Here is a 57,671-nt window from a genome sequence, read left to right on the forward strand (position 1 = left end):
AAGAAGTCCGGTGTCGGCCGTGAAACCCACAAGATGATGCTCGACCACTACCAGCAAACCAAGAATCTGCTGGTGAGCTATGACATCAATCCGCTCGGGTTCTTCTGAGTCTGATCAACCCATGACGCGGCGCGCTCGCTCCGGCACGCCGCCCTTGCACGGCGAAGGACCCTACCCGGGTGGATCTGCAGGCAGCCATCAGCCTGTACGGCAGCAGACCCTTATCGCGACGCGGCTTCGGCCGCGTTTTTTATTGGCGCATGTTTCAGGCCAGGCGATGACTGGAACCTTCCAGGCGCGAGGCATGCCTACTGATAGCGTCACCTACCAATGCCAGTGCCGATTCATCCCAAAGTACCATTTGGCCTCTTGCCTGGCGGGGGCTTAATGGGGTTGCCGGAATGCCCCGGCGCCATAAAAAGAGGACCGCATCATGTGGACTAAACCCGCCTACACCGATCTGCGTATTGGCTTCGAAGTGACGATGTATTTCGCCAACCGTTGACCGCTCCTGGCCCCGGTTCGTCCGGGGCATCCCCGCTGGTGACTTCCATGCATATCCAGATTCTCGGTTCCGCCGCTGGCGGCGGTTTTCCCCAGTGGAACTGCAACTGCCGCAACTGCCGTGGCGTGCGCGCCGGTACCCTGCGCGCGCAGCCGCGCACGCAATCGTCCATCGCCATTTCCGATGACGGTGAGCAGTGGATCCTGTGCAATGCCTCGCCGGATATCCGTGCGCAGATCGAAGCCTTTCCGGCGCTGCAACCAGCGCGCAAGCTGCGCGACACGGCGATTGCCGGCATCGTCCTGCTCGATAGCCAGATCGACCATTGCACCGGTCTGCTGACCCTGCGCGAAGGCTGCCCGCATCAGGTCTGGTGTACCGAGATGGTCCATCAGGACCTGACCACCGGCTTTCCGCTGTTCAACATGCTCGGCCACTGGAATGGCGGCCTGCAGCACCAATTGATCGAGCTGGATGCAAAACCCTTCGGCATTCCGGCCTGTCCGGCGCTGAGCATCACCGCCATCGCCCTGCGCAGCAGCGCGCCGCCGTATTCGCCGCACCGGGGCAACCCGCACCCGGGGGACAACATCGGCCTGTTCATCGAGGACCGGCGCAGCGGCCGCAGTCTTTTCTACGCCCCCGGCTTGGGCCAGGTGGACGAGCAGTTGCTGGGCTGGATGCGCCGTGCCGATTGCCTGCTGGTCGATGGCACCCTGTGGCGCGACGACGAGATGCGCGTGTGCGAGGTCGGCGAGAAGCTCGGCAGTGAGATGGGCCACCTTTGCCAGAGCGGCCCGGGCGGCATGATCGAGGTGCTCGACGGCCTGCCTTCGGCACGCAAGGTCCTTATCCATATCAACAACACCAACCCGATTCTCGACCTGGATTCGCCCGAGCGCACCGAACTTGACGCGCACGGCATCGAGGTCGCGTTCGATGGCATGAGCATCGTTTTGTAAGCTGTGCGCACCGGGGAGTTCTGATGAGCCAAGCTGCCATGACACCTGCCGAATTCGAGCAGGCGCTGCGCGCCAAGGGCGCGCTGTACCACATCCATCATCCGTTCCACCGCGCCATGTACGAAGGGCGCGCCACCCGCGAGCAGATCCAGGGCTGGGTAGCCAATCGTTTCTACTATCAGGTCAACATCCCGCTCAAGGATGCGGCGATCCTCGCCAACTGCCCGGATCGCGAAACCCGGCGCGAGTGGATTCAGCGCATCCTCGACCATGACGGTGGGCCGGGTGAGGAGGGTGGTATCGAGGCCTGGCTGCGCCTGGCCGAGTCCGTCGGCCTCGACCGCGAGCAGGTGCTGTCGCAGGAGCTGGTGCTGCCCGGCGTGCGCTTCGCCGTCGACGCCTACGTCAACTTCGCCCGCCGTGCGAGCTGGCAGGAAGCGGCCAGCAGCTCGCTGACCGAGCTGTTCGCCCCGACCATCCACCAGTCGCGCCTGGACGCCTGGCCGCAGCACTACCCGTGGATCGATGCCACCGGCTACGACTACTTCCGCAATCGTCTGAGCCAGGCGCGCCGCGATGTCGAGCATGGCCTGCGCATCACCCTCGAACACTACCGCACTCGCGAATCGCAGGACTGCATGTTGAACATCCTGCAGTTCAAGCTGGATGTGCTGTGGAGCATGCTCGACGCCATGAGCATGGCCTACGAACTGCAGCGCCCGCCGTATCACACGGTGACCGACGAGCGCGTCTGGCATCGAGGGATCGCGCTATGAACCTCGATGTGTCGGTGCGTGTGGCGCACCCTAGTGTTGAGCCTGTTGTAGGGTGCGCCGTGCGCACCATGACGGAGTCCGTTCTATGACTGCCAATCTTCTGCCCAGCGTACCCGCCATCCGCCGCGGCTTCCGCCTGCAGTTCGAACCGGCGCAGGGCTGCCACGTGCTGCTCTATCCGGAAGGCATGATCAAGCTCAACGACAGCGCCGGCGAGATTCTCCAGCAGGTCGACGGTAAGCGCTCGGTGGCCGAGATCATCGGCAACCTGCACCAGCGCTTCCCCGATGTGCCCGGTATCGACGAAGACATCATCGCCTTCATGGAGGTGGCCCATGCTCAGTTTTGGATCGAGCTTCGCTAAGCCGGGCGTACAGGTTGGCCCACCCCTTTGGTTGCTGGCGGAGCTGACCTACCGCTGCCCGCTGCAGTGCCCGTACTGTTCCAACCCGCTGGATTTTTCACGGCAGGGCGCGGAGCTCAGCACCGCCGAATGGATCGAGGTATTCCGTCAGGCGCGTGAACTGGGGGCGGCGCAGCTGGGCTTCTCCGGTGGCGAGCCGCTGGTGCGCCAGGATCTGGCCGAGCTGATCGCGGCGGCGCGCGGCCTGGGCTACTACAACAACCTGATCACCTCCGGCATCGGCCTCACCGAAGCGCGCATCGCCGCGTTCGCCGAAGCCGGGCTCGATCATATCCAGATCAGCTTCCAGGCCGCCGACGAGGAGGTGAACAACCTGCTGGCCGGCTCGAAGAAGGCCTTCGCGCAGAAGCTGGCCATGGCCCGCGCGGTCAAGGCCCATGGCTACCCGATGGTGCTCAACTTCGTCACTCACCGGCACAACATCGACAATATCGAGCGCATCATCGAGCTGTGCCTGGAGCTGGAGGCAGATTTCGTCGAGCTCGCCACCTGCCAGTTCTACGGCTGGGCGGAACTCAACCGGGCTGGCTTGCTGCCGACCCGCACGCAATTGGAACGTGCCGAGCGCATCACCAATCAGTGGCGCGACAAACTGGCGGCCGAGAAGCATCCGTGCAAGCTGATCTTCGTCACCCCGGATTACTACGAGGAGCGCCCCAAGGCCTGCATGAACGGCTGGGGCAATCTGTTTCTCGACATCACCCCGGATGGCACGGCATTGCCATGTCACAGCGCGCGACAGCTGCCGGTGCAGTTTCCCAATGTGCGCGAGCACAGTCTCGAACATATCTGGCGCGATTCATTCGGCTTCAACCGCTTCCGCGGTGACGACTGGATGCCCGAGCCGTGCCGTTCGTGCGACGAGAAGCACAAGGATTTCGGCGGCTGTCGCTGCCAGGCCTTCATGCTCACCGGCGATGCCAGTAACGCCGACCCGGTGTGCAGCAAGTCGGCGCACCATGGCGTGATTCTCGCTGCCCGCCAGCAGGCCGATGAGGCGCCACTGGGGCTGGATGCCCTGCAGTACCGCAACGAGAAGGCCTCGCGGATCATATGCAAGGCGTGAGCGATCCCGACTCGATCTGGAGCGCCGAACAGGCTGCAGCGGCCAGCGCCGACTTCGCCGAGCTGCACGCTGCTCATGGCGGCGTGCTGTGGGTGGCGTTCGATCCCGCTCTGGCGCGTTGCGGGCTGTTCTTCTGCCGCTACGGCGTTGTGTGTGAGCTGACGCCGCCGGGGTTTTCTGTGCGCAGCCGGGTCTATGAGTACGGCGGCGGCGCCTGCTGCGCCACGGAGCTGGGCGTGGCCTTCGTCAATGAGCGTGATCAGCAGGTCTATCGCATCGATATTGGCCTGGACGTCGGTGCGCATGGCGCACCCTACCTGATCACCGATCAACCTCACTGCCGTTATGGCGACTTGTCCTTCGTGCCCGCCTGGCAGGCGCTGTTGGCCGTGGAGGAAAGCCATGAAGGCGGCGCAGTGGTGCATCGCCTGGTGCGTATCGGTCTCACCGAACATCGCCAGGTACTGATCGAGGGCGCGGACTTTTATGCCGCACCGGTGGCCGACCCTAGCGGCCAGCGTCTGGCGTGGATCGAGTGGGATCGCCCGTACCAGCCCTGGCTCGCCACGCGCCTGTGCCAGCGTGAGTCCGGCGAACGTACCCGCGTGCTGGCCGGGCAGGGCAGCGATCAGGCTCTGCAGCAGCCACGTTTCGATGCGCAGGGCCGGCTGTGGGTGTTGAGCGACAAAGCGGGCTGGTGGCAGCCTGAGTGCGTCGATGAGGGAACCATGCTGGACGCAGCGCCCTTTGATCACGCCTCAGCTCCCTGGCAACTGGGAGGCAGAACCTATTTACCGATGGAGAGTGACGAGCTTCTGCTGACCCGTTTCGAGCAGGGTGTCGGCGCGCTGGTAGGGTGCGCCGTGCGCACCAGCGATCTCGACGGCAAAACAATCGGTGCGCACAGCTTGGGCGGCCCCGCGACACCCTACGTAAAGGCGACACGGCGGCTGGCTGAAGACTTCACTCGCTTCCGCTCCCTGGCTGCCGACAGCGAATATTTCTACTGCATCGCTGCCGCACCGGATCGCTTGCCGGCGGTGCTCGCCATTCGCCGCAGCGATGGCGCACTGCGCATACTCGCTGGCGGCGAGCAGCCCTTGCCCGAACGGCAGCTTTCCCGTCCTGAGGCCCTGAGCTGCAGGGTCGGGCAGGGCGAACATTGTCATGGTTTTTTCTATGCGCCGATTGATGGGCCCGAGCGCCCGCCACTGGTGATCTTCCTGCACGGCGGTCCGACTTCGGCCTGCTACCCGGTGTTCGATCCGCGTATCGCCTTCTGGACGCTACGCGGCTTCGCAGTGCTCGATCTCAACTACCGTGGCAGCAGTGGCTACGGCCGCGACTATCGCCTGCGTTTGGCTGGCCAGTGGGGCGAACTGGAGGTCGAGGACATCCGTGCCACCATCGACGCACTGGCCGCTGATGGCCGTATCGATCCGCAACGCGTCTTCGTGCGTGGCGGCAGTGCCGGTGGCTTCAGCGCGCTGCGTGCACTGGCCGAATTGCCGCAGTTGCGTGGCGGCGCCAGTCTCTACGGGGTCAGCGACCCGCTGGCGCTGCGCCGGGTGACCCACAAGTTCGAGGCAGATTACCTGGACTGGCTGATCGGCGACCCGCAGCAGGATGCCGAGCGCTACCAGGATCGCACCCCCTTGTTGCAGGCCGAACGGATCAGGGTGCCGGTGATTTTCTTCCAGGGCGCGCTGGATGCGGTGGTGGTGCCGAGTCAGACCGAAAGTATGGTCGAGGCGCTGCGTCAGCGCGGTTTGCTGGTCGAATATCACCTGTTCGCCGAGGAACGCCACGGTTTCCGTCAGGCTACCAATCTGGCCGAGGCTCTGCGCGCCGAGCATGCCTTCTATCAGCGGCTGAGCTGATCGCAGGTCGCATTGCATTAACCCGGCAATGCAGTAGGCTGATCGCCATTCCATAACAAGAAATTTCAGGCCGTTGTATGAGCCACGATTTGAGTCAGCTGCGAAAGTTCGTTTCCCCCGAGATCATCTTCGGCGCCGGTTCCCGGCATAACGTTGGCAATTACGCCAAGACTTTCGGTGCACGCAAGGTGCTGGTCGTTTCCGATCCCGGTGTGGTCGCCGCGGGCTGGTCCGGTGATATCGAGGCCAGCCTGCAGGCCCAGGGCATCGCCTACTGCCTGTACACCAGGGTCTCGCCCAATCCGCGCGTGGAAGAGGTGATGGAAGGGGCTGAGTTGTATCGCAGCGAGGGCTGCAACGTCATCGTTGCGGTTGGTGGCGGCAGCCCGATGGACTGCGCCAAGGGCATCGGCATTGTCGTCGCCCATGGCCGCAGCATTCTCGAATTCGAAGGCGTGGACACCATTCGCGTGCCCAGTCCGCCGCTGATCCTGATCCCGACCACCGCCGGCACTTCGGCAGACGTGTCGCAGTTCGTGATCATCTCCAACCAGCAGGAGCGGATGAAGTTCTCCATCGTCAGCAAGGCGGTGGTGCCGGACGTATCGCTGATCGACCCGGAAACCACCCTGAGCATGGATCCGTTCCTCAGTGCCTGTACCGGTATCGACGCCATGGTGCATGCCATCGAAGCGTTCGTATCCACTGGCCACGGTCCGCTGACCGACCCCCACGCGCTGGAAGCCATGCGCCTGATCAACGGCAACCTGGTGCAGATGATCGCCAACCCGGGTGATATCGCTCTGCGCGAGAAGATCATGCTCGGCAGTATGCAGGCCGGTCTGGCCTTCTCCAATGCGATTCTCGGCGCGGTGCACGCCATGAGCCACAGCCTCGGCGGTTTCCTCGACCTGCCACACGGCCTGTGCAACGCGGTGCTGGTCGAGCACGTGGTGGCGTTCAATTACAGCGCGGCGCCGGAGCGTTTCAAGGTCATCGCCGAAACCCTCGGTATCGATTGCCGTGGTCTCAATCACGCGCAGATTCGCCAGCGCCTGGTCGAACACCTGATCGCCTTCAAGCACGCCATGGGCTTTCGCGAGACGCTCAGCCTGCATGGCGTGAGCACCTCGGACATTCCGTTCTTGTCTAGCCACGCCATGGACGACCCGTGCATCCTCACCAACCCGCGCGAGTCGACCCAGCGCGATGTCGAGGTGGTGTATGGCGAGGCGCTCTGACGAAGCGCTGGCCGGGCTGCTGGGCCTCGGCAGCCAGTCGGCGCGCAAGAGCCATTACCCCGAGCTATTGGCGCGCCTGGAAGAGCTGGAAGCCGAGCGCAACCGCTACAAATGGCTGTTCGAGCACGCCGTGCACGGCATCATCCAGGCCAGCCTGCAGGACGGCGTGCTGGCGGCCAACCCGGCGATGGCGCGAATGCTCGGCTATGACGATCCGCAGCAGGTATTGTGGTCGCCGGACGATCTGGCCCGGCACCTGTTCGTTGGCGGCTTCGATGAGCTGACGCTGATTCGTGAGCGCCTGAGCCAGGGCCAGGCGCTGCTCGGTTATGAAACGCGCCTGCGCCGGCGCGATGGCAGCACCATCGACGTGCTGATGAACCTGCTGCTCAAGCCTGAAGGCGAGGGCGTTTTCGAAGGCTTCGTCGCCGATATCACCGAGCGCAAACAGGCCCAGCAACGTCTGCAACAACTCAATGACGAACTGGAGCGCCGCGTCGCTGCGCGCACCTATGAGTTGCTCGAATCCAATCGCAGCCTGCAGCGGCAGATCGAGGAACGCGAGCGTATCGAGCTGGCCCTGCGCGAGGCGCGCGACGCAGCCGAGGCGGCCAACCGCAGCAAGGACAAATACCTGGCCGCGGCCAGCCACGACCTGCTGCAGCCACTCAACGCAGCGCGATTGCTGATCTCCACACTGCGTGAGCGTGAATTGCCGAGCGCCGAACACAACCTGATCGAGCGCAGTCACCTGGCGCTGGAAGGCGCCGAAGACCTGCTCGCTGACCTGCTGGACATCTCCAAGCTGGATCAGGCAGCGATCAAACCGGACGTCGATGTCTACCGCCTCGAAGAGCTGCTGGCACCGCTGGCCTCGGAGTTCGAAAGCGTCGCCAGCGCCAGTGGTCTGCATCTGCGCGTACGCATCGCCGACTACGCGGTGCACACCGATTTCCGTCTGCTGACTCGCATCCTGCGCAACTTCCTCAGTAATGCCTGCCGTTACACCGAGCAGGGCGGCGTGCTGCTCGGTGCACGGCGCCGCGGCGCATTCGTCGAGCTGCAGGTGTGGGACAGCGGTCGCGGTATCGCCGCCGATCAACTGGACAAGATCTTCCTCGAATTCAATCAGCTGGAGGTCGGGCGCGCCGCCGAGCGCAAGGGCGTTGGCCTGGGCCTGGCCATCGTCGAGCGCATCGCCCGCATGCTGGGATATCCGGTGCAGGTTCGTTCGCAGCCTGGGCGCGGCTCGGTGTTCAGCATTCGCGTGCCCCTGGCGCAGGCCAGACCGCAGCGCCAGGTGCCGTCCGTGGCGCAATCGGTTCTCGGTAATCCCTTGCCGGGGCGGCGCCTGCTGGTGATCGACAACGAGGTGGACATCCTCCACAGCATGGCCGCGTTGCTCGGGCAATGGGGTTGCGAGGTGGTCACGGCAGTCGACCTGGCCGAGGCCTTGCAGCGCCTGCAGGGCAGGGCGCCGGAGGTGATTCTGGCGGATTTTCACCTCGATCACGGGGTGCTCGGTTGCCAGGTGATCCAGCAGCTACGTGACGAGTTTTCCAGGTCGATTCCGGCGCTGATCATCAGCGCCGATCGCAGCGATGACTGCCGGCGCGAGTTGCAGGCGCTGGGCGCACCTTTGCTGAACAAACCGGTCAAGCCGGGCAAGCTGCGCGCGGTGCTCAGCCAGCTCCTGATGGAAACCTGAACGCGCGCAGACTGGTGGAGTGAACCTGAGCGATTTGGATGCTGTCTATTGGCTACCTCGTCCCTCAGGAGATAACCACAATGACAATCGCCATGAACCCCGTTATGCGCCGTCTGGCAGCCATTACCGCGCTGTTTCACCTGCTGCTGGTGGTGCAGATTCCTGCCGCGAATGCGGCGATGGTCGGCACTCACGAGGTGATCGCCGAGCAGCAGCACAAGGTGGATCAGGAGCAGTTGATGGCCATGCTCGATGACGAGCAGGTGAAGGAGAAACTGGTGTCCATGGGCGTCGACCGTGATCAGGTCGAGTCGCGTATCGCCAGCCTGACCCCAGCCGAACTGGCGCAGTTCAACCAGCAGTTGGATCAGGCGCCTGCAGGTGCCGGTGTGGTCGGCATCATCGTGTTGTTTCTGGTGATCTTCATCATCACTGATATGCTGTGCGCCACCAACATCTTCAATTTCGTCAAATGCATAAATCGCTGATTCGCCTCTGCTGTATCGCTTCGATCGTTCTACTCACAGCCTGCGCTCGGTCTCCGGTGTTATCACCGGAGACCGAGCGTTTGCCTGAGCGGGTAGAACTCACCGATGTGCCTTTCTTCCCTCAGGACGCCTTCCAGTGCGGGCCGGCTGCCTTGGCCACCATGCTCAATCAACGTGGTGTGCTGACCACGCCGGGCGCGCTCAAGGACAAGGTCTACATCCCCAGCCGTGAAGGCAGCCTGCAGGTGGAGATGGTCGCCGCCGCGCGCAATCACGAAATGCTGGTGTATCCGCTGCAACCGCGCCTGGACGCCGTGTTGGCTGAAGTGGCTGCTGGTAACCCGGTGTTGGTACTGCAGAACCTGGCGTTCGACTTCTACCCGCAGTGGCATTTCGCGGTGGTGGTCGGCTACGACCGTCGCGAGCGCACGCTGATCTTGCGGTCGGCCACCACGCGCAGGCTCGAAGACAGCTTCAACAGCTTCGACAGAACCTGGGCACGCGGTGGGCGCTGGGCGGTCGTGACCCTGCCGCCGGAGCGCCTGCCGGCACAGGCCGACATGCATGTCTGGATGAAGGCTGCCAACGACCTCGAGCAAACTGGCAACGCGCAGGCCGCGCGGCGTGCCTATCGCCGCGCCGCCGAGGCCTGGCCGGAGCAGTCGCTGCCCTGGTTCGCCCTGAGCAACAGCCGCTACGCCGATGGCGACCGCAAGGGTGCTGAACAGGCATTGCGTGAGAGCCTCAAGCGCGAGCCGGGTTTTGCTGCGGGTTGGTTCAACCTGTCGCAAGTGCTGGGCGAGCAGGGGTGTGCTTCTGAGGCGCAGCAGGCCCAGGCCTGCGCACAGCGTCTGGCGCCGGAGGATGCGCGCTTCGCTGCACCACCGAAAGCCAGTGGTTCTGCTGGGCAGTGTCAGGCCTTGTCGGCGTGTCCATGATGCAAACGAAAACGGCGCCTTGGGGCGCCGTTGTCGTTGATGGACGGGATTACACGCCGAGTTTGTCACGCAGCGTGTAATACCAGGCGCCAATGGCGCTGAACGGTACCTGGAACAGGCGACCGCCAGGGAAGGGATAGTGCGGCAACCCGGCGAAGGCATCGAAACGCTCGGCCTGACCGCGGAGCGCCTCGGCCAGCACCTTGCCCGCCAGGTGGGTGTAGGTGACGCCATGGCCGCTGCAGCCTTGCGAGTAATAGATGTTGTCGCCGATACGACCCACTTGCGGCAGGCGCGACAGCGTCAGCAGGAAGTTGCCGGTCCAGGCGAAGTCGATCTTCACGTCCTTCAATTGCGGGAAAGTCTTGAGCATCTTCGGCCGGATGATCGCCTCGATATTGGCCGGGTCGCGCGCACCGTAGACCACGCCACCGCCGTAGATCAGGCGCTTGTCGCCGGTGAGGCGGTAGTAGTCAAGCAGGTAGTTGCAGTCTTCCACGCAGTAATCCTGCGGCAGCAGGCTGGCGGCGACTTCATCAGACAACGGCTCGGTGGTGATCACCTGGGTGCCGCACGGCATCGATTTGGACGCCAGTTCCGGCACCAGGTTGCCTAGGTAGGCGTTACCCGCGACGACCACGAACTTGGCTTTGATGCGGCCTTGCGGGGTGTGCACCACCGGGTTGGCGCCGCGCTCGATGCGCGTGGCCGGGGACTGTTCATAGATCACACCGCCGAGCGATTCCACGGCAGCGGCTTCGCCGAGCGCCAGGTTCAGCGGATGGATATGGCCGCCGCTCATGTCCAGCATGCCACCGACGTAGTTGTCGGTGGCAACCACTTCGCGGATGCGTTTTTCGTCCATCAGTTCCAGCTGGGTATGGCCGTAGCGTTCCCACAGCTTCTTTTGCGATTCCAGATGACCCATCTGCTTGCTGGTCAGCGCTGCGAATACACCACCGTCCTTCAGGTCGCACTGAATGTCGTACTTGGCGATGCGCTCACGGATGATGCGGCCGCCCTCGAACGCCATCTGTCCGAGCAGTTGCGCCTGCTTGGGGCCGACCGTGCGTTCGATCACGTCGATATCGCGGCTGTAGCTGTTGACGATCTGTCCGCCGTTACGACCCGAAGCGCCGAAGCCAACCTTGGCCGCCTCAACGATGCTCACCTTGAAACCGTTTTCCAGCAGAAACAGTGCAGTGGACAGGCCGGTGTAACCCGCACCGATGATGCACACATCGGTTTCCACCTCACCTTGCAGGGCAGGGCGTTGCGGGACGGGGTTGGTTGAAGCGGCGTAATAGGATTGTGGATATGCCGTGTGCGCCATCTTGAACCTCTGTTCTTTATTTTTTACGAATGAAGCGATGCTACCTGAGTTGAAAATGACCGGCTAGTGTCCGTGCAAAATATTCAACGATCCGGTTTCGATAAAAAATTGGCCTATTTCAGTGAGTTAGCTAAAAAACCTGTTGACGGCCAAAAAGATCTGCGTAGAATGCGCACCCATCGAAGGCACATAGCTCAGTTGGTTAGAGCACCACCTTGACATGGTGGGGGTCGTTGGTTCGAGTCCAATTGTGCCTACCAAATCGATAAAAAGGGGTCGCTAAGCGACCCCTTTTTTATTGCTCGAATTCTTCGAGCAGGCTTTTGCGTGTTTGTTTCAAGCGGCAGCTTGTCAGGGCTCAGGCTTTCTGAAAGTATCCCCGCTCTTTACTTCCAGTGACTCTGGTTCGGACTGGTTGGCCTTCGGGCTCCTGCCATCGTTAGGTGGGCATACCGCTGAATCGCTTCCTGGCTCATCCCAACCCACGTGACCTTTGGTAGGGGTCACCACTAGGAGAGGAGGCGCCATGCCCATCATTACTCTTCCCGACGGCAGTCAACGTTCGTTCGATCATCCGGTATCTGTGCTGGAGGTCGCGCAATCCATTGGTGCAGGCCTGGCCAAAGCCACCCTGGCTGGCAAGGTGAACGGCAAGCAGGTCGATGCCTGTGACGTGATCGATGCCGATGCCACCTTGCAGATCATCACGCCGAAGGACGAAGAGGGGCTGGAAATCATCCGCCACTCCTGTGCTCACCTGGTTGGGCATGCCGTCAAGCAGCTGTATCCGAACGCCAAGATGGTGATCGGGCCGGTCATTGACGAAGGCTTCTATTACGACATCGCCATCGATCGTCCCTTCACGCCGGAAGACATGGCGGCCATCGAAAAGCGCATGGCCGAGCTGATCGACAAGGACTACGACGTCATCAAGAAGATGACGCCGCGTGACGAGGTCATCGAGCTGTTCAAGTCTCGTGGTGAGGAATACAAGCTGCGTCTGATCGACGACATGCCGGACGAAACGGCCATGGGTCTGTACTTCCATGAAGAATACGTCGACATGTGTCGCGGCCCGCACGTGCCGAACACGCGCTTCCTCAAGGCGTTCAAGCTGACCCGCATTTCCGGTGCCTACTGGCGTGGCGACTCGAAAAACGAGCAGCTGCAGCGTATCTATGGCACTGCCTGGGCGGACAAGAAGCAGCTGGCTGCCTATATCCAGCGTATTGAAGAGGCCGAGAAGCGCGATCACCGTCGTATCGGCAAGCAGCTGGATCTGTTCCACCTGCAGGAAGAAGCGCCGGGCATGGTCTTCTGGCATCCCAATGGCTGGACCGTCTATCAGGTGCTGGAGCAGTACATGCGCCAGGTGCAGCGTGAGAACGGCTACGTGGAAGTGCGCACGCCGCAGGTGGTCGATCGCATCCTCTGGGAGCGCTCTGGGCACTGGTCCAACTACGCCGAGAACATGTTCACCACGGCTTCGGAAAACCGCGACTACGCGGTCAAGCCGATGAACTGCCCGTGCCACGTGCAGATCTTCAATCAAGGCCTGAAGTCCTACCGCGACCTGCCGCTGCGCCTCGCCGAGTTCGGTGCTTGCCACCGCAATGAGCCGTCCGGCGCGCTGCACGGCATCATGCGCGTGCGTGGCTTCGTGCAGGACGATGCACACATCTTCTGCACCGAGGATCAGGTCAAGAAGGAAGCGGCCGATTTCATCAAGCTGACCCTGCAGGTCTACTCGGACTTCGGCTTCACCGATATCGCCATGAAGCTCTCGACCCGTCCTGCCAAGCGCGTGGGCTCCGACGAGCTGTGGGATCGCGCCGAAGGTGCGCTGGCCGAAGCGCTGAACGAATCCGGCCTGGCCTGGGAATATCAGCCGGGTGAGGGCGCCTTCTACGGTCCGAAGATCGAATTCACCCTGCGTGACTGCCTGGGGCGTAACTGGCAGTGCGGTACGCTGCAGTACGATTCGAACCTGCCTGAGCGCTTGGATGCCAGCTATATCGCCGAAGACAACAACCGCAAGCGTCCGGTCATGTTGCACCGCGCGATCCTCGGTTCGTTCGAGCGTTTCATCGGTATGCTGATCGAGCACTACGCCGGCTCCTTCCCAGCTTGGCTCGCTCCGACCCAGGCGGTGATCATGAATATCACCGACAAGCAGGCCGATTTTGCCCGTGAAGTCGAGAAAACTCTCAATCAAAGCGGTTTTCGTGCCAAGGTTGACTTGAGAAACGAAAAGATCGGCTTTAAAATCCGCGAGCATACCTTGCTCAAGGTTCCCTATCTCTTGGTTATTGGAGATCGGGAAGTCGAGACTCGATCCGTTGCTGTCCGTACCCGTGAAGGCGTCGATCTGGGCTCTCTGCCCATCGAGCAGTTCGCCGCACAGTTGCAGCAAGCGGTTTCCCGGCGTGGTCGCCAAGATTTGGAGTAATAACTATTAAGCGTGAAATGAGACAGGACAAGCGGGCCGCCCCTAAGGCGCCGATCAACGAAAACATCACCGCTCGTGAAGTGCGCCTGATTGGTGCAGACGGCGAGCAGGTCGGTATTGTTTCGATCGATGAGGCATTGCGCGTGGCTGAAGAAGCCAAGCTGGATCTGGTAGAGATCTCTGCTGACGCACTGCCGCCAGTTTGCCGCATCATGGACTACGGCAAGCACCTGTTCGAGAAGAAGAAGCAGGCTGCTCTCGCCAAGAAGAACCAGCACCAGCAGCAGATTAAAGAAATCAAGTTTCGTCCAGGGACGGAAGATGGGGATTACCAGGTAAAACTACGCAACCTGGTACGTTTCCTTGAAGATGGGGACAAGGCCAAGGTATCTCTGAGATTCCGCGGTCGTGAGATGGCTCACCAGGAACTGGGTATGGAGCTGTTGAAGCGGGTCGAAGCTGACCTCGCTGAAATCGGCACCGTAGAACAGCATCCTAAGCTGGAAGGACGCCAGCTGATGATGGTCATCGCACCCAAGAAGCGTAAATAATCTACCGGGCACTGGCAGGCCTGATGGTTATCAGTTGTTAATGAATGCGGAGTACAAAACATGCCAAAAATGAAAACCAAGAGCGGTGCTGCGAAGCGCTTCCTGAAGACTGCTACAGGCTTCAAGCACAAGCACGCTTTCAAGAGCCACATCCTGACCAAGATGTCCACGAAACGTAAGCGCCAGCTGCGTGGCAGCTCGCTGATCGGTCCGTCGGACAAAGCTAAAGTCGAGCGCATGCTGCGCGTTCGTTAATCGGTCAAGATACTTAGAGGTAATTACTCATGGCTCGTGTTAAGCGTGGCGTTATCGCTCGTGCTCGTCACAAAAAGATTCTGAAACTGGCTAAAGGCTACTACGGCGCTCGTTCGCGTGTGTTCCGTGTTGCCAAGCAGGCTGTCATCAAGGCTGGTCAATATGCCTACCGTGACCGTCGTCAGAAAAAACGTCAGTTCCGCGCACTGTGGATCGCTCGTATCAACGCTGGTGCTCGCGTCAACGGTCTGTCCTACAGCCGTCTGATCGCTGGCCTGAAGAAAGCGTCGATCGAAATCGACCGTAAGGTTCTGGCTGATCTGGCAGTGAACGAAAAAGCGGCGTTTGCTGCGATTGTCGAGAAGGCCAAGGCCGTTCTGGCTTAAGTCCCCCGACAATCACCGGGCTCGCCCGGTGGCAACGTCAAAGATAGGGGAAGAGCCTTAACAGCTCTTCCCCTATTTCGTATCTGGAGTCTGTAAATGGAAAATCTGGATGCATTGGTCTCGCAAGCGCTCGAGGCCGTGCAACGAAGTGAAGATGTCAATGCCCTGGAACAGCTCCGGGTTCAGTACCTTGGCAAGAAAGGCGAACTGACCGCCCTGATGCAGACTCTGGGCAAGCTGTCGGCCGAAGAGCGGCCGCAGGCTGGCGCTCTGATCAACACTGCCAAGAATCAAGTGCAAGATGCCCTGAATGCCCGCAAATCCGTGCTTGAGCAGGCCTTGCTCGCCGAAAAGCTGGCGTCCGAGCGTATTGACGTTACCCTGCCTGGTCGTGGCCAGGCATCCGGTGGTCTGCACCCGGTCACTCGCACGCTCGAGCGTGTCGAGCAGTTCTTTACCCATATTGGCTACAGCGTGGCCGAGGGGCCGGAAGTCGAAGACGACTACCACAACTTCGAGGCGCTCAACATCCCTGGCCACCATCCGGCGCGGGCGATGCACGATACCTTCTATTTCAACGCAAACATGCTGTTGCGCACCCACACCTCGCCGGTTCAGGTACGCACCATGGAATCGCAGCAACCGCCGATCCGCATCGTCTGCCCCGGCCGTGTCTATCGCTGCGACTCCGATATCACCCACTCGCCGATGTTCCATCAGGTCGAAGGCCTGCTGGTCGACGAAGACATCAGCTTTGCCGACCTCAAGGGCACCATCGAGGAATTCCTCCGGGTGTTCTTCGAGAAACCGCTGGGCGTGCGTTTCCGTCCTTCCTTCTTCCCCTTCACCGAGCCGTCGGCCGAAGTCGACATGCAGTGCGTGATGTGTTCCGGCAAGGGCTGCCGCGTGTGCAAGCAGACCGGCTGGCTGGAAGTGATGGGCTGCGGCATGGTGCATCCGAACGTGCTGCGCATGAGCGGCATCGACCCGGAGAAATACTCCGGCTTCGCCTTCGGTATGGGTGTCGAGCGCCTGGCCATGCTGCGTTATGGCGTCAACGACTTGCGCCTGTTCTTCGATAACGACCTGCGGTTCCTAGCGCAATTTCGCTAGCAGCCACCCCTCGTGATCGAATTCATTTAGCGTGACAGTCGCGTAGCGACGCTTCCTTCAAATCCTTCTTCCTCGGGAGAAGGTGGCGCAAAGCGCCGGATGAGGGTGGGGTATGCAGCGTAGGCTTGCATGATGTGGGTGCCTACGCGGCATGCCCGTCAAGGAGAACAGACAACATGAAATTCAGTGAACAGTGGCTGCGCAGTTGGGTGAATCCCGATGTATCCCGCGAGGATCTGGTCGCGCGCCTGTCCATGGTTGGCCTCGAAGTCGACGCCGTACAGCCGGTTGCCGGCGCCTTCAGTGGCATCGTGGTCGGTGAGATCCTCAGTGCCGAACAGCATCCGGACGCCGACAAGCTGCGTGTATGCCAGGTTAGCAATGGCAGCGAGACCTTCCAGGTCGTTTGCGGCGCGCCCAATGCCCGCGCCGGTATCAAGATTCCGTTCGCCATGATCGGCGCAGAACTGCCGGGCGACTTCAAGATCAAGAAGGCCAAGCTGCGTGGTGTGGAATCCCAGGGCATGCTGTGCTCGGCTTCCGAGCTGCAGATCAGCGAGGACAACAGTGGCCTGATGGAGCTGGCGGCCGATGCGCCGGTTGGCAGCGACATTCGCATCTACCTGCAACTGGACGATGCCAGCATCGAGATCGGCCTGACCCCCAACCGTGGTGACTGCTTGTCGCTCGCTGGCCTGGCTCGCGAAGTGGGGGCCATGTACAGCGCCGCCGTATCGCCAGTTGCTATCGAGGCCGTTGCGCCCGCGCATGACGAAGTGCGTCCGGTCGAGGTGCTCGCGCCCAAGGCGTGCCCGCGTTACCTCGGTCGCGTTGTGCGTAACGTTGACCTGTCCCGTCCGACCCCGCTGTGGATGGTCGAGCGGCTGCGTCGTTCCGATATTCGCAGTATCGATGCGGCGGTGGATATCACCAACTACGTGATGCTCGAGCTGGGCCAACCGATGCACGCCTTCGACCTCGCCGAGATTAATGGCGGCATTCGCGTGCGCATGGCGGAAGATGGCGAAAAGCTGGTGCTGCTCGACAGTCAGGAAGTCAGCCTGCGTGCCGATACGCTGGTCATCGCTGATCACAGTCGCGCCCTGGCCATCGCTGGCGTGATGGGCGGTGAGCACAGCGGCGTGAGCGACAAGACTCGTGACCTGTTCCTGGAAAGTGCCTTCTTCGACAACATCGCCGTTGCCGGCAAGGCCCGCTCCTATGGCCTGCACACCGACTCTTCGCACCGCTTCGAGCGTGGTGTGGATTCGCAACTGGCGCGTCAGGCAATGGAGCGCGCGACTGCGCTGCTGCTGGAGATCGTTGGCGGCGAAGCCGGCCCGGTTATCGAAGTCAGCAGCGAGGCCGATCTGCCGAGCGTGGCGCCGATCACCCTGCGCGCCGAACGCATCAGCCAGATGCTGGGTATGGACATGGACAGCGCTGAAGTCGAGCGTCTGCTCACCGCGCTGGGTCTGGGTGTCAGCGCTCAGGGCTCCGACCAGTGGCTGGTCAGCGTGCCCAGTCACCGCTTCGACATCAGCCTGGAAGTGGATCTGATCGAAGAGCTGGGCCGCCTGTACGGTTATAACCGCCTGCCGGTACGTTACCCGCAAGCGCGCCTGGCGCCGCAGGCCAAAGCCGAAGCGCGGGCTGAGCTGCCGGCGCTGCGTCGTCTGCTGGTCGCCCGTGGTTATCAGGAAGCGATCACCTACAGCTTCATCGACCCGAAGCTGTTCGAGCTGTTCACGCCTGGTGTAGAACCGTTGCAGTTGGCCAACCCGATTTCTGCCGATATGGCCGCTATGCGTTCCTCGCTGTGGCCAGGGCTAGTCAAGGCGCTGCAGCACAACCTCAATCGTCAGCAGTCGCGCGTGCGTCTGTTCGAGAGCGGCCTGCGTTTTGTCGGTCAGCTGGAAGGTCTGCAGCAGGAAGCCATGCTCGCCGGCGTGATCACCGGCAGCCGTCTACCCGAAGGCTGGGCCAACAGCCGTGATAATGTCGACTTCTATGATCTGAAAGCCGATGTCGAGGCGCTGCTGGGTTATGCCGGTGCGGCCGATGCCTTCTGCTTCGTGCCTGGCGAGCATCCTGCTCTGCATCCGGGCCAGACCGCCCGTATCGAGCGGGAAGGGCGCCTGGTTGGCTTCATCGGTGCTCTGCATCCTGAACTCACCAAGACCCTGGGCATGGATCAGCCTGTGTTCCTCTTCGAGCTGGTGCTGGCCGAAGTGGCTGCTGGTCGCATGCCTGCATTCAGCGAGTTGTCGCGCTTCCCTGAAGTGCGTCGTGACCTGGCGCTGCTGGTCGACCGCGAGCAGCCGGCCGAGGCTGTGCTGGGCGCAATCCGTGAAACGGCAGGAGAATGGCTGACGGACCTCAAGCTATTTGACGTCTATCACGGTAAAGGCATTGATCCGCTTAGAAAAAGCCTTGCCGTCGGCTTGACCTGGCAACATCCATCGCGCACTCTTAATGACGATGAGGTGAGTACTACTACGCAAAATATCCTCACCTGCCTCGAACAAAGGTTCAACGCCACGTTAAGGAAGTAGCGTATGGGGGCTCTGACGAAAGCTGAAATGGCGGAACGTCTGTATGAAGAGCTCGGCCTGAACAAACGGGAAGCCAAGGAACTGGTGGAGCTGTTTTTTGAAGAGATCCGCCAGGCTCTTGAGCTGAACGAACAGGTCAAGCTGTCCGGGTTCGGCAACTTCGACTTGCGCGACAAGCGCCAGCGACCCGGCCGTAACCCGAAAACAGGGGAAGAGATTCCAATCACGGCTCGCCGTGTGGTCACTTTTCGTCCAGGGCAAAAATTGAAAGCCAGGGTCGAGGCCTATGCTGGAACCAAGTCATAACGACGAACTACCGGCAATTCCCGGCAAACGCTACTTCACCATTGGTGAGGTCAGTGAACTCTGCGCGGTCAAGCCCCACGTTCTACGTTACTGGGAACAGGAATTCCCACAGCTGAATCCGGTAAAGCGGCGGGGTAACCGTCGCTATTACCAGCGTCAGGATGTGCTGATGATTCGGCAGATTCGTGCACTCCTGTACGATCAAGGCTTCACCATCGGTGGCGCACGTCAGCGCCTTTCTGGTGACGAAGCCAAGGACGACACTACTCAGTATCGTCAGCTGATCAAACAGATGATCGCCGAGCTCGAGGATGTTTTGCATGTACTGAAGAAGTAAGGCCAAGAAAAAGTTGCCTTATTTCAAAAGCTTAATGTATAGTTCCTCCCGCTTTCGGTCACCCGGAAGCATCGTCGGGGCGTAGCGCAGCCCGGTAGCGCACTTGCATGGGGTGCAAGGGGTCGAGTGTTCGAATCACTCCGTCCCGACCAAAAAACCCTAGAAAATCCAGTCACTTAGCGGTGACTGGATTTTTTTATGCCTGCAGATTTTTCGGCGCTTTCTAGATAATGGCTTTCTGGTTGCCAATTGGTTGCCAATTGAGATTGGCTTCTCAGTCCTGGGGAGATTAGGATCAACCCTGACAACGGAGTGGTATTCGCGAGCCTAGGGGGAGGGCGGATGTCGGCTCTGACTAGCTTATTAGGGGCGACGGCATCATGGAACTAATCGACAACATCAACCGCCTGCTCGGCGACGACCTCAAGCAGACGCTCAAACCCGGTGCTCGCCTGAAGATCGCGGCCTCCTGCTTTTCAATGTACGCGTTTGAAGCGCTCAAAGCAGAGCTGGAAAAAATCGACGAGCTCCAATTCATCTTTACCTCGCCGACGTTCACCGCCAACGAGGTCACCGACAAGATTCGCAAGGAACGCAAAGAATTCCACATCCCGAAGGCTGACCGCGAACGGAGTCTGTACGGGAGTGAGTTCGAGATTCAGCTCCGCAACAAACTGACCCAGCGCGCAATTGCAAAAGAGTGCGCGGACTGGATGCGGCGCAAGGCGACGTTCAAGTCCAATCGCAGCAAGGCCCCCATGCAGCAGTTTGCCTGCGTTCAGGCTGCCGCCACAGAGACTGCCTACATGCCATTGCACGGTTTTACCGCCGTCGACCTAGGCTACCAGCAGGGCAATGCTGTCTCCAACCTCATCAACAAGATGGACGAGTCGACCTTTACGGCGACCTACCTCAGTCTGTTTAACCAGATCTGGCAAGACCCCGAGAAGCTGGAAGATGTGACCGCGCAGATTTGCGACCACATTGCGTCCGTTTACCAGGAAAATTCGCCCGAGAGCATCTATTTCCTGATGCTCTACAACATCTTCAATGAGTTCCTGGACGACATCAACGAGGATGTCCTGCCAAACGACCGCACGGGCTACCAAGACACGCTCATCTGGAACAAGCTCTTCAACTACCAGAAAGATGCGGCCACTGGGATCATTAATAAGCTGGAAACCTACAGCGGCTGCATCCTGGCCGACAGCGTTGGCTTGGGCAAGACCTTCACGGCCCTGGCGGTCGTCAAGTACTACGAGCTGCGTAACAAGTCAGTCCTGGTGCTATGCCCCAAGAAGCTGGCGGACAACTGGCTGAACTACAACCGCAACCTCAAGACCAACATCTTTGCCCGCGACCGGTTCAACTACGACGTGCTTTGTCATACCGACCTCAGCCGCACCAGCGGCGAGTCGTTTGGCACACCGCTGAACCGCATCAACTGGGGCAATTACGACCTCGTCGTCATCGACGAGTCGCACAACTTCCGCAATAACGACGCCTACAAGGACAAGGAAACCCGCTACCAGAAGCTGATGAACAAGGTCATCAAGGAGGGCGTGAAAACCAAGGTGCTGATGCTTTCGGCCACCCCGGTAAACAACCGTTTCAATGACCTGCGCAATCAACTGGCACTGGCCTACGAGGGCGACTCCGAAAACCTCAGCAAGAAGCTGCGCACCGGCAAGACGGTAGAGGACATTTTCCGTGGTGCGCAGGCCAGCTTCAATGCATGGGCAAAGCTTCCACCGGAAGAGCGCACAGCGCGGGCCATCCTGGACTCGTTGGACTTCGACTTCTTCGAATTGCTCGACAGCGTCACCATCGCACGCTCGCGCAAGCACATCCAGACCTTCTACGACACCAAGGACATCGGTCAATTTCCCGAGCGCCGCAAACCCTTGTCGTTCCACTGCCCGCTCACGCAGCGAACGGACGTGATGAGCTTCAACGAGATCTTCGAGCAACTGTCCCTGCTCAAGCTCGCAGTGTACGCCCCGGTCAGCTACATCCTGCCCAGTCGGCTCAAGAAGTACGAGGAGATGTACGACACGCAGGTGTCAGGCGGAAAAGGCAAGCTCAAGCAAGCCGACCGCGAAAAGAGCCTGCAGGCGTTGATGACCACCAACCTGCTCAAGCGCCTAGAAAGCTCGATTGAGTCCTTCCGATTGACCCTCCAGTCTCTGCGTGCGAACCACACGAATACGCTGGCCAAGATCAGCACGTTCAATCAGACCGGCAACGTCGCCAGCGTTGATGACCTGACCGACCAGTTGGAAAACCTCGACGCGGACGACGACGACCTGCCCGCCATTGGGGGCAGCGAGATCGGCGGCAAGGTTAAGATCAGCCTCGCCGATATGGACTTGCCTTCTTGGGAGCACGAGCTAAAGGTCGATCTGGAAATCATTGATGCCTTGCTGGCGTCGATGAACAAGATCACGCCTGACGATGACGCCAAGCTGCAGCACCTGAAGGCACTGGTGCTGGAGAAAATTGCAGCACCGATCAATCCCGGCAATAAGAAGGTGCTGATCTTCACCGCCTTCGCCGACACCGCTGACTATCTGTATGCCAATTTGGCTCCGGAGTTGCTGGCCACACAGACCCTGCACAGCGCGAAAGTCACCGGCAAAGGTGCGCCGCAATCGACCTTGAGAGACGGCACGCTCAGGAAGAGCTACGACTTTCAGGAGCTGCTCACCCTGTTCTCGCCGCGTTCGAAGGAGAAAGCCATCGTGCTGCCGAACGAACCGGCAGAGATTGATTTGCTGATCGGCACTGATTGCATCTCTGAAGGCCAGAACCTGCAGGACTGCGACTACCTCATCAACTACGACATCCACTGGAACCCCGTGCGCATCATCCAGCGCTTCGGCCGTGTGGATCGCATCGGCTCGCCCAACAGCAGTATCCAGCTGGTCAACTACTGGCCAGACATCTCGCTCGACGAGTACATCAACCTCAAGGAGCGGGTTGAGAGCCGCATGATGATTGCCGACGTCACCGCCACCGGTGACGACAACGTGCTGAGCGCCCAAGCCAACGATGTGTCCTATCGCAAGGAACAACTGCGTCGTCTGCAAGAAGAAGTGATCGAGCTGGAAGACCTGAAGACCGGCGTGTCGATCACTGACCTCGGGCTCAATGACTTCCGCATGGACTTGCTCAACTATGTGAAAGCCAATGGCGAATTGAGCAACGTGCCAAGCGGCATGCATGCCGTGGTGCCTGCCAGGCCGGAGTTGGGCCTGCGCCCAGGCGTGATCTTCACGCTGCGCAACCGCAATCCGAGCGTCAATGTCAGCCAGCACAACCGGCTGCACCCTTACTACCTCGTCTACATCAACCGCCAGGGTGAAGTCATTCACGACCATACCGAGGTCAAGCGTTTGCTGGATCTGGTGCGCAGTTGCTGCAAGGGGCAAGCCCAACCTATTCAGGATGCCTGCCGCCTGTTCAACAAGGAAACGGCCGATGGCCGCAAGATGCAGGTGTACTCGGACCTGCTTGGCAAGACCATTCGCTCCATGATCGAGGTGAAGGAAGAGAAGGATCTGGACAGCCTGTTCAGCGGCGGCAAGACCACCGCGCTGGTCAATACCATCGCCGGGCTGGACGACTTCGAACTGATCACATTCCTCGTGATTCAGGAGGCCGGATGAGTTTGCCCGCCCGATTCGAGTCGAACGCCGCGTTCATCAACTACCCGAAGCAGGCCGCTTTTGGCCGCACCCTGCCAAAGAACAAAATCTACGAACACAGCGGTGCCAATACGAAGCTGAAGGACTTGTTCGTCGAGCAAGTGGAGCAGATCGTTTGGCAATACAAGTTGGCACCGGAAACGATCAACCTGCCCGCCAAGCCGGGAGTGCCAGAGCTTCAGATTTTCTCAATCCAGCTCAAGACGCCGGAGCTGAATCTGGACGTTTTGCGTTGCATCGACGGCGCGGTGCAGTTTCCCATCATCTTCGAGCTGAGCTTTGATGGCCGAACACAGGTGATTGCCGCCTACAAGCGCCCGAACGAGTCAGACACCAGCCGTTGGGTGTTGAGTAATTATTTTGCGTCGGCATGGCTGCCGAGCGACATCGAGCGCGCGGCGATGCCCATGGCGCTCGACTTAGGTGGCTTGTACGAACAGGTACTTCAGCGCCTGATTCCTATGCCCGCGCGCCCACAAGAAAGCCTCGCTGACTTGGTCTCCCGCGTTGAACTGGTTGCAGCCAAGCAGCGTGAGGTCGAGAAAGCCGCCAGCCGACTTGCCAAAGAAAAACAATTCAACCGCAAGGTAGAGATCAACGCGCACTTGCGGCAGCTTACAAACGAACTTGAAGAATTGACCGGGAGGGAGAGTGCATGACGCAAAGCCTGAATGACGAATCGAGGAAACACATCGAGCAGGTCGCTGGCGAAGCGTTGGCGCAACTCGAAAGCATTGCTGAAACGGCAAAGAGCAAGCTGCACGATGGGCGGACACTGGGCTCGAATGCGCTGGCAAGCATCAACACAATGACGTCCAGTTCAGCCATCCAAAGGCTGGATCAGATCAGTCAGGCGAACCGTGAAAGCTATCAGGTGCTGGTGGCAGAGCCTGCGATTGCCCGCGTTGTGGTGGCCGATGAAGAGGGAGAAGAGAAAACCTACTACATCTGCCGCACGACACCGGTGTCGGGCTTTCCCAATTTGGCCAGCTACCGCGCGCCGGTTGGACGCCTAGCCTCACTGGCAATTGGCGCAGAGTTCACGCTACCCAATGGAACCGTCGTTGAGGTTCTTGAGCGGGCCCAGCTTCGGCCCAATGCGCTTGCCGATGGCTGGGACTCTCGTGACACTGTCGTTGAAGCCGAGCATTTTGGGCCGTTCACCATCGAGTCGCTGCGCGCGCTGCTGACCGAGGTTGCTGGGGAGGAAGTCACTGAAGACATTCTTGGTCAATTGCTGGCCGAGGAGACCGTCAAGGCCAACATCATCGATGGCGTTCGCCGCAGCGTCATCACCAAGATGGGACTGCGGGATCAGCCCATCCTCGATCAATACCAGGACGAGATTTTCCGCCTCCCTCTCGACAAGCGCCTGTTGATCCTGGGTCCGCCCGGTACAGGCAAAACGACCACCCTGATCCGCCGCCTCGGCCAAAAACTCGACACCGCCTTCCTGGAAGAAGGCGAACAACGTCTGGTTGAAACAGTCGCCTCAGCCCAAGGCATCGCGCACGCCAACAGCTGGCTGATGTTCACACCCACGGAACTGCTCAAGCAGTACCTCAAGGAGGCATTTGCGCGTGAAGGTGTTCCCGCCTCGGATCTGCGCATCAGAACGTGGCAAGACTATCGACGCGAGCTGGCGCGAAACGCATTCGGCGTCCTCAGAACGGCTTCTGGCGGTGGTACCTTTGTCCTGAAAGACGGATTGGCCAGCCTGAGCGAGACAGCACTTGAGCGTCCCATCCAGTGGTTTGACGATTTCGACACATGGCAGCGCAAGGCCTATGTGCAGGAGCTGCATGATGCCGCAACCCAGCTCCACGAAGCCAAAACTCCCGAAGTGCTGAGCCTCAGCGCACGTCTGCAAGATATCTTGTCGCGGGCGGCCGATGGCGCACTGGCAGCGATGTTTGGCTCGCTGGCGGTGGAGATTGCCAAAGTACAGGCACTCGTCAGCAGCCTGAAGGAAGGCTCCGACGGCAAGATCAAGGCAGCGCTCAACTTGCAACTCAACCGCAACCGAGCCTTTCTGGATGAGTTGGCCCGCGTGATAGACAGCCTGCAACAGGCGCAAGCGACTGATGCGGACGACCAGGACGACCCCGATGCTGATGAGGAGGAAGACGCCACCGCACCGCGCACAGGCCGTGCCGCCGCGCTCAATGCCTATATGCAAGCTGTGCGTACCCAAGCCCGGGCGGCAGCATCGAAGCGCGCAGTCAGCAAAGCCTCTCGCAACGGCAAGATCATCGAGTGGTTGGGGGAGCGTGGTCTGACAGAAGCGGATCGCGCCGAGGTGGGTGCAAGCCTTCTGGTGCAGGCCAGTGCCCGCCGCTTCGTCAACCCGGTCAAGCGCTACCTTGATGGCATTCCGAAGCGCTACCGTGCATTCAGGCGCGAACGCCAACCGGCAAACACCTGGTATCGCCACGAAGGCTTTGAGGCACGCGACATCCATCCGCTGGAGTTGGATATCGTCTTGCTCGCGATCTTGCGCGCTGCAAGCGACCTGATCAGTCGGCCCAACGTCCAGCGCGACATCGATAGTCCAGCGTGGTCATCGCTCCAGCCTATCCTGGGACATTACCGCAACCAGATCCTGGTAGATGAAGCGACGGACTTCTCGCCCATCCAGCTTGCGAGCATGGCGGCTCTGGCGCATCCACGACTGCGCTCATTCTTTGCCTGTGGCGACTTCAATCAGCGCCTGACCACCTGGGGCGCACGCTCTGCCGACGACTTGAAGTGGGTCCTCTCCGATTTCGACATCAAGGAAATCACTGTCTCCTACCGGCAGAGCAAGCAGCTGAACGATCTGGCCCGCGCCATGATCCGCGCCGTCGGGGGAACCGAGCAAGACGCCAGCTTGCCTGCGCATATGGACAGTGTGGGCGTTGCTCCAGCCTTGCTGGAGCACGCTACCAACGCAGAAGCCATTGTCGGTTGGCTGGCGGACCGCATTCGCGAGATTGAGCGCTTTGTCGGCCAGTTGCCATCCACTGCCATTTTTGTGAACACCGAGGACGACGTTGCTCCGGTGGCCGACGCGCTGAACGCCGCCCTGGCGGAGCACAACATCCAGGTCATCGCCTGCCGCGAGGGCCAGGCTGTGGGGCAGGAAAGCAATGTGCGCGTGTTCGACATCCAGCACATCAAAGGCCTGGAATTTGAGGCGGTGTTCTTTGTCGGCATTGACCAGCTCGCCACGCTGCACCCGGCGCTGTTCGACAAATACCTGTACGTCGGCACCACCCGCGCGGCCACCTACTTGGGTGTGACCTGCCAGGGCACCTTGCCATCCGCCATCGAAAGTCTGCGCACGCACTTTTGCCAGGACTGGCAACAAGGCGACTGAACACACCAATACGAACTTGAATTGTGAGCCGCTAACCACTGGCGACCAGAGGAAAAGAACATGGAAAAACTAAAAATGCATTCACCCAATCTCACACAGGACAACATCGCCCGTATTCGTGATCTGTTTCCAGGCTGCGTCACCGAAGCCAAGGGCGAGGACGGCAGTGTGAGGCTGGCGGTGGATTTTGACCTGTTGCGGCAAGAGCTTGCTGAGTCGATTGTCGAAGGACCACAGGAGCGTTACCACCTGAACTGGCCGGGCAAGCGGGAGGCACTTTTGACGGCGAATGCGCCGATTGCCAAGACGCTACGCCCCTCCCGCAGTGAAAGCGTGGACTTCGACACCACGAAGAACTTGTTCATCGAAGGCGATAACCTCGATGCACTGAAGCTGCTGCAGGAGACCTATCTCGGCAAGGTCAAGATGATCTACATCGACCCTCCATACAACACAGGCAGCGATTTGATCTACGAAGACTGCTTTGCATCAGATCTTGATAAGTATTTTCTCGAGTCCAATCAAAAGGACAAGCAAGGCAATCGACTAACTGCCAACACCGATTCAAACGGCCGATTCCATTCGGATTGGTTGAACATGATCTATTCGAGACTGAAGCTGTCTCGCCCACTTTTGAGAGATGATGGATTTATTTTCATCTCCATCGGAAACGATGAAATATCAAATCTAAAGAAAGTTTGCGATGAGGTATTTGGTGAGCAGAACTTTATTGAGTGCATATCTTGGAATAAGCGAATTCCAAAGAATGACAAAGGAATCGGCAACATCCATGAATTCATCCTGATATACGCCAAGGATGCCACTATCCCCCACGAACTCGTGATGCGCAAAGATGGCCTAGAAGATATTTACGAAATGGTCGAGAAGCTAAAAAAGGCCAAAACTCCCATTGCCGAAGCCGAAAAGGAAATAAAGAAGCTCTACAAAAAACAAGGCTACGACCGCGGAATTACGCTCTACAACTCCTTTGACGAGAACTATCGCCTCTGGGGCAAGATAAACATGAGCTGGCCTAATGCGAACACATTTGGTCCACGCTATGAAGTGCCACACCCAATCACAGGAAATCCTGTGGCGGTGCCTGATCGCGGTTGGCGCTGGAAAAAGGAAACATTTTGGGACGCGGCAAAATTCAAGGATGGCAAATACGAGAGCATCGTAAAGCTCCATGACGGAAGTGTGATGTGTGGGCGAATTTGGTTTGCCAAGAATGAGACCACGCAGCCCAGCTCCATAACGTATCTTGATGACGTAAATACTTTCCTTCTACGGTCCATTCTTTCGTTGAAAAGTGACGGAGGAATTGAGGTGGAGAATATCTTTGAAGGAAAAAGCTATTTTTCTTACCCCAAACCCACATCACTACTGAAGATTCTTCTTAGCTCACTCAAACTGAGCGATGGCGATGTGGTCATGGATTACTTTGCAGGATCTTCAACAACTGCGCACGCGGTAATGCAGGTCAACGCCGAAGACGGAATCAATCGCAGATTCGTAATGGTTCAGCTGGACGAGCCGTGCAACGAGGACACTGAGGCCTATAAGGCAGGATTTAAGAGCATTGCGGATATAAGCAAGGAAAGAATTCGTCGCTCAGGCAAACTGGTTGTTGCTGATAGCACCCATTCTTCATGGGACAAGGATGTCGGATTCCGCACCCTCAAAATCGACACATCCAACATGGCCGACGTCTACTACGCGCCCGATGCGCTCGACAAGGCCAAGTTCGACCTGTTCGTCGACAACATCAAGCCCGACCGCACGCCTGAGGATCTACTGTTCCAGGTGATGCTGGATTGGGGCGTCGATCTGGCCCTGCCCATTACCAAACAGTCCATTCAAGGGAAGGACGTGTTCTTTGTCGATGGCAATGTGCTTGTCGCCTGCTTCGACGCCAGCGGCAGCATCGACGAGGCTTTCGTGAAGGAACTGGCCAAGCATCAGCCGCTGCGTGTGGTATTCCGCGACGCGGGCTACAAGAACAGCGCGGTCAAGATCAACGTAGAGCAGATTTTCAAGCTCTTGTCGCCCGCCACCGAAGTGAAATGCATCTGAGGGGCGCGCCATGACAATGTTCTATAAAAATTTGCCTGTGTTTACCGATGACAAAACGGCAGGACAGCCGTTTTGCACAGCCGAAGGCTGCCCGAAGGGTTGCACACAGGGAGGTGTGCAATGAAACTTAAATTCAAAACGCAGGCTTATCAGACAGCGGCGGTGCAAGCCGTGGTCGACTGCTTCAAAGGGCAACCGCCCGCAACGGCAGAGGCCATCAGCTACCGCATCGATCCGGGCAAGGCCAAGAAAGGCGTCGAGGATCTGTTTGCGGAGAGCGGGTTCAAGAACGCCGACCTGAAGCTGACCGATATTGCGCTGTTGGAGAACATCACCCAGGTTCAGCATCAACAGAACTTGCCGCAGTCGTCCGAACTGGTGAAGACCAAGGTCAGCAGGGTCAATCTCGATATCGAGATGGAAACCGGCACTGGCAAGACCTATTGCTACATCAAGACCATCTTCGAGCTGAACAAGCAGTATGGCTGGAGCAAGTTCATCATCGTAGTGCCCAGCATTGCCATTCGCGAGGGTGTGGCCAAGTCGCTGGAGATCACGGCTGAGCACTTTCTGGAGACATACCACAAGAAAGCCCGATTCTTCATCTACAACTCCAAGCAGTTGCACCATCTGGAGAGCTTCTCGTCGGATGCTGGCATCAACGTGATGGTGATCAACGTGCAGGCATTTAATGCCAAGGGCGCGGATGCACGCCGTATCTACGGCACTCCACGCGTTAATGCTAAAGGCCAGACAGAAATGGTCGGACTGGATGATTTCCAATCTCGTAAGCCGATCGACATCATCAGCGCCAACCGCCCGATCCTGATCCTGGACGAGCCGCAAAAGATGGAAGGCACCGCCACGCTGAAGTCCTTGGAGGAATTCAAGGCGCTGATGGTGCTGCGCTACTCGGCCACCCACAAGACCACGCACAACAAGATCCACCGGCTGGACGCGCTGGACGCCTACAACCAGAAGCTGGTGAAAAAGATCGCCGTGCGCGGCATCTCAGTGAAGGGGCTGGCGGGAACCAATGCCTATCTGTACCTGCAGTCCATCGAGATTTCGAGCAAAGCGCCTATGGCCCGTGTTGAGTTCGAGCAGAAGCTGAAAAGCGGCGAGATCAAGCGCGTGGTGCGCAAGCTCTCCAAAGGAGACAACCTCTTCTCCGATGGTTTTTCAAACGAGCTGGATCAGTACCGTGGCTATGTGGTCGCGGACATCAACGCCAACACCGACACCTTGAGCTTCACCAACGGTGTGGAGTTGAAGGCTGGCGACGCATATGGCGATGTGAATGAAGCAGCGTTACGCCGCATTCAGATTCGGGAGGCTATCAAGGCGCACTTCGACAAGGAACAGGCGCTGTTCCAGCAAGACATCAAGGTCTTGACCTTGTTCTTCATCGATGAAGTGGTCAAGTACCGCGACTACTCGGCGGCGGACGAGAAAGGCGATTACGCGCGGATCTTTGAAGAGGAATACAGCCAGTACCTGAACGAGGTGCTGGACCTGGATGAAACGCCGTACATCAAGTACCTGAAGGGAATCACGGCGGAAAAGACGCACAGCGGGTATTTCTCCATCGACAAGAAGACCAAGCGTGACGTCGATCCGAGCATTGCGAAGACAGGTGAAAACAAAGGCCTGTCCGACGATGTGGATGCCTATGACCTGATTCTGCGAAAGAAGGAGCAACTCCTCAAATTCGAAGAGCCGGTACGTTTCATCTTCTCGCACTCGGCCCTGCGCGAAGGCTGGGACAACCCCAACGTCTTCGTGATCTGCTTCCTGAAGCATCCCGACTACAACAACGAAGTCACGCGCCGACAAGAGGTCGGTCGTGGCCTGCGTTTGTCGGTCAATCAGCTCGGCGACCGGGTGGATCATCCGGCCATCGTCCATGACGTCAACGTGCTGACCGTGGTGGCGAGCGAAAGCTTCAAGGAGTTCGTCACTGCGCTCCAGAAAGATATCAGCGACTCCTTGTCTGCCCGTCCCAAGGTGGCCAACGAGGCCTACTTCACCGGCAAGGTGCTCAAGACGCCCACCGGCAATATCGAGGTCACGCCGCAACTGGCCAAGCAGATCTACAAGTACCTGCTCAAGAACGACTACAGCGACGATACCGACCGGATCACGGGCACTTACCACGAGGCCAAGAAGGAAGGCACCCTGGCAGCGCTGCCCCCGGAACTGCAGGCTCATGCTGAACAGGTGTACCAACTGATCGACAGCGTCTTCAGTGACAGCCAGATGTTTGAGATCAGCGACGACCGTCGCCCGAAGAAGAATCCGCTCAACAGCAACTTCGACAAACAGGAGTTCAAGGAGCTGTGGAACCGGATCAATCGCAAGGCGGCTTACAGCGTTGACTTTGATTCAGTGGAGTTGGTGAAGAAGGCCGTTGCCGAACTGGACAAGAGCCTTCACGTGACGCCGTTGCAGTACACGATTCAAACCGGTGAACAAGTGGAGCAAGTAACGGCTGATGCACTGAAAAGTGGAGACGGCTTCAAGGTTGATAAAACAACGATCGAGTACAACAAGCAGTCAGTTCATTCTGCAGTGAAGTACGACCTCATCGGCAAGATCGCTGAAGGCACGCAACTGACGCGACGCACTACGGCAGACATCCTGAAAGGAATTAGCGTCGCGGTGTTTGCACAGTTCCGCACCAATCCTGAGAGCTTCATCGCCGAAGCCGTGCGACTGATCAACGAGCAGAAGGCAACGATGATCATCGAACACTTGGCCTACGACCCTGTCGAGGACAAGTTCGATATCGACATCTTCACCGCAGGTCAGACCAAGCAGGACTTCAGCAAGGCCGGTGACAAGCTCAAGCGGCACATCTACGACTACGTGATCACGGATTCCGGCATTGAACGAGAGTTTGTGAAAGAGCTGGATACTTGCACTGAGGTAGTTGTGTACGCCAAGTTGCCTCGCGGCTTCCTTATCCCGACGCCGGTAGGTGACTACAACCCGGACTGGGCAATTTCATTCAAAGAAGGCGCGGTCAAGCATATCTATTTCGTTGCGGAGACCAAAGGGTCTATGTCAACGATGCAACTGACGAAGATCGAGGAAACTAAGATCGAATGCGCCCGCAAGTTCTTTGATGAAATCAACCGGAAGTACGCCCCTGAAAACGTCAAGTACGACGTGGTGAACAGTTTTGGGAAACTGATGGAATTAGTTAAGTGATGAGCTAAGCGCAACAAGGAAGTTGCGCTTTTATTCGTTACTGTGGCTAAGGTGGGGCAGGGGTAAATCATGAAAATACTGCGGTTAAGCGCGGTTATTGAGTCGACTGGGCTCGCTAGATCCACAATTTACAAATTTGTTGGATCGGGCGACTTTCCAAAGCCGGTCCCATTAGTAGGGCGGAGCGTAGGTTGGCTTGAGAGCGAGGTCCAGGAGTGGATTAAGGGCAGGATTGAAGCGCGAGATCTTAACTTTCGCCGATAACTTGATGTCGGCGAGGTCTGCTACATTCCGCTGTTTTATTTCAGTCAGTCGCTGATCCTGCAATAGATTTTATTACCTGAGCTGAGCCTCGTCTTTTGATAAACGTGAGCTGCACTCGACATAGAAGTTTTGCTCCGCCTAGAAGAGCTGCGGTGGGGCAGTTATGGAGATTAGAAATGGAAGTACGTTACTGGGAAGGAGGCCTGCTGCGGCATGAGGTCGAAGCTATCGAGAGCATGCGTAAGGCCTTCAAGGATGTGTCTCAACCTGAAAAATCAGATGCAGCCTCGCCAACGGCTGGTAAGTCTCTAGCTCAGCAGCTCAGTAATCTGTCTCTGAAAGGCAAGGGGGCAGATCAACCTTCTGGTATGTGGCCTTGGAAGGGGTATGCAGGGTTCCGTTTTGCAGACTCGCGCGGTAAAGAAGGCGAGTTCGATCTTGTCATTGTAACCCATAAGAACGTCATCATAGTCGAGCTGAAGCATTGGAATGGTGTTATCACCAGTCATGGTGGCAAGTGGTACCAGAATGGTGATGAGCGTGATCGCTCACCAATATCGGTTACTCAGAATAAAGTCTTTCTACTAAAGAAAAAGCTCAATGCAGTTAGGCAGCAATTCCCGAAGGGCATTGTGCCAAATATCAAATTTTGCGTGGTCTTGAGCGGTAAGTGTACGTTTGATCAGCTACCCGACAATGAGCGCGAGCATGTAATACATCTCGATGACTTCTTGAAGCTGGCCAACGAGCGTCAATTTAATAATAGGTTTCGCCCGCATCCCGAGGCGGCAGGTCTGAATCAGTATTTTGATGTGTTTGATCAGCTGCTCAATCAGGGAAGTGTCAAACCGAAGGAACTCATGGTTGATGGGTTCCGAGCGCAGGGGGAGCCGATTTTCAAGCATCCCGGCGAGGTTTATGTTGAGTATGAGGCTGCAAACGAGAATAACAAGGCCGATCGTGCTCTTTTACGTTTGTGGGACTTCAATAAGCTCGATGATGTAGATGCCAAAACCCCAGAGGGGCGCTTCAAGATTCTTTCCAGGGAGCGGGATGTTCTGGTTTATCTGGGACAGCGGGATCATGAGTTGGCAAAACGTTGTCTGCGTCCTATCAGAAACCCCTCCGTGCAGTCCGTTACTCAAGAATTTTCTGAGCTGTGCGAGCTTCCGGCAAGTCACTACCGGCTCAACGAATTCATCAATCGATATGCGCAGAACTATGAGGAGAGTGAGCGGGTAAAGTTGGCCAAGATCTTGGTCGCGCAGTTCGCTACCATGCACGGATTTAAGGTCGCTCACCGTGATTTGGGCGACCATAGCGTATGGTTCTCGCCATCCAGCGCCATTGCTTTGTCCAACTTCATTGCAGCCTATCATCAGCCAGCAGGTACGGTTGGCCCACGTCGTGATCAACTGAGTATTGGCTCTATTGCTCTTCCAGAAGATCGTACTGATGAAGGGCACGGCGGTACGCCTTTCCACCGCGACGTTTTCGCGCTTGGACTCCTTTGCTGGCACTTGGCTCAAGCCAAGTCTTTACCTCTCAAGCTGAATGCCGATTACATCGATAGCGTTCGGGATGACATCTTGGATTCGGATACATGGTACTCAGGCGTTCTCGCCAAGGCGGTGGAGCACAATCCAAGCTCTCGCTACGCCAACGCCGGTGAGTTGCTGGACGAGTTGAACCAGGTAACGCCAGAAGATACAGCGCAGTTTGCTTTCGATCAGTCACAACTTGAACGTTTTTCCGCTTCAAGCGCTAGAATTTACAAAATTTACCCGGTGGATGAGGAAATCATTGATACCCCTGAGAAAGAGGTCTATCGGTCGGGTGATTGCATTGTAAAACTATGGCCTACGATCCATGCAGATGCTCCGCAGGCAGGGCAAGGTCCGTTGTTGCTCAGCTTTTTTGAAAAAATAGAATTGCTGAATAAAAGTGGCTATGAATTTTTGCCTAGGATTGATCAGTTTGGGTATGACAAGAGCGGTACTCCTTTTTTAGTTCAACAATTTATCGATGGCCAACACTGGAGCGAATTATCACAGCTGAGCTCGCGACGAGCCGAAGAGCTGATTCGTAATTTTATTTCTGCAGTTGAGTGTCTGCATGAGCAGCAGTTGACTCACGGAGATCTCCATCCTGGAAATATCAAAGTCGTAGTGCCAGTTGATGACGGGCAGTCCGTACAGCTTTACCTGCTAGATCTTCCGGATCTTACAGTTTCAGGAAGCGAACCTTTCAATAATCGATATAGCCCTCTAGCCGAAAGCTGCACACCTTTCGAGCGTGATAACTTTGCTGTCATGCGTATGGCTGTAGAGTTGCTCGGAATGGACTGGGATCAGCCAGATGAACATGATCTGCCTGAGCTGCGTAAGGCAATTAATGAGGAATTACAGAGCGATTCAGGCTTCGTTGCGCTAGACCGATTTAGTGATGCTCTTAATCGTGAATTTCGTCCGAAGCAAGCTAGAACAGTTATTACAGTCACCGTGCGCGGAAATGACTCTCTAGATTTCGCAATTTATCCTGACAATGGACGCCTTTTTGTCAGCATCAAGCCAGATGTAAAGGATGCCCATCAGGCTGTCGTTACGTTCAGCGGTGTGGGCGGAAGCTTTTCAGCTGCATATGAGAAGTCCTCGAAAGCCTTTGTGAGGGGATTCAAGCCTAGTCAGCAGGAGGCTGTTCCGCACTGGGTTGAGCGTAATGCAGATTTTGAAATTGATGTCGAAATTAATGTTGTTGTTGCAAATATTAGTAACCTCAAAGAGCTGTCAGACTTTATGGGGAATAATCTGGCGTTCGACGAGCTTGTTGCCAGTATTATGGATGCTGCCTGTGCTTCCTCAGTAAACCAGGAGGCCGGAGGTGCGCATAACTCCACCGATTTGGCTGCTGACAATGATATCAATGAAGAGCATGTCCCGGAGATAAAAACGAGGTCTATTCAGACAAGTAAAGTCTGGAAGGCTATTATGGATACAGAAGTCGAGGGGCTGCCAACGCTAGAGGTGTCGGGTGAGCCTGTCTTTAATAAAGAAAAAACTGGGCTCATGATTCCATATACAGCCAGTGGTGAGGTTTTAGAGTCGTTCGAGACTGATGATAAAATTAATCTCATCAAGAAGGATGGTGAAAAGCAAATCAATCTTGGTGAGATAGATCTTCGTAAGAGTACAAAGTCTGCTCTGTGTTTGGTGTACTCAGGAAAAACCAGAGCTGTTATTAAAGCTGATGATGTGCTCTATCTTCAAAGCAATAAGAACAGGTCCTCGTTGACCCGTCGAAAGCGCGCGATAGAGCGTATATTAGGTCGTCAATCAGTTGTAACAGGGCTGGTTGACTATTTTGACGAAGGCTGCAGTATAGTTCCTGAGCGATTTTCTGTGCCGCCAACTGAGGAAGGTTTCGCAGTCTACCAGCGAGAAACTTCAAGCGGGCAGACTATTGGCCTCAACGATGCACAGAAGGATGCTTTTTCAAAGTTGATAACAAATGGGCCAGTGGGTTTTTTGCAGGGGCCACCCGGTACCGGTAAGACTGAGTTTATTGCCGCATTCTGCCACTACCTGATAAGTGAAGAGGGTGCTAGGAATATCCTTCTTGTTAGCCAGTCGCATGAGGCTGTAAATACTGCGGCAGAGCGCATTCGTGCCCACTGCCGCAGATTGAATACCGATCTCGATGTTGTGCGTTTCAGCAACCGCGAACAGGTAGTCTCAGATGAGTTGCAGGATGTCTATTCCAAGTCGATTGTCACCCAGCAACAATCGAGCTTTAGCGCTGAACTAAAAAGGCGTTTGTCTCTGATGGCTCCCTCGCTTGGGGTTAGCGCCGGGTTTATCGCGAGCCTGGTTGAGCTTGAGTCGAGGATTCATGGACTGGTCAAAAGCATTGAGCGCCTGGATAAGGATCTGCAAGATGCTGGTGAGGGCACTCTCGAGTCTAAGCAATTGACCGCAAGCCTGAGTCGAATGCAAGAGGATCTGCTTGAGGCGCTTGCCAATGACTATGGTATCTCTGCAGCCCCAGAGTCTACTGCTCGGAATATGCTTGAGCAGGCCTATGCCAGTGTTACCGCCAGTCACGGTGTCAGGCCGCATGAATTTAAGCGTTGCATGGATCTGATCAAGCTGTCTGAGGAGTTGCTGCAACGTATTGCCACTGATGGCGCTAATTACGATGAGTTTCTGATGCGCGCCAGAACACTGGTCTGCGGTACCTGTGTAGGCGTCGGTCTACCGCATTTGAAACTTGCTGAAAACCGGTTTGACTGGGTCATTATCGATGAGGCTGCACGTTCTTCACCTAGCGAGCTGGCGATTGCCATGCAGGTGGGAAGCCGAATTCTGTTGGTAGGGGATCATCGGCAGCTTCCTCCAACCTATGCAGACGAGCATCTCAAGGCCATCGCCCGTGATTTGGGACTGCATAGTCAGTCAGACGAGTTTCGGCGGATCATGCGGAGCGATTTCGAGCGCGCTTTTGAGTCTGCTTATGGCCGAGGTGTCAGTGCCACACTTAAGGTTCAGTACCGTATGCAACCACCGATCGGAGATCTGGTTTCGGAGGTTTTCTACGGTGGTGAACTAATGACTGGTGCGCGGCCTGTGCCGGAATGCTTTTCGAATGCTCCAGATGTTATCGGTTCAATTGTAACTTGGTTGGATACGGGCGTTCTCGGGAAACAAGCTAATCACTCGGAGCAGCAAGGTAGTACCAGCTTGGTAAACCATGCTGAGGCAAACTCCATTATTAAGATGCTCAAAGATATTGAAAGTGACATGGAATTCAGCTCGGCATTAGTTGAGGAAATGACGGAAACTATGGAGCCTCCTATTGGGATCATCTGCATGTATTCTGAGCAGAAGAAGTTGGTTCGTAAAAAGTTTGCCGAGAAAACATGGTCGGAAGATTTCAAGAAATTGGTCAAGATTGACACTGTTGATAGTTACCAAGGAAAAGAAAACCGCATTGTCATTGTTTCTCTGACGCGATCCTCTGCAGACCTTTCTCCAGGCTTCTTGCGGTTGCCGAATCGAATAAATGTGGCAATGTCCCGAGCCATGGATCGTTTGGTTATTGTCGGTGACATGAGTATGTGGGCAGGGCGGAACGCGGATCTGCCGTTGGGTAAAGTTGCCACTTATATTCAAGAGCGTCAGGATGGTGAGCGCTACAGGATTACGTCGGTAGTAAATGCAAAAGGAGCTGCATGATGGCTGGTGAAGCTTTGGTTTTGTTTGAAGTTGATATCTGTGTGCCAGCGCAGCAGTTCAGAATTGAGTATTCTCTGATTGAGAAGGGGGGGCTTCCATTCGTTTCTGAGTTCTTGCTGCGTTTGTTGAAAGTCTCCCCTTTGATGTCGGCTGATATAGCTAGATACTTCGGTTTCACTTCGAAAGAGTTGAGTGCGGCACTGACACCCTTTTTCCAGAAGGGAGAGGTTTCTGTCCAGCCAGATGGGCGGATTAGTCTTTCAGAAAAAGGACTTCGACTCTTCTCAGGAAATGAAGACTCTCCCAGTGTCAGGTCTAGGCAGGACTATCGGCGATCATTCACTTTTGACTTGCTAACGTTCTCCTATCTTGGGGGGAAGATTCCATCGGCAAGTACAAGGCGAGCAGTTCTTCTAGATGCCGGTGTTGAAGTTAGGGCTGTTTCACAGCAAAGGGCGGTCGGTGCATTTCAGAATAATTTGCATGAGATATTTCGTCGCGGGGATTTGACAGGGAAGGATCAGCAAGACTCTGTTCCGGAGTTGTACAAAATAAGCGACGTGAGGAAAAGCTCAGACGTGTGCTTTCTTGTTGAGGAGGCGTTGTGCCTTGATGTTGATAGTCTCGATTTGAGTTTCGAGGTGAAAAAGGGAATAGCCGAGGAGGAGGAATATATTGGTCGTCGTGCATCTATGCTGCATAGCCTAAATGGACGCGAAAATTTCGATGATGTTGTTCGACTGGCAGATAGGTTAGGCGATCCAGAAACGATTGATGCTCTTTCGAGTGGAGTGATGGATTTCAGAGGAGTTGCTCAACGTGCTTTGTCGTTTGGCTTAGATGATCGCCGTGGTGACGTAAGAATTTATGGATCCCTACAGCTGAATAGAAATTGGGATCAGGTGTGTTCGTTATTGAAAAAGCACCATGAGAAAATTTCTGATTCTGAGCGTGAAGTTGCTACCAGACTTACCTGGCTCGCTCCGTGCTCCCATGGATTGTGGGGTAAAAGCTCTCGCCATGGTCAAGCTTTAAGTAAGTTCGTTGAGTATGCGGGTTTAAAAAGCAAACGAAATGACCGGCATGCTTTTGAGGCAGAGATTCTGATTCCCCTGTCGTCTAGCAAGGATTGGCAGTCGAAAAAGGCTGCAAATAACGATTGCGCAGAAGCGAAAGAGTATTTGCACGGTTTTGTCGAGTCTGAAACCTTGGCGCCTCTAGAGGTCTTTATGCTGAGCGGCTGTTTTGCAGTTGTTATCTATCATCTTGTGGTGCCTGACCGTTACCCTGTACCAATTCCGTTTGGATTTATTACTGAAGACCCAGCTCGCGTGAGGAGTATTGAGGGGCTAGTTAGGTCTGTTCTTGATGAGTACAGCTTTGAGAATAAGCCAAGGTACTTGGGCGGCTTGGCAGATCTGGGCAGGAATTTGTAGTGGTGTTGATGGTCCGCTCTTTGCTGTCAGTGACTGCCGCGCTTTGTGAACGCCGTGCCATGCTTTTGTTGTAAAGTGCAACCAAGCATTTGCAGTAGCAGGGATCGCGTAAGGGATGTCATCAGTTCCCCAACCCAAGAGCTTGGTCATCGATCTGGAGGTCGCTCCCGGAAAGGAGGGGTATCCAGATCGTATCTTTAAGGTCGGGGCAGCGCGGCCTGACCTCGGTGTCGAGCTTGATCGTAAGGTCTCGAAAAATCTCCCCGAGATTCTTGCTGAAGTCGATGCGCTGTCCGATGGTGCTGGCTTTCTTCTGGGGCATAACGTCATCGAACATGACTTGCCCATCCTCAAGCAGCAGGCACCTGCGCTTGCTCTACATTCTCTGCCAGTCATCGATACCTTAAGACTATCCCCCCTGGCCTTTCCGCAGAACCCGTATCACCGGCTGGTCAAGGATTACAAACTCATCCGGGACAGCCTCAACTCGCCGCTTGCAGACTGTCGTTCAACGCTGATTCTGTTTAGAGATCAGCGGGATGCATTTGCGCAGTTAAATGAGACCAATCGTGCTGAGCTGCTCTGCTATCAGGCATTGCTTGCCCCAAGCATAAAAAGCGATCTGGGATCATTCTTCGCTTCGCTAACTGGGCAGACTGCAGTTCCGATTTCGGATCTGCAGCGGCTCATTCCGAGTCTGTTGGCGGAAACCGATCCATCATTGGATCGTGATCTGAAGGTATGTAGAGCTCGACTGGAAGCTCTCCTGGCTGAGGACCTTGAGCAGACGGATTTGCATCTGCCCTTGGCCTATGCCCTTGCGTGGTTGAGAGTGTCGGGGGGCAACTCTGTCCTTGCGCCTTGGGTGCGGCATCAGTTCTCTGCTGTTGGGCGATTGATTACTGAGCTCCGGGATGTTCCCTGCGGCCGTTCAGACTGCCGCTACTGCTGCACGACCCACGATCCGCGCCATGAGCTGAAGCGCTACTTCGGCTTTGCTGATTTCCGCTACGAACGCCCCGGCCAAAGCCTGCAACACGATGTGGTTCTCGCAGGCATGCAGGGCAGACATGTTCTCGCGATCCTGGCAACCGGTGGTGGTAAATCGCTGTGTTACCAACTGCCGGCGCTGAATCGTTTTCATCGCAACGGCAGCCTGACCATCATCATTTCGCCTCTGCAGTCGCTGATGAAGGATCAGGTTGACGGGCTTCTTGAGCGAAATGTGCAGTGTGCTGCGACGCTCAATGGCCTGCTGACCATGCCTGAGCGTGCGGATGTGCTGGAGAAGGTCCAGATGGGCGATGTCGGCATTCTGCTGGTATCTCCTGAGCAGTTCCGCAACAAGGCTTTCCGGCGTGCGATACGCCAGCGCCAGATCGGCGCTTGGATTTTCGATGAGGCCCACTGCTTGTCGAAGTGGGGCAACGATTTCCGTCCAGATTACATGTACGCCTCGCGCTTCATTCGCGAGCACACAGGCAATCAACCCCTGGCCCCCATTGGCTGCTTCACTGCAACGGCTAAGCCGGATGTGTTGGCTGATATCCGGGCGCATTTTAAGGAAGGTCTCGGGATTGAGTTTGATCAGTTCCTGGGGACTCATGAGCGGACGAATCTTAGCTTTGAAGTGCTGCCCTGCAGTCGTGGCGAGAAATGGCCAAGAACCCATCAATTGCTTGAGGATCACCTCGGCGGCCAGGACGGTGGTGCGGTCGTTTTCGTTGCAAGTCGCAAGGGCGCTGAAGAGCTTTCAGAGTTTCTAGTCGGGCAGGGATGGCCGTGCCGCCATTTCCACGCCGGGATTGAACCCAATGACAAGAAGGATATCCAGGACGACTTCAAGGCTGGGCGGCTCCGCATCATCGTCGCCACCAATGCCTTTGGCATGGGCGTCGACAAGTCCGATATCCGCCTGGTAGTTCACGCAGACATTCCTGGTTCGCTGGAGAACTACCTTCAAGAGGCCGGCAGGGCAGGGCGTGACCAGGATGCAGCACGCTGTGTGCTGCTTTATGACTCGCAGGATATTGAGACCCAATTTGGATTGTGCGAGCGCTCCAAGCTCAGCCTCCGTGACATCCAACAAATTCTCCGCAAGTTGCGTTTCGAGTATGCCAGGCGTAAGGGCGGCGAGCTGGTCATCACCGCCGGCGAGATTCTCATGGATGAGACCGTCGAGACCTCGTTCGACGCTGACGACAGTGATGCTGAAACCAAAGTGGTCACCGCGGTTGCCTGGCTGGAGCGGGGGCAATACCTCAAGCGAGAAGAAAACAGTACACAGATTTTTCCGGCTCGCCTGAGTCTGAGCGAAGCGGACGCCGAGCAGCGTTTGCTCAAGGCCAATCTGTCGGAGCGGCGCCGTGAAGAGTTCGGCGCAATTCTGAAATACCTCTACCAGGCTGAGGCCGATGAGCGGGTGAATACTGACAACCTGATGTCGCTCACCAGCCTGACTTCTGAGGAGGTTGTTAGCACTCTCAAGCAGATGGAGGAGCTGGGCCTACTCGTCAACGACACCCAACTGACCGTATTGCTGCGTCACGGCGTAGTGGACGCCTCCATTCAACGGCTGGAGCAGACCCTTGCATTAGAGGGAGCGCTGTTGGAGGTACTCAGCGAGCTGGCGCCAGATGCCGAGGATGGCAGTTGGCAGGATCTCAATCTCGCGGCTCTGACAGCAGGGCTCAAAACCAGACTAGAGCGTGGGGATGTCATCCCGTTGCAGGTGCTTCGCCTACTGCGAAGTCTCTCTCAAGATCGTGAAAGCAACAGCCAGCCACGCAGCAGTTTTGAGCTTAAACAGGTCAATCACGACTACATCAAGCTTAAAGTTCAAGGTAGGTACAGCTGGTCGCAGATTGAACGCTTTGGTGAAAAGCGCCGAGTCATTGCCAGCAAGCTGCTTCAATTCTTGATCGGAAAGCTGGCTCCGGCCTCCAAGGGCAAAGATCTGATGGTGCAATCCACCTTCGGTGAGCTGGTGGGTGTGATCGAGTCGGATCTGGAGCTCTCACAGGTCATCCCCCCCAACCAGCGGCAGCGAGCAATTGAGCATGTGCTGTTATACCTGCATAAGCAGGAGGTGCTGACGCTCAACCACGGGATGACTGTGATGCGTCGAGCAATGACCATTGAGGTAAACGCAGACAAGAAGGGCAGCTACCTCAAAGACGATTACCTGCGTCTCGATGAGCATTACAGCGAAAAGCGTATCCAGGTCCATGTGATGCGTGAGTATGCCGAGGTCGCGCTCGGCGCTATGGCGAGTGCGCTGGAGCTGGTGCTGCACTATTTCACGGACTCAAAAGATGCTTTCTTGCAGCGCTATTTCGCTGGCCGCGAAGAGGTGCTTAAGCATGCCACCAGTGAAGAGTCCTGGAAATCCATCGTTGAGGATCTGAGCACTCAACAGCGACTCATTGTGGTCGATGACGACGACGTTAATCGCTTGGTGTTGGCAGGGCCAGGGTCTGGCAAAACTCGCGTAATCGTTCACCGTATTGCGTACCTGCTGCGTATTCGACGGGTTCCTGCCAATGCAATTGTGGCGTTGACCTTCAATCGGCATGCGGCCAATGAAATACGAAGGCGCCTCTTGAGCCTGGTCGGAGCTGATGCCTACGGCGTCAGCGTCATGACTTACCACAGCATGGCCATGCGGCTGACCGGCACTCGTTTTGAGCGTAGGGATGTTGTCGACGAGGGGGCTCTTAAACAGGTTCTGGAGGACGCTGTTGAGCTTTTGGAGGGCAAGGGAACAGCCGATGGCGAGGACGACCTGCGAGAGCAGTTGTTGCGTGGCTACCGCTACATCTTGGTTGATGAATACCAAGACATCGATGCTCTGCAATACCGTTTGGTGAGTGCGCTTGCCGGTAGGCAGTCCAGTGAGGAAGGGCGTTTGTGCATTCTGGCGGTAGGCGATGATGATCAGAACATCTACGCCTGGCGCGATACCAACAACCGCTACATCGAGCGCTTTCGCGAGGATTACTCTGCTGCTACCAGTTACCTCGTCGAGAACTATCGTTCGACTCAGAGCATCATTGCGGCTGCAAATCACTTGGTTGGTAACAACCCCGGGCGCTTGAAAGCGTCCTATCCGATCCGAATCAACCGCGAGCGCCAGTCAGATCCTCTCGGGGGACAGTGGCAGGCGCTTGATTCAGGTCGCTCTGGACGGGTTGCACGATTGGCAATTGATCCCAGCGATAGAGCTGTTGGCAACCTTCAGGCGCAGGCTGCTATACGCGAACTCAAGCGACTGCTGGCATTGGAAGAGGGTAGCTGGAGTGGATGCGCCATTCTTGCCCGTACCCATCAGTATCTGTGGCCAGTCCAGGCGCTTTGCGAGCTTGCCGGAGTTCCGTACTTTCTGGCCTCGGATAAAGATAGTGCGCCGCCCATCACTCGGCAGCGTGATTTCGTGGCGGTTGTTGATCGACTTCGAGAAGTCAATGAGGCGCTTTCGGCTGCTATGGCGTGGCAGCAGGTGTCTGCGGGAGTGGGTGAGAGCTGGTGTAACTTTTTCAGGGAGGCTTTCACCCAATTGCAGGTCGAGCTCGGTGAGTGCCAGCTCAACAGTGCTGCAATCGTGGACTGGCTCTATGACTACGCCCGGGAGATGCGGCAGCAGACCAAGAGTGGCCTGTATCTGGGCACAGTGCATTCAGCGAAAGGCCTAGAGTTCAGGCATGCCGTTTTGCTTGATGGTGGATGGAATGTACAGACTGAGGGACTTAACGATGAGCGCCGGTTGTACTACGTGGGCATGACGCGCGCAGAGCAGACACTGACTCTGTGTGAGTTCAGTGCAGCGAATCCTTTCAGTGGGAGTTTGTCGGCTGACATCGTGCAGCAGACCTTCACCGGCGATTACAACCCAGCTTTGGAGCGGCGTTATCTGCAGCTCAGTTTGAAGGACATTGATATTGGCTTTGCCGGACGTAGCCCTGTAACAGACCCTATCCATGAGGCACTGAGGTCCCTGGAGCCGGGGGCGACGCTGAAGCTTGAGCAGCGAGGCGAGCGTTATGTGATTCTGGACGACCAGGGGCGGGTTGTCGGGCGGACTTCTCAGTCCTTTAGGCTGGATCTTGAGGTTGAACAGTGCGAGGTTGCGGGTGTGGTAGTTCGGTTCCAAGAGGACAGCGAGGAGCAGTATCGGTCTCTTCAGAGGTGCGAGCGCTGGGAGATTGTTGTTCCAAGGCTCTGTGGCGTGCCACAGCCTGCGTTATAGGGCCAGGGATCGTGCCCTGAGTTGATTACGGAGACTGTTAATGACAGCGCATGCCCCCCTTATCTCTACTCAGGATGATCTCTTCCACGAGGAGGTATCGCTGTTGCTTCCAGAGCGCTTTGCAATCAACTGCAAGGTACTCGATAACCCCGTTCGACAACTTGAAAGTCCAGAAAAGCGTGAGCTCTGCCGGTTGCGGCCGTTCTCAGTTCGTCAAATTGCGGGCTATGAAGCGACCTTACAAACCGGCGAGATTCTGAGGATTATCAGCGCTAAGACTGCAACTCAACTCAATGCAGATTTGGTTCTACTGATTGCTGGGGCTTCAGATCCTGCAGAAATTTCTCTGGCACTTGAGCGAGGTGAAGGCCGTTGGGTGGGCAACACCACGATCGACTTAAGCACACTCGATGCAGCTGCTCGGAAATCAAGACTCGAAGCAATTACGGCCTCTTGGGACGACGCCTTCCAACTCCGTGAAAGCCGTCCAGCTAAGGGGGACAGGCCCGCTACACCAGGGTTACGCCGCCCCCAAATTGGAGCGCTGCATGCCTCGCTCGCCCACCTCACGCGATCAGGTTCACCTGCCACTATTGTCATGCCAACAGGTACCGGCAAGACGGAAACTATGCTCGCGCTGAATGCTCACCAGCGTTTCGAGCGATTGTTGGTTGTAGTACCGAACGACGCGTTACGTGAGCAAATCGCCGGGAAGTTTGAAACCTTTGGTGTGCTCAGGCGTCAGGAGTGCCTCAGCTCAAGAGCTGACTACCCAATAGTAATGCGCCTTTGCCATATTCCCACCGCGGTGGACGAAGTGGATCAGATCTTCGGCAGCGCCAATGTGGTGGTGACTACCATGCAGATTGCTGCTCGCGCCGACGCCCAGATCCAGGAGCGTATGGCTGATCACGCATCCGCTCTCTTCATCGATGAGGCCCACCACATTGCGGCCCCGACCTGGGCGCGATTCCGCAGCCTCTTCGTCGATCGTGAACTGCCTTTACCTATTTTCCAGTTCACTGCCACTCCGTTCCGAGAAGATGGGCGACGAGTCGATGGCGAGTTCATCTATACCTATCCGCTCAAGAAAGCGCAGGTAGAAGGCTACTTTAAGCCGATTCGCTTTGAGGCGATCTTTGGCCTGGATCAATCCGAGGCCGATGAGGCGATCGCCGAAAAGCTCGGTGAGATTCTGCAAGACGATCTCAGCCTTGGTCTAAACCACTTGGCTATGGCGCGGTGCTCCACAATTGAGCGCGCCAAGAAGCTTCATCAGCTCTATAGTCGACGGTTCCCACAACATAATCCTGTCCTGGTTCACAGCAACCAGTCCGCACGGGAAAGGCGTGCAAGCCTTGCGGCGCTGCGTCGTTTCGACAGCCGAATTATCGTGTGTGTTGACATGCTGGGAGAGGGTTTCGATTTGCCGGAGCTCAAGATCGCCGGCCTGCACGACCCGCATAAAAGCGTTGCGGTCACTATTCAGTTCGTGGGTCGGTTCACGCGACAGGATCCCAGGCTCGGCGATGCAACAGTAATCGCTAACACTGGTGTGGATGACATCGACCGCTCGTTGGCGAAGCTCTATGCGGAGGATGCCGATTGGAATACGTTGGTCGAGGCGCTGAGTTCTGCGCGGATCGAACGACAGGTGCGGCGTGCGGAAATGTTCCGGGGTTTCACGGGGGACCTTTGCGATATTCCTCTGCAGACCCTGGAGCCAAAAATGAATGCTGTCGCTTATAGGACGACATGCGAAATTTGGGATCCACTGCAAGTAGAGGACCTCTTCCCTGCCGGCGTTTATCGAGGCATGAAGCTCAATCAGCAGCGCCGAGTCGCCATATTCGTTACGCGCAATGAAGAACAGGCCGGCTGGACTACAGCTCAGCAAGCTACCAATGTCATCTGGGATCTGCACATGATGCATTGGGATGAGGACGCTGGACTCCTGTTCATTAGTAGCTCCACGAAGGGCCCTCATGACAAGCTTGCCAAGGCTATCTGTGGCGACAGCTCTCGCCGAATCGAGGGTGAAGATGTGTTTCGAAGTCTTCATGGCTTCAAAAGGCTGATCCTGCGCAACCTGGGACTCACCCATCATCAGGGTCGCGGAGTACGCTATTCCATGTACATGGGCGTTGATGTCGCTGACGGCCTCGACACCGCAAAGCAGTCGAGAATCAAGAACAACGTCTTTGCTACCGGCTTTCTTGATGGTGTACCGGCCATTCGTGGTTGCTCGGTGAAGGGTAAGTTCTGGTCGATCACTCCAGTCCGTGATCTGACCGATTGGGTGGATTGGTGCCAGGGAATCGGTCGGTTGGTGAGCGATTCCGGAATTACCACTGATGAAGTGTTCAAGAGTGCGATGCGGCCTCGCCTTATCAGCGAGAGACCTACGGCACCTCCCGTCGCAATTCACTGGCCGGAGTCGCTTATGACACAGATCGAAGAGCGTATAGAAATCAGTTTCGATGGCCAGGTTGTCCCGTTCGCCGAATGCGATATCGAGCTTATCAGTCATGAGAGGACCGGCCCGCTGCGGTTCGCCGTGACCAGCGACGCCCATGCCGCCGAGTTTGAAATCGAGTTCAACGATGGGGGAGCCCGCTATCCACAGCGAGTGGGGCCGGAGGCAACCATTAAGATTGGCAGTGCCGCGAAGACGTTATCTGAGTCGTTCGGAGACGATGCGCCTCAGATCGACTTTGGCGATGGGTCGCTTCTGATCTACAGCCATCTCTACGCGCTGCCTGACGGCGTGTCTGTTGAGCCGTACCCAACTGACAAGATTGTTGAGTGGGATTGGTCCACAACCAATATACGGGCCGAATCTCAAGGTGCAGAGAAACGCCCCGACTCTGTCCAGCGTAAGGTCATTGAATACTTGCTCTCCGATGGCAACTTATATGACCTGATTTTTGACGATGATGGGAAAGGGGAAATTGCTGACGTGGTTTCTCTGCGTGTCACTGACAGCTTAGTGCAGGTCACGCTCTACCATTGCAAGTTTTCAGGCAGCGATACCCCTGGATCTCGCCTCGGAGATCTCTACGAGGTCTGCGGGCAAGCGCAGAAATCTGCTAGGTGGCGCGATCGCCCGAATCGCATGTTTGCTCACATGCTGAAGCGAGAGAAGCGTCGTCTCGAAATGGGGAAGAGCTCTCGCTTCGAGCTGGGAACTGCAGCATCGCTCAAGAAGCTGAAGGCAAGCTGGCAAGACTATCGCTATGAGTTCGACGTTCGCATTGTACAACCAGGGTTATCGCGCTCTGCGGTTAACGAAGAGGGATTGCATCTGTTGGCTGGGGTTGAAACGTATTTATTAGAAACCCGTGCGATGAAGCTTCGGGTTATTGGCAGTGCATGATCTGCCATGGCATGACCTCCGCTGACCGCAATGTTTGGAGGCTACTTGGCCTTTGCGACCATTAACTCAGACTAGCGAGTCAATTCATCGGTGCTTTGGGGAATCCAGTAGCTGAATCTAGCCAGCTGCGATTACCAGCTTGTTTGCCGTTTTAGCTTGGTGCTCTTCGGGTAGAGAGGCATGAAAAATCTCAGCTAAGTCGGTGATGTTCAAGTCAAGAAAACTGTTCCGGTTTCTGGCCTGTTGACACACGGATTTCTCCAGTCTGCTGGGAGGGAGGGGGCTTTATGGGGGCGGGTTCTAGTTTTATAGATCACACAACCATTCAACCAGATAGCTATCTACCATCCAGTCGATACCTCTATCCCTGAGAGCATCTACTCGTCATCCCTTCAGGCGATAGCCTCATGATCGCCTGATAAGCGCTGTTGCTGTGTAGGACAGCAACAGCTGTGGCAGCTCAGTGTGAGTAATAAAAAACAATCAATGCACTTGGTGTGGACAAACCACACAGGTGCATCGTCATGCTCAACCGTACTGCTGCCAAACCCCTCAACCAGTCCCAGGTTTCGATCCTGATCGAGAAGCTGGTACTCGCTATTCAGAAATACGAAAGGCCCATCCATCGTCCTGAGCAGGGGGTAAAGCAATACTTCAACCACATCGAACAGATGCTCGGTCTGTTCGATGGTAACCACGATTACAGCTACAGCTCTCACCTACAGGTCTTCCGAGAGGCTGTTCAAGACGTAGGAGTCCAGTTCGGTCCATTTGGGCTGGACTCCTATGATGAGGAAACAGATCGTCCCCGTGATACCGTTCAGACGCTATCAGCTCTTGCGGAACGCATCCGTGTGCTGACACGCCGGCAAAAATACCGTCGCGTGCAATACGATCAGCGCCTGCAGGCTAAGAAGCTCCAGCGCGGTAACCGTCGATATGTCGATGGCATGTTTACACGACACGCACGCTTGCTCGTGGTCAGGGTAAACCTCTATTACCGCGCTGCTGCGCAGACTAGGCTAAGGGTTGAGCATGTCTTTCGTGATTTTGACGACCTTATAAGTGAGCTTCGATACAACGCTATTTTTGATCACGAGATCGGCTATGTCTGCGCTATCGAACAAGGGAAATATCCTGGTGTCCGTCACGAGAATGGCGATGAGCAAGAGGGTTGGTATGGTCGTGGCTTTCACGCCCATGTGGCATTCTTTTTCGACGGATCGAAGGTCAGGGCAGACGTCTTCAAGGCAATACAGATAGGCGAGCTTTGGCAAGAGATCACGCGTGGCCGTGGCTGCTATGACAGCTCCAATCACAACAAGGAGGCGAAACACGGTGACCGGCTCGGTGTGGGTATGGTCCATCGAGATGATTGGGCGAGACGTGAGCGTCTTTACACCGTTTTGGATTACCTAGCAAAAGATGACCAGCATCTGCGTGTGAAGCCTGCGGGGGCGCGCTGCCTGCGTAAGGGGACTCTGAACCGTGTTCGGCGGCGATGATTCGGTGCTGCTGAACCAGGAAAGCTACGGGCTCTGAACATCTATTGCGTAGCGCAGTCAGATCGTGCCCCTGGAGCTGGGGCCATGTTTTCCTCGCCGTGCAGCAACTTGTCGACCTGGGTAACGTCTGCAACATTGTCTGCCGTACCGACCACGCTGTGCACCAAGCCCGATTCGTCATCGACGCTAATGTGGCGGCGCTTGATCTCAGCGTCTAAAACCTTGGGCAACATTCATCCTGATTGATCACACCATCTATTGTAATTTTCCAGATAAAATCGCCAATGGCATCGAGTGTATAGGCACCCTTCGGATCAAACCACGTTGCAACCCAGTTGAGTGCCCCAAGGCCGATCAGCCGAAGTAGGCGCCCATCAACACCCTTCTGAATTACGCCCTGCTCAATCATCGTTTCTAGTATATCGGCCCAAAGGGACTCGTACTGATCCCGCAGTTCGATGATTTCCTCTCGCGCCTCTGGACCTAGCGCACGCCATTCAAATAGCAGTACGTAAACTGTGTCCGAATCAACCAATAAAGCACGCAGATGCGCGTTGATGCAGAGGCGCAGTCTCTCTACCGGTTCATCCGAACTGGTTAGCGCCATTTTGACCTCTGCTGTCACCAAGTCGACCCCACGTCGCATCAGCTCGACAAGGAGTGCTTCTTTGGTGCTGTAACGGTAGTAAAGGCTCCCGGGTAGCATGTCACAGGCCTCGGCAATGTCTTTGAGAGACGTCTTCTCGAAGCCTTTCTCACGGAAAAGCCGGGCCGCATTGGACAAAACATGGCCCTGATTGTCCAACTTGCGTACAGGTGGAACCTGTCTGTGAGCCATGGTTTCAATATCTCCTCGGCAGGCCATTGCATTGTTCACCAGAGCGGCTGCCGCCAGACCCTTTGAGCCAATGGTACGCCATTACGCGAGTAGCCGCTATTTGCACCCAACGTGTTCTTGACTTTTGGTTGGTCAACCAAACAAAATTGAGTGGTAACTTTGTCACTGTATAAAAACGATAGGGCGATTACTATGATCAACAGCCTCTCTCAGTCACTGTCACACCTTCAGGATGGCAGCAAAGCTGCGCAGATCCGATGACTGAGTCAAACAGATATCAGCATAGTGACGCCATAGAGGCGGCGTGGCAGTTCACCGAACAAGTGCCCCACGGCAGAGATCTGGGTATGAGGGTCGTCCGTGTGGAGGGCAACCGAGCAATTATAGGCCTCTCCCCACAGCCGTGGATGTTTGCGGACGACGACTGCGAAGAAATCTGTACCAGCATACTGTATTCGCTGGCGGACTCTGCCTGCGGGCTGGCGGTGTTCGCAGAGGCTCAGGAGTTGACCCCCATTGCCACGCTGGATTTGCGTATGGATTATCTGCGACCTGCCACCGGCGACCGTGACCTGTTGGCGGTTGCCACTTGCCTGCATCTGACGGAAGAGATCGCGTTCATACATTGCGACATCCTATCCAATGGCGATAGTCAGCCGGTAGCAACAGGCAGTGGCACGTTCGTGCGCAACACCGATGGCCAACGCTTCCAAGCGGCTGCAGGAGAAAAGTAAGGAATATGACCACTATCGTCAATTCAGCGAAACCATACTCCGAGCTGACCCAAAGCAGTGACGAAAGTACTGTCTATCAGAACTTTTTGGCGCGCATTCCCTACGCTCGGCATCTTGGCCTTGATATCCGGAAAGACCCTGCAGGTATAGTGGTACTCCTGCCTTTTCATGAGGCTCTTATCGGTAATTTCATGCTGCCTGCACTTCATGGTGGGGTCCTGGGAGCGCTGATAGAGATCACCGCGCGCATTGCTGCGCAAAGCGAAGATGGTAAGGCACGTTGCCCACGCATTCTGGACAGCAACATTAACTACCTTCGCTCGGCGCAGGCAAAACACACGTTCGCCAGCGCCGAGATTATTCGCCAGGGTCGCCGCACCAGCTTAGTGCAGGTAATCTGCTGGCAGGACGAAAAGAGTCGTCCGATTACTACCGGACGGGTTCAGTTGCTATTCGCAAAAACGGATATTAACTCATGAAGGGTAAGCAGAGCATAGCCGAGCTCGACGGATTCCAGGCTCCGGACGGCCAGGAAATTGCACTATGGCGCTGGCCTCAATGTCCGGAACGCCCCACTCTGCACTGGGCGCATGCGACGGGTTTCCACGGTCGCCTTTACAAGCCATTGCTTGAGAACCTGGCCAGCTCTTTTAACGTTGTAGCCTGGGACATGCGAGGGCACGGGGCCAGTGCCGGTGCGGCAAAAGCTTCGATGTTACAAGGCTGGGAAATCTACTATCGAGACTTGACCGCTCTGCTGGAAAGCCTAGATGAACCGATCTGGCTTGCTGGCCATTCCATCGGAGCCACCACCAGCATCATGGCGGCTGCTCGACGACCAGACAAAGTGCGCGGTCTGATTCTTGCGGAGCCCGTAATCATGGATGCCTGGCAGGGCCGGATGCTGTGGTTGGCCAAGTGGCTACGCCAGTCACACCGCTTTGCGCTAGCTGCAGGCGCAGCACGCCGGCGCAACGTGTTCGACTCACACGCTATGGCCCTGAGCAATTACAGCGGCCGGGGTGGATTCAAAACCTGGCCCGAGACATGGCTCCAAGCCTATGTCGAGCATGCCTTCGTGCCACAGGGTGATCAGGTCCGTCTGGTCTGTTCGCCCGATTGGGAAAGCGCCACTTTCGCCCATACCGAACACAACCCTTGGCCTGGTGTTCGCGAGGTGAAGTGCCCGGTCATTGCGCTGGCTGCAGAGAGTTCGTCAACCTTTTCGCCAGCAGCGCGCAAACGCCTACGCACCCTGCTACCTTCAGCTGACGTGCGCGTCCTCTCCGGAACGACCCATTTCCTGCCGATGGAGCGACCGGATGCGGTTTGCGAAGCCGTTTTGCAGGCTTTGTCGCCCCAATGCCGCCCGGTTTAACCGTTTTTGTGTAACCATCTCGCTCGGTGCGGGATAAAAACCGTTTTTTGCCAACTTTATTGCGATCCTGCACCCCGCAGCTAGGTGCATCTGAGGCCGTACAGTGTTCTACGCGTGCCGCGCCTGTTGGAAGAGTTGGACCTTGCCCACGGCGACGGGCGCTTCGCCAAGCTGCTGGGCAAGCTGACCGGTGGGAAGTTGCAGATCGATCGTTGGCGTGAAAAGGCTGCGGCTCAGGCTCAGGTCAAGGCAGAAATCATCAAGTGCGTAATTGCATCCACTTGACCATCCAGTTGCATTCGCACTGACCACCCAATTGCGTTGGTGCTGACCATGGACGCATGGCGCTGACATGGGACTTAATATGTGCCGAACCCTGAATTCTCACCAATGCTCAAGGGATTGATGTATGAGCCAGCTCGCTCGGAGTTTTCACGGCGCGGTTAAACTCTACCGACTTGATGCAAACTTTTCATTGCAATTGCCCTGTTCTGAGGGCCGATCTGATTCGGGAGTGCTGGAAACGCGTTGCACTTCCACTGGAAATAATCCAGACGGTTTTTTTCAAAAAGATCGGCCAGGCAATATTGCTCAGAACTGAAACCTGATTTCAGATTTGTCAGGAAATACAGGGCGGCGGGCTGAAAGTCGCCCTGGTGCAGGGCGACTCCCGAGTTGAATAGCGGCAATACAGCTAAGTGCGATAGCTATCAGAGTCGCCCGGAAGTTCACATTTTAATATCATTGAAGTTTGATCATGACCTGACACTAATTGTTGTCTTTGAACAGCGTTGAGACGGTGCGTGCAACGTGGTCAGCGCCATCACTGATTTCACGCATGATGGTTGTTACTGTTGCGATTTGATCATTGTTTTCTTCGGCGCTGCTGGCAATGCTGGTCATGTTGACGTTGAGCTGCTGAGTGAGCTTGCCGTTTTCGGTCACCACGTTCTTGATTTCGACGGTGGCGCCGCTGGTGCGCGCGGCCAACTGGCGAACCTCGTCGGCCACCACGGCGAAGCCTCGGCCCATTTCGCCTGCGCGGGCGGCTTCAATGGCAGCGTTCAGCGCGAGTAAGTTGGTTTGCTCCGCCACGCCCTGAATGGTGGTAACGATCATCTCAATATCCTTTGCCTGGGTATTGAGTTGAGTGATTAGGGCAACCGCAGTGTTAATAAGATTCAGTGTTCTTTGGGACAGCTCAATGGAGCTGGCAAGGGACTCCATGCCGCGTATGGAAATTTGTGACGTTTCTTCGGCAGTGGTGAACGAGAGTTCGGCGGCTTGGCGAATATCTTCAGTCTTCTGTCGTTGCGCTGTTATATCGGTGGCAAACTTGATTACCTTGATAACATGGCCTTCTGCATCAATCACGGGGTTGTAGGTGGCCTCAAGATAAATGCGAGCGCCCGATGAAGTTTTGCGTTCGAATTGCCCGCTATAAAATTTCCCACTTTTCAATGCTGGCCAGAATCCCGGATTTTCTTGATAAAAGCTATCGAAGCAAAACATGCGATGGTGGCGATTCTTAATATCGTTAAGCCGATAACCCATGGCATTCAGGAAATTGTCATTGGCATGTAGAATTTCGCCCTCTGGACTGAATTCAATTACTGCCATTGAACGGGATATTGCCGAATAGGCAGCATCCAAGTAGATTCGCTTATCTTGATCTTCTGTGACGTCAGCCGCGGTTTTTAAAACCTCAACGACTTTTCCGTTTTCATCTTTTAATGGGAAATAGGTGGCCTCAATCCACATAATGCCGCCATTTTTATGGATGCGCTTGAAGGTGCCTCGCTGAGCGATACCATTGGCTAGGTCTTGCCAAAATTTATGGTAGGCACTGGTGTTAATGAGATTTTTGTCACAGAAGATACGGTGGTGCTTGTCAATGATCTCCTCGGGGATGTATCCAAGTACCCCGGCAAAGAGTGTGCTCGCCTCAATGATGCTGCCGTCGGGCTTGAAGCGGATCGTTGCCAGGTTCTGATTGAAGGCATCTAAGCGCCGTTGCAAATCAGCACGCCGTTGTTGGCAGTCGAGCAGATCATTTTTATTCTTAAAAAACATATTTACTCTCACTTTTAGGTGCCGCAATGAGATGTCAGGGACAGTATTTCACTGGGCGGCGGAAAAACCTGAATGTTCAACTCTGCGGTGTGCTAGGAGTTGAATTCGGCGGCATTGATCTTCTCTATTGACGGCAGGCCGTCTGCTATGTCTGTTACTGACCATTTTGATCACTATGTCTGCCAGCGCTGCTATTTCTTTAGCCGCATGATCCTTCATCGTCGTTAGATAATAGCTGGTTTGAATGGCTGCCAATGCTTGGGTAATCCCTTGAGCGGCCCCAGTACTCCCCTGTGCGCCCAGAATTGAAGCGCGGACGGCTTTCGAAGCTGCTAGGTCGATGATGCCGTAAGCTGGTCGTATTAACCGTGCGATATGCTGGCGCGCCATTAATCGCACGCAAACAGGTTACCCGGGCGAGGTTGATTGAGCGGCAACTGTCACCCTCCGCGAAACCAATAGCTCAGGCGGTGGGAATGGCTCGGGCTGGGCAGAGTTAATGCTGCGCCACCCCCATTGCCGCCAGCGCTCATCTTGTTCGAGTCGATGTATTACCTCCGCCGGCACATCGGTGCCCGCGGGTATGTACTGGGGGGCCAGGGCATGCACCACATCGAAGCCCGTCATGCCGGTCAGTAACCGGCGCATGATGTGCACCCGCTGCAGCCATGTCAGGCTGCGCCGTCTACCGTCAGTGGTTTGGTACACAATCAGATTGAGCGCGGCGGAGCACTCAAGCATATCTTGGCTACTCATGCAGAACCGCCGATGTGGTGGCGAACCTAGCGGCAAAATGCGTTGTGCAAATAGCTTGAGCAGCGGTTCTGCCAGCTCTCGGTTTTGCCACTCGATGCCCATTATTAGCAGCACGGTATAAATGCTGTGCGCCAAGTGCTCCGCATTCTTACGACTGCCCTGCGCGATAGCTTCCCGCAGCAACCATGTCAAAACCGCCAGGGCATCCATGCTGGCGATGCGCTCCAGCTTTCTCATCAGTACGACGGTGACTCTGGCCCGCTGCCAGTAAACCTCGACACCACCGACGGGCTCGAACAGCACCGCCTGCACATCCGGCTTCAAACGCTGCAGAAACGCCTCGCTCATTGTAGTGCGCGATGGCTGCTGTTTCAGAACATCCCAAAGGGGATGCTGCAGCTCCTGCAGTGAGCCTGGTACCCGAGCATCTATGCGGGCCGCCAGTTTTTGCGGGGTGTGTCGGCCAGCCGCATAACGCTGCCATTTGCAGCGGTTACTGGTAATCCCATCCTGCTTGCGAAATGACTCAGGCTCGAAGTGCTGTTCGAGTTTATAGGCCGTAACCAACCCCGTGCGCTGCCGCAGCCCTTCATACCAGTATCTCACCCGCAAAACGTCCGCCTGATCCCGTTTGGCAGGAGGGGCTGCTCGGCGTCGCTTGTTTCGCATGCTCGCGCGAAAACTCATGAGCAGCGCATTGATGCGTTGAAATTCAGTCACTTAGTTTTATCCGGTGCGCGTGAATACAGTAAAAGTTGGCTGAAAGGTTACGGCTCGTGCCGTCCCAGCGATTTCTTTACCATGATCCGCAACTACGCGAAACGGCGAGCGTCATGAACAAACAGAACCCAATACAGCGTCTGACTGATGAGTTGGAACATGACTTGACCACTCGCTATGGGGTGATGCTGGGGAGTAACGCCCTGTGGCGGGAGCTGGGGTTTCGCTCGCCGGCCGCATTTCGCATTGCGCTATCGAGAGGGATGATCGGTGTGCCGTTTTTTACCCTGCCCAATCGGCGCGGTAGGTTCGCGCTGGCGAAAGACATTGCCGCCTGGATTGCCTACCAGCGCCACGCTGTGCAGATCAACGAATCGGGCGGAGTGAAAGGTCGCGATCAACCGACTTCATCGGACGACCGCTGAGCAGGCGCTCGATCCAAGGGACAACCTGGAATGACAAAGGAGAAAACACCATGAGACCTGACTGATTCGCAGCATTACAGGCCATGGAAATGCAAAAGGCCTGGGGTTGCACCCCCAGGCCTTTTCGAGAAACGTCAGGTTGAACCCCGGACGTCCTCATTCTGTGTTTCCCCATGCCGGGCGTCAACCCGGCTGCCTGCCCATTCATCTATGAATTTGCATTGATCGTGACGGGCGAGGCGTAACTGCGCCTGTCGCGTGGAGAACCTATGAGACTGACCATTGAGCAACTCAGGCAGGCCGTGCGTCATGCCTGCAACCCTTCACTAACGCATCGGGCGGTGGCGCGCCTGGCGGGGATATCACCCAATACCGTTCGCGGCCTGCGGGATCGACTGAGCCAACGGGGTGAGGGGTGGGAACAGCTGCGCGATCTAGAGGACACAGCCTTGCAGGCCCGCTTCAGCGGTGGCGCTGAGGGTGGTAGCCGTCGCGCTGTACCCAATTGGGCAAAGATTCATGAACAGATACAGCAACGAGACATCACGCTGGATCTGCTCTGGCAAGAGTTCCGCGTGGGCGAGCCGGATAGCGTGTCCTATGCACAGTTCACCCGGCTTTACCGGGTCTGGCGTAAGCGTTGTGCACCAGGCGGTCGAGGATGGCGTCGGCCAGGGTCGGATCGCCGATCAGTTCGTGCCAGTTGTCCACCGGCATCTGGCTGGTGACGATGGTCGAGCGCTGGCTGTAGCGGTCGTCCAGTAGCTCCAGCATGTCGCGCCGCTGTTCGGCAGTGAACGGGGCCAGACCCCAGTCATCGAAGATCAGCAGGTCGGTCTTGGCATAGCTGCTCATCAGCTTGGCGAAGCGCCCGTCGCCGTGGGCCAGGCCCAACTCCTCCAGCAGGCGCGGCAAGCGCAGGTAACGCACGCTGTAGCCCTCTCGGCAGGCTTGGTGGGCCAGGGCGCAGGCCAGCCAGGTCTTACCGACGCCGGTCGGGCCGTTGATAATCAGGTTGAGGCCGTCGCGTAACCACTGACCGCTGCTCAGCTGGAGGATCAGTGCCTTGTCGAGGCCGCGTGGGCTGCGGTAGTCGAGGTCTTCGAGGCAGGCGTTGTGGCGTAACCTGGCCTGACGCAGGCGGCTGCTCAGACGCTTGTCGTCGCGCTCGGTCAGCTCGCGGTCGACCAGTAGGCCGAGGCGTTCCTCGAAGCTCAGACTGCCGATGTCGGGGATTTTCAGTTGCTCGGCGAGGGCCTTGAGCATGCCGTTGAGGCGCAGGGTTTGCAGCTTGTCCAGAGTCGGATGGGGCAGCATGGTGGGATTCCTTGGGGTCAGTGGTAGTAGCCGGGGCCACGCAGGTTGGCGTGGTCGTCCGGCAGCAGGAGCAGGTGCTGCTGGGCCAGCGGCAGGTTTTCCAGCCCCTGGCAGGATCGATTCGAGGCTCCTGTAACTGCACGCGCCGAGGCTGAGGGCGCGACGGCAGGCCAACTCCAAGCGCACTTCGCCACGGGTCTTGCCCAGGCGCAGGATGCCCAGGCAGGAGCGGTAACCTTGGGTCGGGTGGATTCGCCGTTCGAGGATGTGTTCGATCACGCCGGCAGTGTTCGGCCCGGTCTGCTCGGCCCAGCGGATCAGCCGTTGTGGCGTCCACTCGGCGTGCTCGCGATGGCTCTTGGGCATGTGCTCGGTCTGCGTGCTGTGCCGCTCCTTGTGCGGTGAACGCAGGTGGCTGGCCACCCGCTGATTGGCGTGGAAGCATTCGACTGTGCGCGCCGTCAGGCGTACCTCCAGTTGCTTTTTCACAAGTTGATACGGCACCGAGTAGTAATGCCCATCGACCTCGACGTGGTAGTCGATGTGCACCCGCGCCTTCTTCCACTCGGCATAGACGTAGGGCTGTTCCGGCAGCGAGCGTAGCGCCGGACGATCCAACGGCCTCGAAGGCCGAGTGCCGGGAGCCCGGCAGCTTGCGAAACGGGCGTTGGTTGAGCCGCTCCAGCAGCACTGCAATGGCCGTATTGAGTTCGTCCAGGGAGAAGAACTGGCGGTTGCGCAGGGCG

Annotated in this window: 38 protein-coding genes, 2 tRNA genes and 5 pseudogenes (1 of these 45 cut by a window edge); 37 read left to right on the plus strand and 8 right to left on the minus strand. The window is 56.7% G+C overall.

The features are described from left to right. The 11 genes from BM186_RS27085 to BM186_RS16390 form a co-directional block, all read left to right on the plus strand. On the plus strand, positions 1-108 hold a 108-nt coding region (locus BM186_RS27085), incomplete at its 5' end, for a hypothetical protein (RefSeq protein WP_234499630.1). 325 nt (positions 109-433) lie between these two features. After that, positions 434-505, plus strand: a complete 72-nt coding sequence (gene pqqA, locus BM186_RS16345) for a pyrroloquinoline quinone precursor peptide PqqA (protein ID WP_003243383.1) — start codon at positions 434-436, stop codon at positions 503-505. Between the two features lie 47 nt (positions 506-552). Further along, positions 553-1,467, plus strand: a complete 915-nt coding sequence (pqqB, locus tag BM186_RS16350) for a pyrroloquinoline quinone biosynthesis protein PqqB (protein WP_074916624.1) — start codon at positions 553-555, stop codon at positions 1,465-1,467. 23 nt (positions 1,468-1,490) lie between these two features. Then, the gene (gene pqqC / locus BM186_RS16355; protein WP_074916626.1) at positions 1,491-2,243 is read left to right on the plus strand and encodes a pyrroloquinoline-quinone synthase PqqC; all 753 of its coding nucleotides are present in this window, start codon (positions 1,491-1,493) and stop codon (positions 2,241-2,243) included. 85 nt (positions 2,244-2,328) lie between these two features. Next, complete coding sequence (gene pqqD, locus BM186_RS16360; RefSeq protein ID WP_074916628.1) at positions 2,329-2,607, plus strand: pyrroloquinoline quinone biosynthesis peptide chaperone PqqD; 279 nt, start codon at positions 2,329-2,331, stop codon at positions 2,605-2,607. Then, positions 2,579-3,733 carry a pyrroloquinoline quinone biosynthesis protein PqqE gene (gene pqqE, locus BM186_RS16365; RefSeq protein ID WP_074916630.1) on the plus strand — a complete coding sequence of 385 codons (1,155 nt, stop codon included), beginning with the start codon at positions 2,579-2,581 and terminating at the stop codon, positions 3,731-3,733. Before pqqD ends, pqqE begins: the two co-directional genes overlap by 29 nt. Beyond that, positions 3,721-5,613: an alpha/beta hydrolase family protein gene (locus BM186_RS16370; protein WP_074916632.1), complete on the plus strand. Its 1,893-nt coding sequence runs from the start codon at positions 3,721-3,723 to the stop codon at positions 5,611-5,613. The genes pqqE and BM186_RS16370 overlap by 13 nt, the downstream gene beginning before the upstream one ends. Before the next feature lie 77 nt (positions 5,614-5,690). Further along, positions 5,691-6,854: an alcohol dehydrogenase-like regulatory protein ErcA gene (gene ercA, locus BM186_RS16375; protein ID WP_074916634.1), complete on the plus strand. Its 1,164-nt coding sequence runs from the start codon at positions 5,691-5,693 to the stop codon at positions 6,852-6,854. Then, positions 6,838-8,562 (plus strand): hybrid sensor histidine kinase/response regulator, encoded by a 1,725-nt coding sequence (locus BM186_RS16380; RefSeq protein ID WP_074916636.1) that lies wholly within the window; start codon positions 6,838-6,840, stop codon positions 8,560-8,562. The genes ercA and BM186_RS16380 overlap by 17 nt, the downstream gene beginning before the upstream one ends. A gap of 80 nt (positions 8,563-8,642) precedes the next feature. Further along, complete coding sequence (locus BM186_RS16385) at positions 8,643-9,050, plus strand: PA2779 family protein (protein WP_072425549.1); 408 nt, start codon at positions 8,643-8,645, stop codon at positions 9,048-9,050. Beyond that, on the plus strand, positions 9,035-9,988 hold the full coding sequence (locus BM186_RS16390; RefSeq protein WP_241519892.1) for a PA2778 family cysteine peptidase: 954 nt from the start codon (positions 9,035-9,037) through the stop codon (positions 9,986-9,988). The genes BM186_RS16385 and BM186_RS16390 overlap by 16 nt, the downstream gene beginning before the upstream one ends. 49 nt (positions 9,989-10,037) lie before the next feature. On the opposite strand, the gene BM186_RS16395 is transcribed toward BM186_RS16390, so the two are convergent. Beyond that, positions 10,038-11,321 carry an NAD(P)/FAD-dependent oxidoreductase gene (locus tag BM186_RS16395; protein ID WP_074916640.1) on the minus strand — a complete coding sequence of 428 codons (1,284 nt, stop codon included), beginning with the start codon at positions 11,319-11,321 and terminating at the stop codon, positions 10,038-10,040. 183 nt (positions 11,322-11,504) lie between these two features. Here BM186_RS16395 and BM186_RS16400 point away from each other — a divergent pair. The 21 genes from BM186_RS16400 to BM186_RS16500 all read left to right on the plus strand — a co-directional run bounded on the left by BM186_RS16400 (position 11,505) and on the right by BM186_RS16500 (position 48,684). Beyond that, positions 11,505-11,581, plus strand: a tRNA-Val gene (locus tag BM186_RS16400). A 266-nt stretch (positions 11,582-11,847) separates the two neighbouring features. Beyond that, a complete protein-coding gene (gene thrS, locus BM186_RS16405) occupies positions 11,848-13,770 on the plus strand; it encodes a threonine--tRNA ligase (protein WP_074916642.1) in 1,923 nt (640 codons plus the stop codon). Beyond that, positions 13,770-14,321 (plus strand): translation initiation factor IF-3, encoded by a 552-nt coding sequence (gene infC / locus BM186_RS16410; RefSeq protein WP_174892499.1) that lies wholly within the window; start codon positions 13,770-13,772, stop codon positions 14,319-14,321. The genes thrS and infC overlap by 1 nt, the downstream gene beginning before the upstream one ends. Before the next feature lie 60 nt (positions 14,322-14,381). Then, positions 14,382-14,576 carry a 50S ribosomal protein L35 gene (rpmI, locus tag BM186_RS16415; protein WP_003461222.1) on the plus strand — a complete coding sequence of 65 codons (195 nt, stop codon included), beginning with the start codon at positions 14,382-14,384 and terminating at the stop codon, positions 14,574-14,576. Between the two features lie 29 nt (positions 14,577-14,605). Then, positions 14,606-14,962, plus strand: coding sequence for a 50S ribosomal protein L20 (rplT, locus tag BM186_RS16420; protein ID WP_003461224.1), 357 nt, complete (start codon positions 14,606-14,608; stop codon positions 14,960-14,962). A 96-nt stretch (positions 14,963-15,058) separates the two neighbouring features. Beyond that, positions 15,059-16,075, plus strand: a complete 1,017-nt coding sequence (gene pheS / locus BM186_RS16425) for a phenylalanine--tRNA ligase subunit alpha (RefSeq protein WP_003461226.1) — start codon at positions 15,059-15,061, stop codon at positions 16,073-16,075. 176 nt (positions 16,076-16,251) lie between these two features. Further along, positions 16,252-18,630, plus strand: a complete 2,379-nt coding sequence (gene pheT, locus BM186_RS16430) for a phenylalanine--tRNA ligase subunit beta (RefSeq protein WP_074916644.1) — start codon at positions 16,252-16,254, stop codon at positions 18,628-18,630. Positions 18,631-18,633: 3 nt separating this feature from the next. Beyond that, positions 18,634-18,936 (plus strand): integration host factor subunit alpha, encoded by a 303-nt coding sequence (gene ihfA / locus BM186_RS16435; RefSeq protein WP_003243414.1) that lies wholly within the window; start codon positions 18,634-18,636, stop codon positions 18,934-18,936. Continuing rightward, entirely contained in the window at positions 18,917-19,273 is a 357-nt protein-coding gene (locus tag BM186_RS16440) for a MerR family transcriptional regulator (RefSeq protein WP_013716019.1), read from the plus strand. The genes ihfA and BM186_RS16440 overlap by 20 nt, the downstream gene beginning before the upstream one ends. Before the next feature lie 75 nt (positions 19,274-19,348). Continuing rightward, a tRNA-Pro gene (locus BM186_RS16445) sits at positions 19,349-19,425 on the plus strand. Positions 19,426-19,653: 228 nt separating this feature from the next. Continuing rightward, positions 19,654-22,941, plus strand: coding sequence for a helicase-related protein (locus BM186_RS16450; protein WP_074916646.1), 3,288 nt, complete (start codon positions 19,654-19,656; stop codon positions 22,939-22,941). After that, positions 22,938-23,639, plus strand: coding sequence for a DUF4391 domain-containing protein (locus BM186_RS16455; protein ID WP_074916647.1), 702 nt, complete (start codon positions 22,938-22,940; stop codon positions 23,637-23,639). The genes BM186_RS16450 and BM186_RS16455 overlap by 4 nt, the downstream gene beginning before the upstream one ends. Beyond that, positions 23,636-26,338, plus strand: a complete 2,703-nt coding sequence (locus BM186_RS16460; RefSeq protein WP_074916649.1) for an ATP-binding domain-containing protein — start codon at positions 23,636-23,638, stop codon at positions 26,336-26,338. The genes BM186_RS16455 and BM186_RS16460 overlap by 4 nt, the downstream gene beginning before the upstream one ends. 60 nt (positions 26,339-26,398) lie before the next feature. Next, entirely contained in the window at positions 26,399-28,414 is a 2,016-nt protein-coding gene (locus BM186_RS16465; protein ID WP_074916651.1) for a site-specific DNA-methyltransferase, read from the plus strand. Between the two features lie 120 nt (positions 28,415-28,534). Continuing rightward, positions 28,535-31,627 carry a type III restriction-modification system endonuclease gene (locus BM186_RS16470; RefSeq protein ID WP_074916661.1) on the plus strand — a complete coding sequence of 1,031 codons (3,093 nt, stop codon included), beginning with the start codon at positions 28,535-28,537 and terminating at the stop codon, positions 31,625-31,627. A gap of 69 nt (positions 31,628-31,696) precedes the next feature. Beyond that, positions 31,697-31,891, plus strand: coding sequence for an AlpA family transcriptional regulator (locus BM186_RS16475; protein ID WP_074916663.1), 195 nt, complete (start codon positions 31,697-31,699; stop codon positions 31,889-31,891). A gap of 176 nt (positions 31,892-32,067) precedes the next feature. After that, the gene (locus tag BM186_RS16480; RefSeq protein WP_074916665.1) at positions 32,068-37,122 is read left to right on the plus strand and encodes an AAA domain-containing protein; all 5,055 of its coding nucleotides are present in this window, start codon (positions 32,068-32,070) and stop codon (positions 37,120-37,122) included. Then, positions 37,122-38,558, plus strand: coding sequence for a hypothetical protein (locus tag BM186_RS26345; RefSeq protein ID WP_074916667.1), 1,437 nt, complete (start codon positions 37,122-37,124; stop codon positions 38,556-38,558). Before BM186_RS16480 ends, BM186_RS26345 begins: the two co-directional genes overlap by 1 nt. A 115-nt stretch (positions 38,559-38,673) precedes the next feature. Next, entirely contained in the window at positions 38,674-43,803 is a 5,130-nt protein-coding gene (locus BM186_RS16490) for a RecQ family ATP-dependent DNA helicase (protein WP_074916669.1), read from the plus strand. 40 nt (positions 43,804-43,843) lie between these two features. Then, positions 43,844-47,179, plus strand: coding sequence for a DEAD/DEAH box helicase (locus tag BM186_RS16495; protein ID WP_074916671.1), 3,336 nt, complete (start codon positions 43,844-43,846; stop codon positions 47,177-47,179). A gap of 524 nt (positions 47,180-47,703) precedes the next feature. Further along, positions 47,704-48,684, plus strand: coding sequence for a YagK/YfjJ domain-containing protein (locus tag BM186_RS16500; RefSeq protein ID WP_074916673.1), 981 nt, complete (start codon positions 47,704-47,706; stop codon positions 48,682-48,684). A gap of 74 nt (positions 48,685-48,758) precedes the next feature. Here the strand turns inward: BM186_RS16500 and BM186_RS26350 are convergent. Continuing rightward, positions 48,759-48,884 (minus strand): annotated as a pseudogene (locus tag BM186_RS26350) (transposase); the annotation flags it as partial. A gap of 14 nt (positions 48,885-48,898) precedes the next feature. After that, positions 48,899-49,561: a TetR/AcrR family transcriptional regulator gene (locus tag BM186_RS16510; RefSeq protein ID WP_241519891.1), complete on the minus strand. Its 663-nt coding sequence runs from the start codon at positions 49,559-49,561 to the stop codon at positions 48,899-48,901. Positions 49,562-49,929: 368 nt separating this feature from the next. Between BM186_RS16510 and BM186_RS16515 the strand changes: the two genes are divergently transcribed. From BM186_RS16515 to BM186_RS27090, 4 genes and pseudogenes are all read left to right on the plus strand, one after another. Beyond that, positions 49,930-50,256 carry a PaaI family thioesterase gene (locus BM186_RS16515; RefSeq protein ID WP_241519890.1) on the plus strand — a complete coding sequence of 109 codons (327 nt, stop codon included), beginning with the start codon at positions 49,930-49,932 and terminating at the stop codon, positions 50,254-50,256. A 5-nt stretch (positions 50,257-50,261) separates the two neighbouring features. Next, on the plus strand, positions 50,262-50,735 hold the full coding sequence (locus tag BM186_RS16520; protein ID WP_074916680.1) for a PaaI family thioesterase: 474 nt from the start codon (positions 50,262-50,264) through the stop codon (positions 50,733-50,735). Further along, the gene (locus BM186_RS16525) at positions 50,732-51,634 is read left to right on the plus strand and encodes an alpha/beta fold hydrolase (RefSeq protein WP_074916682.1); all 903 of its coding nucleotides are present in this window, start codon (positions 50,732-50,734) and stop codon (positions 51,632-51,634) included. The genes BM186_RS16520 and BM186_RS16525 overlap by 4 nt, the downstream gene beginning before the upstream one ends. Before the next feature lie 99 nt (positions 51,635-51,733). Continuing rightward, positions 51,734-51,850: pseudogene (locus BM186_RS27090) on the plus strand (AAA family ATPase); the annotation flags it as partial. A 552-nt stretch (positions 51,851-52,402) separates the two neighbouring features. Here BM186_RS27090 and BM186_RS27095 read toward each other — a convergent pair. The 3 genes and pseudogenes from BM186_RS27095 to BM186_RS16535 all read right to left on the minus strand — a co-directional run bounded on the left by BM186_RS27095 (position 52,403) and on the right by BM186_RS16535 (position 55,183). Beyond that, positions 52,403-52,861 (minus strand): methyl-accepting chemotaxis protein, encoded by a 459-nt coding sequence (locus BM186_RS27095; protein ID WP_394327901.1) that lies wholly within the window; start codon positions 52,859-52,861, stop codon positions 52,403-52,405. Between the two features lie 81 nt (positions 52,862-52,942). Continuing rightward, positions 52,943-53,707, minus strand: a pseudogene (locus tag BM186_RS27100) (PAS domain-containing protein); the annotation flags it as partial. Positions 53,708-54,115: 408 nt separating this feature from the next. Then, positions 54,116-55,183, minus strand: coding sequence for a hypothetical protein (locus tag BM186_RS16535; RefSeq protein WP_074916685.1), 1,068 nt, complete (start codon positions 55,181-55,183; stop codon positions 54,116-54,118). A gap of 113 nt (positions 55,184-55,296) precedes the next feature. Between BM186_RS16535 and BM186_RS16540 the strand changes: the two genes are divergently transcribed. After that, the gene (locus BM186_RS16540) at positions 55,297-55,608 is read left to right on the plus strand and encodes a hypothetical protein (protein ID WP_074916687.1); all 312 of its coding nucleotides are present in this window, start codon (positions 55,297-55,299) and stop codon (positions 55,606-55,608) included. Between the two features lie 633 nt (positions 55,609-56,241). Here the strand turns inward: BM186_RS16540 and istB are convergent. Both istB and istA read right to left on the minus strand, forming a co-directional pair. Beyond that, positions 56,242-56,925: pseudogene (gene istB / locus BM186_RS16545) on the minus strand (IS21-like element helper ATPase IstB); the annotation flags it as partial. A 17-nt stretch (positions 56,926-56,942) separates the two neighbouring features. After that, positions 56,943-57,671, minus strand: a pseudogene (gene istA / locus BM186_RS16550) (IS21 family transposase); it runs 785 nt beyond the window's last position.

It is taken from the genome of Ectopseudomonas toyotomiensis (assembly GCF_900115695.1).
Classification (GTDB): Bacteria; Pseudomonadota; Gammaproteobacteria; order Pseudomonadales; family Pseudomonadaceae; genus Aquipseudomonas; species Aquipseudomonas toyotomiensis.

What these genes read in the sequence shown, in the direction of transcription:
- thrS (WP_074916642.1), top strand. Translation starts at nt 11,848, where the DNA reads ATGCCCATCATTACTCTTCCCGACGGCAGTCAACGTTCGTTCGATCAT.
- BM186_RS16395 (WP_074916640.1), bottom strand. Translation starts at nt 11,321, where the DNA reads ATGGCGCACACGGCATATCCACAATCCTATTACGCCGCTTCAACCAAC.
- BM186_RS16455 (WP_074916647.1), top strand. Translation starts at nt 22,938, where the DNA reads ATGAGTTTGCCCGCCCGATTCGAGTCGAACGCCGCGTTCATCAACTAC.
- BM186_RS16495 (WP_074916671.1), top strand. Translation starts at nt 43,844, where the DNA reads ATGACAGCGCATGCCCCCCTTATCTCTACTCAGGATGATCTCTTCCAC.
- BM186_RS16515 (WP_241519890.1), top strand. Translation starts at nt 49,930, where the DNA reads ATGTTTGCGGACGACGACTGCGAAGAAATCTGTACCAGCATACTGTAT.
- BM186_RS26345 (WP_074916667.1), top strand. Translation starts at nt 37,122, where the DNA reads ATGGCTGGTGAAGCTTTGGTTTTGTTTGAAGTTGATATCTGTGTGCCA.
- BM186_RS16500 (WP_074916673.1), top strand. Translation starts at nt 47,704, where the DNA reads ATGCTCAACCGTACTGCTGCCAAACCCCTCAACCAGTCCCAGGTTTCG.
- BM186_RS27095 (WP_394327901.1), bottom strand. Translation starts at nt 52,861, where the DNA reads ATGGAGTCCCTTGCCAGCTCCATTGAGCTGTCCCAAAGAACACTGAAT.
- BM186_RS16525 (WP_074916682.1), top strand. Translation starts at nt 50,732, where the DNA reads ATGAAGGGTAAGCAGAGCATAGCCGAGCTCGACGGATTCCAGGCTCCG.
- BM186_RS16390 (WP_241519892.1), top strand. Translation starts at nt 9,035, where the DNA reads ATGCATAAATCGCTGATTCGCCTCTGCTGTATCGCTTCGATCGTTCTA.
- pheT (WP_074916644.1), top strand. Translation starts at nt 16,252, where the DNA reads ATGAAATTCAGTGAACAGTGGCTGCGCAGTTGGGTGAATCCCGATGTA.
- pqqB (WP_074916624.1), top strand. Translation starts at nt 553, where the DNA reads ATGCATATCCAGATTCTCGGTTCCGCCGCTGGCGGCGGTTTTCCCCAG.
- BM186_RS16480 (WP_074916665.1), top strand. Translation starts at nt 32,068, where the DNA reads ATGGAAGTACGTTACTGGGAAGGAGGCCTGCTGCGGCATGAGGTCGAA.
- pqqC (WP_074916626.1), top strand. Translation starts at nt 1,491, where the DNA reads ATGAGCCAAGCTGCCATGACACCTGCCGAATTCGAGCAGGCGCTGCGC.
- pqqD (WP_074916628.1), top strand. Translation starts at nt 2,329, where the DNA reads ATGACTGCCAATCTTCTGCCCAGCGTACCCGCCATCCGCCGCGGCTTC.
- BM186_RS16380 (WP_074916636.1), top strand. Translation starts at nt 6,838, where the DNA reads ATGGCGAGGCGCTCTGACGAAGCGCTGGCCGGGCTGCTGGGCCTCGGC.
- BM186_RS16385 (WP_072425549.1), top strand. Translation starts at nt 8,643, where the DNA reads ATGACAATCGCCATGAACCCCGTTATGCGCCGTCTGGCAGCCATTACC.
- BM186_RS16370 (WP_074916632.1), top strand. Translation starts at nt 3,721, where the DNA reads ATGCAAGGCGTGAGCGATCCCGACTCGATCTGGAGCGCCGAACAGGCT.
- rpmI (WP_003461222.1), top strand. Translation starts at nt 14,382, where the DNA reads ATGCCAAAAATGAAAACCAAGAGCGGTGCTGCGAAGCGCTTCCTGAAG.
- BM186_RS16465 (WP_074916651.1), top strand. Translation starts at nt 26,399, where the DNA reads ATGGAAAAACTAAAAATGCATTCACCCAATCTCACACAGGACAACATC.
- BM186_RS16490 (WP_074916669.1), top strand. Translation starts at nt 38,674, where the DNA reads ATGTCATCAGTTCCCCAACCCAAGAGCTTGGTCATCGATCTGGAGGTC.
- BM186_RS16450 (WP_074916646.1), top strand. Translation starts at nt 19,654, where the DNA reads ATGGAACTAATCGACAACATCAACCGCCTGCTCGGCGACGACCTCAAG.
- ercA (WP_074916634.1), top strand. Translation starts at nt 5,691, where the DNA reads ATGAGCCACGATTTGAGTCAGCTGCGAAAGTTCGTTTCCCCCGAGATC.
- pheS (WP_003461226.1), top strand. Translation starts at nt 15,059, where the DNA reads ATGGAAAATCTGGATGCATTGGTCTCGCAAGCGCTCGAGGCCGTGCAA.
- BM186_RS16540 (WP_074916687.1), top strand. Translation starts at nt 55,297, where the DNA reads ATGAACAAACAGAACCCAATACAGCGTCTGACTGATGAGTTGGAACAT.
- pqqE (WP_074916630.1), top strand. Translation starts at nt 2,579, where the DNA reads ATGCTCAGTTTTGGATCGAGCTTCGCTAAGCCGGGCGTACAGGTTGGC.
- BM186_RS16475 (WP_074916663.1), top strand. Translation starts at nt 31,697, where the DNA reads ATGAAAATACTGCGGTTAAGCGCGGTTATTGAGTCGACTGGGCTCGCT.
- BM186_RS16470 (WP_074916661.1), top strand. Translation starts at nt 28,535, where the DNA reads ATGAAACTTAAATTCAAAACGCAGGCTTATCAGACAGCGGCGGTGCAA.
- rplT (WP_003461224.1), top strand. Translation starts at nt 14,606, where the DNA reads ATGGCTCGTGTTAAGCGTGGCGTTATCGCTCGTGCTCGTCACAAAAAG.
- BM186_RS16440 (WP_013716019.1), top strand. Translation starts at nt 18,917, where the DNA reads ATGCTGGAACCAAGTCATAACGACGAACTACCGGCAATTCCCGGCAAA.
- BM186_RS16460 (WP_074916649.1), top strand. Translation starts at nt 23,636, where the DNA reads ATGACGCAAAGCCTGAATGACGAATCGAGGAAACACATCGAGCAGGTC.
- BM186_RS16520 (WP_074916680.1), top strand. Translation starts at nt 50,262, where the DNA reads ATGACCACTATCGTCAATTCAGCGAAACCATACTCCGAGCTGACCCAA.
- ihfA (WP_003243414.1), top strand. Translation starts at nt 18,634, where the DNA reads ATGGGGGCTCTGACGAAAGCTGAAATGGCGGAACGTCTGTATGAAGAG.